Raw genomic sequence first — 57,011 nt, forward strand, 5'->3', positions numbered from 1 at the left:
AGCCTAACCCGCCAGCGGCCCCGATTGTTCAGCTTTGCGGCGCGTGGACGATCAGCTGGATCTCCACCACCCCGCCGGGCGCCAGCAGGCCCGTGGTCCCCACCGCCGTCCAGGCGGGGTGCGGCCCCGTGATGAACTCGCGCTTGACCCGGTCGATGATGGTCACCTGCTCCATGCGCGTGCCGGAAAAGCCCGGCCCTTCCCAGACGTGGAAGCTGTTGATCATGACCACGTCGTTGAAGGTCACGCCCGCCGCCGTCAGGGTCCGCTGCAGATGCTGGAAGGTCCGCCGCACCTGGGCCTCGAAGGCGGCGGCGTCCGTACCCTCGCCGGGCGCGGCGCCCGCGATGGCGCCCGAGACGTACAGCGTGTCGCCCGCCCGCCGCGCCGGGGCGTAGCCGATCTCGTCATAGGCCCGCTGCGACCCGGCCGAGGGGATGATGACCTCGCCGCCCGGCGCCTCGATGCGGCGCGGATACTCCTGGGCGGCGGCGGGCAGGGCGATCAGCGCGCAGGCGAGAGGGAGGGCGAGGGCGAGGGGCAGGCGGGTCATGGGAGTCTCCGATCTTGCGGCCCGCCAGCCATGCCGCGCCCCGGCCCGCCCGCCAACTTAAGCTTTGGACAGACGCGCGCCCCGGCCCTATGGTCCGCCCGTTCACCCGGGGGCCGCAAGCGAGCGGCTGAGATAGGGGTCTCTCCCCTGACCGGCCGAACCTGATCCGGGTCATGCCGGCGAAGGGAGGGAGCGTTCTTCGGGCCACCCGTACGCCCGAAACCCGACTGGCGCCGCGCCTGGCCCTTAAGCCTGCTTGAGGAGCCGCCGATGAACGCGCCCACCCTGAACGCCTCCATCCCCGTGGACCAGATCAAGGCCGAGCCGCGCCCCGGCGGCCGCAAGGTCTATCAGGCCGGCCAGCTGTTCCCCGACATCCGCGTGCCCTTCCGCGAGGTGGCCCTGCACCCCACGGCGAACGAGCCGCCGGTGACCCTGTACGATCCCTCCGGCCCCTACACCGACCCGACGGCGGACATCGACATCGCCAGGGGCCTGCCGCGCCTGCGCGACGCCTGGATCGAGGCCAGGGGCGACGTTCAGCCCGTCCCCGGCCGCGAGGTTCGCCCGGAGGACAACGGCCGCGTCTCGGACGCCGCCCGCGTGCCCCAGTTCCCCAGCCTGCCGCCGGTGCGTCGCGCCAGGGCCGGCGCCCGCCCGACCCAGCTGGCCTACGCCCGCGCCGGCATCGTCACGCCCGAGATGGAGTTCGTGGCCATCCGCGAGAACCTGCGCCGCGAACAGTCCGCGCCCTGCGTGCGCGACGGCGAAAGCTGGGGCGCCTCCATCCCCGACTTCGTCACGCCCGAGTTCGTGCGTCAGGAGGTGGCCCGGGGCCGCGCCGTCATCCCGGCCAACATCAACCACCCCGAGCTCGAGCCCATGGCCATCGGGCGCAACTTCCTGGTCAAGATCAACGCCAACATCGGCAACTCGGCCGTCACCTCCTCGGTGGCGGAAGAGGTCGAGAAGATGGTCTGGGCCACGCGCTGGGGCGCCGACACGGTCATGGACCTGTCCACGGGCCGCAACATCCACAACATCCGCGAGTGGATCATCCGCAACAGCCCCGTGCCCATCGGCACCGTGCCCATCTATCAGGCCTTGGAAAAGGTCGGCGGCGTGGCCGAGGACCTGACCTTCGACATCTTCGCCGACACCCTCATCGAACAGGCGGAACAGGGCGTCGACTACTTCACCATCCACGCGGGCGTGCGCCTGCCCTTCATTCCCATGACGGCCAACCGGGTCACCGGCATCGTCAGCCGGGGCGGCTCCATCATGGCCAAGTGGTGCCTGGCCCACCACAAGGAGAACTTCCTCTACGAGCGGTTCGACGAGATCTGCGAGATCATGGCCGCCTACGACGTGTCCTTCTCCCTGGGCGACGGCCTGCGCCCCGGCTCCATCGCCGACGCCAATGACGAGGCCCAGTTCGCCGAGCTGCGGACGTTGGGGGAGCTCACCAAGATCGCCTGGGCCCGCGACTGCCAGGTCATGATCGAGGGGCCGGGCCACGTGGCCATGCACAAGATCAAGGCCAACATGGACGAACAGCTCAGGCATTGCGGCGAGGCGCCCTTCTATACGCTGGGGCCGCTGACCACCGACATCGCGCCGGGCTATGACCACATCACCAGCGCCATCGGGGCGGCCATGATCGGCTGGTTCGGCACGGCCATGCTCTGCTACGTCACGCCCAAAGAGCACCTGGGCCTGCCCGACAAGCAGGACGTGAAGGACGGCGTCATCGCCTACAAGATCGCCGCCCACGCCGCCGACCTGGCCAAGGGGCACCCGGCCGCGCGCCTGCACGACGACGCCCTGTCGCGCGCCCGCTTCGAGTTCCGCTGGGAGGACCAGTTCAACCTGGGCTTGGACCCTGAGACCGCGCGCCAGTACCACGACGAGACCCTGCCGAAGGAGGCGCACAAGACCGCCCACTTCTGCTCCATGTGCGGACCCAAGTTCTGCTCCATGAAGATCAGCCAGGACATCCGCGACGCCGCGCGCGGCGAGGGCGCCGCCGCCGCCTCAGAGGCCGAGGCGGGCATGCGGGAGATGGCCGAGAAGTTCAGGGAAGCGGGCGGTGAGGTGGCGGTGAGGGTCTAGGGAGGCTGCGGGGGCATGGCGAAGACGGACGCGTTCGATCAGAATATCCTCGACGCCGTCGAGGAGCACGGCTGGTTCTGCATGTCCGTTTTCGATCCCGAGGACGTGGCTCCACGCTTCTCCTACTCAATAGGGTTCACCAAGAGCCTGGGTCAGCCGGAGTTCATCATCTTCGGCCTGCCCGCAGACGTGGCGCATGGTGTTCTATGGAACGTCTTTCGGGCCTTGAAAGACGGCAGATCGCCTGAAGACCTGGAGCCTTGGCCGGACCTGATCGAGAACTACGACTGCGTCGCACGCCGCGTTCACCCCAGCCAGGTCAGGCGCGAGTATCTCAACTCGGCCCTGTGGTCTGGGGCGACCCCGAGGCGCGAGGTGGGCCGCTGCCGGTCATGCAGCTGGTCTGGCCTGACCGCGATGGCCGCTTTCCGTGGGAGGCCGGCTGCGACCCGTGGGCCCGCGACAATCAACCGACGCTGTACGTTCCGCGCGGGCATTGATCGGGCGTCAGCCGCCACGGCCCATTGAGTGAAGATCACCCACTCTGAGGTTGAGGCCGGCATCCGCGAGCTGGCGGAGAAGTTCAGAGAGGCGGGGGGTGAGGTGGTGGTGAACGTAGGGGGGCAAACGCTGATTAAAGCTAGTTGGTCATGTTGTTTTTTAGATGCGATGGCATTTTGCCGACAACGTGTCGCTGCGCTTCGTCGTCCCAGAAATAGTATATTCTGATTTGGTTCGCATTATCGTAACCCGTACCAAACTTTATATGGTCGTATAACACGCGAGTTTCGCCACCATAGACAACCGAATAACCGGGGCGCCGCTTAGCTTCTTCTCGATCGACGAAGCATGCGCTGTCTTCCATACCTAGCTCGCCTAGCAGTCGGCGAGCTTCCTCCTTTTGCCCCTGCCTGCCTTTTCTGGCGGGGGTCATGTGGTCGCGCATAATCAAAAGCGCGCCCTCAATGCGCTTCATCATGTTCGCGTGCCCATTCTTTCTGCAGTCCTTGATGGCAGAGGGATGTATGTACACAGCGTCTCCCAACACCTCTTCGGCCCAATCCTCTAGGTCATCATAGGATACAAGCGGTCTATCCTCAACGGTTTCAGAGATTTCCGAGCGATCTCTGTAGCCTACCTGAAGGGCGTCAGCTTTGGTACGGAGACGGGTTACTTCTGACTTTAGTCTCTCAACCTCCCTTTCGGCTTCAATTCTCTTGTCCTGTTCAGATTGAGCTAGGCTCTGCCAGACATTCCGCTCTTCAAGATACTCTTCGGCCTCTTCCTTGGTGAGCTCAAGTTCGGCCCTTATCTGATCAGTTTCTGAACCAAGGCCGCGACTTATGACTTCGCGCGTAACCAGATCACGAACCTTGGAGTATCTGTGAAACTGGTTGTCCTCGGACTGATCAAGAAAGGCGGCAGTTAGCACCCTATCCGAAATCTGCCGCTGAATACCCTCCAAGCCGCGCTCGCGTGCCAGCCAAAGTGGGTGAACAAATGGATCCTCATTATCTTCGGTCAGGCCGGGATTGTACAATCTGACCGCGCCGTTGAAGACCGACATCCGCTTGCCAACCGCTCTCGTCAGTTCCCAAGAGGCCTCGTCGGTAAGGTCAATGACGTGGGCGGCTCCGCCAATCCGCCTCGAAAGGCGCGTCGCTGCAAGACCGGAACGACCATCTGGTCCTTGCGAAATCACCAAGACCGGTAGCCGTCTATCGGGCCTGTATAATAAGTCGAGGATTTCTGGGATGTCGTGCTTAACACTCGGCTCAATCACGTCCGAGAGAGAGCGGCCATCAGCCTCAGCCGATAGTTTATCCAAAATACTGCGAACCACGCGAGGCCTCGTAGGCTCGAATGGTGGGCATTGATCTCGAAGCACGCAGGTCAACTGTGCGCCGAACCTTACCGGCCGGCCTATCCTCCGCTCTACGAAGAACTCCGACACCCAGGTTCGGGGGCATTCTGGGTCTGGAAAGTCTAGGCGAGAGACCCAAAGCGCCCCATCTGCTCCATCAATGCGAAGCGCTTTGGCGGGGTTGGCGCCAAGCACATCTGTCACATCGAAGGGCTCTCCGCTTCTCGCTCCGGGAGGGAGGACGATACCTGACCTCGGTTGCTGGCCTCGCCTAGGAGGCTCAGTCATCCAATCTACCGACAGCTCAATGCAGCTTTCGAACGCATTGCGGTCCGAAACGTCGAATGAAATCCTCGAGACCGGTCGGATGTTAGTGCGTCGGTCGAACAGCGGTTCCAGCAGCGCCCCTTCAGCCAAGCTCAAACTCCCTCCTGCTAAGAGCTTTGTGTCCAAGCGATTGGACATCCGATTCGTTGACCTGCAATATTCGCGCTAAGAGTGCTGAGTGCGCACCCCGGAAAGTGGAGACGCACACCACAATCAAACGACGGGCGCGGTTAGGCGCCTCACACCCGCCCCTTTCATCTCACGCCGAGCCCTTTGCCGGGCGGTCGGGGCGGGTCAAGGATGGCCCGCCGGGCCACCGCGCCAGCGGCGCGGGCCTGCAAGGCTCGCGTCCTTGACGCGATCCCGGCCCGCCCGGCTGTCCTGCGGCTGAGAGATGACGCCCCCTACACCGGCATCCGCGCCAGCACCTGCAACGCGATGACGAGCAGCACTACCGTCACCCCGCCCACCCACAGCAGCACGGTCTGCCACGGGCCGTCATTGCGATAGGTGACCGTCCGCTTGGCCTTCGGGTCCCAGACGGTTCTGCCGGTGCTCTCCAGCCGCTCCTTGGAGCGCCACAGCATGACCAGGGCCACGATCGGAATGGCCAGGCCATAGCCGCGCACGATCACCTGGAATTCGCGCCCCAGCGCCTCGCCATAGGAAATCCGCCGCCCGTCCGGCCGCGCGATGCGCACCCCGAACATCCATTTCCCCGGCGTCCCGCCGGTCAATGAGATCAGCAGCGCACTGAAAGGCGCCACAAGGACCAGGGTCATCAGACTCTCGAGAAGGCGGCCGGGCGCTGAATACAGAAAGGCGACGAGGCGGTCGCCGGCGAGCGGATCAACCAGATACGTCGCCATGCTGATCGAGAACCAAAGGATCGAGCCGAGGACCACGCCGTCGGCCCAGCGTCCGAAGAAGCGTCGCCAGGGCCGAGGCGCGGTGGCGGTCCAGGCGTGGGTGTGCGTCGCTTCGGGCGCGGTGATGCTGGTCATGAAATCCCCCTCCATTCGCGACGCTATCGCGTGGGTTGCGCCCAATCAACGGTGGGTTCGGCTGCCCACCTTCTCCTCCCCATCTGGCGATGGGGAGGAGACAGACACGCCCACTTACCCACGCCCCGCGCGCCGCCCTTACCCTTGGCCGCCTGTCCCTTCCGCACAGGAGCGCCCAGTCCATGTCCCAACCCGATCCTCCCCCTTCGTCCCAGCCCGGCCGCTACCGCGCGCCGCCCGAGGTGTGGGAGCGGGTGCGCGACGACTATCTGGCCGGCGTGTCGGCCCCCGAGTGCTGCCGCCTGCATGGCGTGGGCCTGTCCGCCCTTCGCGACCGCGCCGCGCGTGAGGGCTGGCGCCGGGCCGACCAGCCCTGGGTCGCGCCGGGCCGCCTCGACCCGGATGACGAGGGCGTGCTGCTCGAGGCCCAGATCGAGGGCGACCTGGACCGGGTCGAGCTGGCCCAGCTGGCCCTCGTCGCCGACCGGCGCATGATGCGCGCCGTGCTGCGTGGCGATGCGGCGGCGGCCCTGCGCTGGAGCCGCGTCACCCGCATGCTGCACGAGGGTCAGGCCGAGCTGGACCACTGGATCGCCCAGGAGGAGTCCCTGCGGCACATGCTGCGCGTATCGGACGGATCGGACGCTTCGGACGGTGTTTTTCCGTCCGTCCCGTCCGATCAGGACTAGGCGCCGCCGCCCGTGTCCTCCCCATCTTGAAGACAGGAGGCCCCACCAACCTCGGCTCCCCCCCTCGCCAGCGCCGCCTGAAGGGCTATCCTTGAGCTCCCTTCCAGGAGCCGCCCCCATGCCCATCGACGCCCGCGCCTACGCCGCCTTCGACGCCGAGAACCCGCTGGGCCCCTGGGCCTTCCAGCGCCGCGACCCCGGTCCCGACGACGTGGCCATCGACATCCAGTGGTGCGGCATCTGCCACTCGGACCTGCACGTGGTGAAGAACGACCTGGGCGGGACCCGCTATCCCCTCGTTCCGGGGCACGAGATCGCCGGACTGGTCGCCGCGGTGGGCGCGAACGTCACCCGCTTCCGGGTGGGCGACCGCGTCGGCGTCGGCTGCATGGTCGACAGCTGCCGTCAGTGCGCCCCCTGCCGCGCGGGCGAGGAGCAGTACTGCGTGCCCGGCTTTGACCAGACCTATGGCTGGCCCGACCGCCACGCCGACCGGTCCGGCCAGGCCATGACCCAGGGCGGCTATTCCACCGCCATCGTGGTGGACCAGGACTTCGTGCTGCGCATCCCCGACGCCCTGCCGCTGGACGCGGCCGCGCCCCTGCTGTGCGCGGGCATCACTACCTGGTCGCCCCTGCGTCACTGGAAGGTGGGGCCGGGCTCCAAGGTGGCGGTGATCGGCCTGGGCGGCCTTGGCCACATGGCGGTCAAGCTGGCCGCGGCCCTGGGCGCCGAGGTGACGGTGCTGTCCACCTCGGACCGCAAGCGGGACGACGCGCTTCGCATGGGCGCGGCGCACTTCCTGATCAACTCGGACCAGGCGGCCATGAAGGCGGCGGCCGAGAGCTTCGACCTGATCATCAACACCGTCTCGGCCCCGCACGAGATCGCCGGCCAGGTCCAGCTGCTGGCCAAGGACGGGACCATGGTCATGCTGGGCCTGAACACCGAGGGTCTGCCCGTCTATCCGCTGGGCCTTCTGTGGCGCCGCCGTTCCGTGGCCGGCAGCCTGATCGGCGGCGTCGCCGAAACCCAGGAGATGCTCGACTTCTGCGCCGAGCACGGCATCGCCTGCGACATCGAGCGGATCGCGCCGGACCAGATCAACGAGGCCTATGCCCGCATGCTCAAGTCCGACGTGCGCTACCGCTTCGTCATCGACATGAGCCGCATGCCCAAGGAGGCGCTTGCCGAGTAAAGAATCCCGTGATCCAGTCCGCCCCCTGAAATTTGGGGGAGACGCCTGACGTGACCGACGCCGCCCTGCCGCCCGCCGGCCAGCGCAAGACCTTCTTTGGCCACCCGCGCGGGCTGGTCGTCCTGTTCCTGGCCGAGATGTGGGAGCGCTTCTCCTACTACGGCATGCGGGCGCTGCTGGTGCTGTTCCTGGTCCAGCACTTCCTGATGGACCAGGCCGAGGCGGCGGGCACCTACGCGGCCTATGCGGCCCTCGTTTACCTGCTGCCGATCGTCGGCGGGGCCATCGCGGACAAGTGGCTGGGCGCGCGCAAGGCCGTCACCATCGGGGCCCTGTTCCTGGTGGCCGGCCACTTCGCCATGGCCTTCGAGGGCTCGGGCGGACGCCAGTTCATCACCGTCGGCGGCCAGGAGTACGAGGTCCAGACCGTCGGCCGGGACGAGCACCGCCAGCAGTTCGCGGTCCTGGGGACCGAGCGCACGGCCATCGAGTTCACCCGCGAGGGGCTGATCCGCGATCCGGCCGCCGCGACCTCGTCCCTGCCGGCCGTGACGCCCCACGACGCCATCGAGCAGAGGGTCCAGCGCGACCCCATGGGCGAGTCGACCGTGCTTCTGGCCATGGCCCTGATCGTGGTCGGGGTGGGCTTCCTGAAGGCCAACATCTCCAACGTGGTGGGGGCCCTCTACGAGAAGGGCGACCAGCGGCGCGACGCGGGCTTCACCTGGTTCTATGTGGGCATCAACCTGGGCTCGCTGCTGGCCAAGATCCTGTGCGGCTGGATTGGCCTGACCTACGGCTGGAAGTACGGCTTCGGCCTGGCCGGCATCGGCATGCTGATCGGCCTGATCGTGTTCCAGCTGGGCCAGCCGTGGCTTGAGGGTCGCGCCGGCCCGCCGCCCGAGATGGAGGGCAAGAAGGGCCTGTTCGGCGTGCCCTACGGGGCCCTGTTCTCGATCCTGGGCATCGTGGCGGTGATCCCCACCTGGCTCTTGCTGCAGCGCCACGAGATGGTCGAAACCGGCCTGACCTGGCTGGCCCCGGCCATCTTCATCGGCATGCTCATCTGGTCGGTGACGGCGCTGAAGGGCGAGACGCGCTCGCGCATGCTGGCGGCCCTCATCCTGTCGGCCTTCTCGGTGCTGTTCTGGATGCTGTTCGAACAGGCCGGCTCGTCCCTGACCCTGATGGCCCAGAACTCAGTGGTGATGCCGTCCTTCATCAATGCGGCCCAGTCGAACCTGGTCAATCCGCTGATGATCGTGCTGCTGGGGCCGGTCTTCGCCATCCTGTGGCAGACCCTGGCGGCCCGAAAGGCTGAACCCTCGACCCCGGTGAAGTTCTCGCTGGCCCTGATGATCATGGGCGGCAGCTTCGTCATGCTGGCCTGGGCCACCGCGACCCAGGCCAACGACATCTTCAAGATCGCCTTCCTGTGGCTGGGCCTGACCTATGTGCTGCACACCATCGCCGAGCTGATGATCAGCCCGATTGGCCTGTCCATGATCACCAAGCTGTCCGCTCCCCGCGTCATCGGGGTGATGATGGGCGTGTGGTTCCTGTCCAGCTCGCTGGCCCACGCCCTGGGCGGCGTCGTCGCCAAGATGACGGCCACCGAAACCGTCGGCGGCGTGGTCGAGAACCCCGAGCTGGCCCTGCGCACCTACGGCGAGGTCTACAACCTGTTCGGATGGGTCGCCGTGGCCGTGGGTCTGGTGCTGCTGCTCGGCTCGCCCCTGCTGAAGCGGATGATGGCGGGGGTGAAGTAGCGATTCCCCTCGCCCCTTCCGAACAACCTTCGCCCTTGTGGGGTTAACCGCGCCGTGCTGCATATGGCGCAAGCGCAGACGACTGCGTCCAAATAAAGCGCTGCAATAGGGAGTACGGCCGTTGAGCACGACCGATGTAGGGGGGATGCCGCCGGCGTCCCGAAAGACCTTCCTGGGACACCCCAGAGGTCTGGTGATCCTCTTCTTCACCGAGATGTGGGAGCGTTTCTCGTACTACGGGATGCGCGCCCTTCTGGTGCTGTACCTGACGCAGCACTTCCTGTTCGGCCCGGCCGAGGCCCAAGGGATCTACGCCGCCTATGCGGCGCTCGTGTACCTGATGCCGGTGATCGGCGGCCTGATCGCCGACAAGTACCTGGGCTCGCGCAAGGCTGTGATCATCGGCGCCGTGCTGCTGGTGGCCGGCCACTTCACCATGGCCTTCGAGGGCATGGGCGGGCGTGAGTATCTGACTGTCGGCGGGACCGAGTACGTCCTGGAGGTCGAGGGCCGCGATACGGACCGCAAGATCTTCGCCGTCCGCGGCGATGAGCGGGTCGAGATCACCATCTCGCCCGAAGGCGTGACCACGGTGGGCGCCGAGCCCTCCGCCGCCAACGCCGCCGACGCCGGCGCCGTCGCCGCCGCCGAAGCCCTGACCGGCCAGCAGGCCGTGGGCGCCGCCGACCCGGGCGTGGACGCGGCCGTGGCCTCCGAAGCGACCGTGGTTCCCTCCGATGGCGGTGAAGCGGCGCCCGCCGCCGCCCCCGCCGCTGCCCCTGCGGCGCAGGGCTTCCCCGACCGTATTCCGGCCGGCGAGTACCAACTGCGCACCGAGCGCGACCTGCGCGCCGAGCCCATCCTGTTCCTGGCCCTGTCGCTGATCATCGTCGGCGTCGGCTTCCTGAAGGCCAACATCTCGACCGTCGTGGGCTCCCTCTATGAGGAGAACGACCCTCGCCGGGACAGCGGCTTCACCATCTTCTATGTCGGCATCAACCTGGGCTCGTTCCTGGCGACGGCCGCCTGTTCCTATCTCGGCATCGAATACGGATGGGCCTACGGCTTCGGCCTGGCCGGGATCGGCATGCTGCTGGGGCTGCTCACCTTCATCCTGGGGCAGAGCTGGCTTGAGGGCCGCGGCGCACCGCCCGTCCCTCTTCAGGGACGTCGCCTGCTCGGCGTTCCGCTGGTTCCCTTCTTCTGGGTTGCGGGCTTGGTCGCCGTCTTCCCGACCTGGCTGCTGATCCAGCGGCATGAGCTGATCGAGTCGGTGCTGCCTTGGGCTGCGGGCGCGATCTTCCTGCTGGTCGTCGGCTACACCCTGCTGCGCCTGCGCGGCGCCGAGCGCAGCCGCATGCTGGTGGCCGAGGTGCTGATCTTCTTCTCGGTGCTGTTCTGGGCCCTGTTCGAGCAGGCCGGCTCGTCGCTGACCCTGTTCGCCGACCAGTCGACCGAGATGCCGTCGTGGTTCAATGCCGCCATGACCCAGATGTTCAACCCGGGCATCATCGTCATCGGCGGCCCGATCATGGCGGCTCTGTGGATATGGCTGGCCAAGCGCAACATGGAGCCCTCCACGCCGGTGAAGTTCTCCTTCGGCCTGATGTTCGTGGGCCTGGGCTTCTTGGTGCTGATGTGGGCCTCGGAGAACATGGCCAACGCGGACTTCCGCGTGCCGCTGCTGTTCCTGTTCCTGACCTACTTCTTCCACACGGTGGGCGAGCTGTGCCTGTCGCCGGTGGGCCTCTCGATGATCACCAAGCTGTCTGTTGAGCGGGTGGTGGGCCTGATGATGGGCGTGTGGTTCCTGTCCAGCTCGGTGGCCCATATCGCCGCCGGTTTGATCGCCAAGGCCACGACCACCGATACGGTCGCGGGCGTCGTCACCGACCGCGCGCTGGCGCTGGAAACCTATGGCTCCATCTTCGGCACGATCGGTTGGACCGGCGTGGGTGTAGGCGTGATCCTGCTGGTGATCTCGCCGATCCTGAAGAAGGGCATGGCCGGCGTGCACTAAACGCCGCCTATCCCTGACGAACGAAGGGGCGGCGTCTCGGTCGAGGCGCCGCCCTTCTCAATTCAGGAGGCCGGAAACCGTCAGAGGACCTTGCGGATCTGCAGGAAGAACCACGGGTAGGAGCTGCTCTCCTGAACCTCATGGAAGGATAGAGGGCTGGCCTCGCGGACGCCCGTATAGACCCATCGCTCGCGGTGCAGGACGTGGGTCGTGGCGTTGCCGATCTCCAGCCGCACCGTCAGGTCGTCACGCGGCTTCCACTGGCCGTAAAGGGTCAGGAAAGGCTCGTTGTCGACGTAGCGCAGCTCGCGGGTGCGGTAGTTGTAGCCCGCATCGTTGTCGCAGCCGTGGTCAAAGCCGTAGCTCCAGCGCCCGCCCTGAAGATCGTGGTTATAGGCGACGCCGCAGCCGAAGCCGTCGCTGCCGGGGAAGTCCACGGTGCGGCCGGTGACGGGATCGACGATCTCGGATTCCGTCCAGGTGCCGCGCACCTGCAGTCGGGCGTTTTCCACTCCGATCCGGTCGAGCGGCAGGGTCAACCGGGCCTGAAACAGGTCCTGGGATCCGTCGCCGATGTTGCCCACCGCGTCGAAGCCGCCCACCAGGGGAATGACGCCGATATAGTCCCGATACTCGGTGTGCGACGCCTGCAGCTCGAAGACGCCTTCCTCCCAGAAACGCCGCTCATAGACCGCCTCGAGCGTGTCGGCCTGGAAGGGAACGAGGTCTGGATTGCCCGCCGTGACCTGGCCGAGCGTAACCTCGGAGGAGGCCACGAAGTCTCCGAAGTCCAGCTGGCCCACGCGGCGCTCGTAACGGAAGCGGAACTGATGCCCCTCGGCGGGTGACCAGGTCACCAGCAGGCGCGGCTTGGGATAGGTGAAGGTCTTGGACCGGTCAGTGTCGCCCGACTGGCTGATCTCCGAGAACTCGACCCGGAGTCCCGCTTCCACCGTCAGGCTTGGGCGCGGGCGCCACGTCGCCTGACCGAAAACCTCGGCGCGCAGCTCCTCCACCAGCACAGAAGCCGACGGCAGCGCGATGGGCGTCCCGTTCTCGGCATAGGTGGTCGAGCCGTCCAGGAAGTTGTACGCGGCCTCGCCGCCGCCCTCAAAAGCCCACCGGTCGTCAGGACGGAAGCGAGCCAGGGCTCGGCCGATCGTTTCCCCAGAGGTCTCGTCGGACGTGAAAAGGGAATCGAAGGCGCCGCGCTCGAGCGTCGCCTGGAACTCGTTCTGGGCCAGCCTTTGCAGGGCCGTGGCCTCGAAGTCCGTGCGAGGACCGAGTGGCCGGGTCCAGCGCAAGCCCAGCTCGCCGTCCAGCCCCCTGAAGTGCTGTTCGTTGCGCTCGTCCTGACCGGTTCCGGACACCAGGGTCAGGGTCTGGCCCGTAGTGTTCTCGAAGTAGTTCAGCAGGCCGTTCACCCGCACCAGGTTCTCGCCCAGCGGCCGCTGGATGGAGCCCGCCAGATTGGCGTACTGGATGTGGTCGTCGAGCTCGAGGTCGATGTCCTGGATCAGGGCGCCCGAGGCGTCATAGCGTCGGCGGAATCCCTCGCCGACCAGATCCACGCGCAGGTCCGAGCTGGCTGAGAAGGACAACTCCTCCTGGGCCTCGCCCTCACGCCGGGAATACTGGGCCCGGATCATGGGGCCCACATAGCCGGTCTGATAGAGGTACGGATTGAACTCGATGACGGTCTGGGTCGTGACCGTGCTTCTCAGCACGATATTGGCCACCACGGCCTGGCCCTGCATGTCGATGCCGGGCGCGCCGCCGCGAATCAGCTCGATGCGTTCGACGGACTCGGCCGAGATGCGACGCAGGTACTGGTCCAGGCTCTCGGACTTGATGGCCGGACGCTGACCGTCCACCAGCACATTGCCCCCCGCTCCGGCGTAGCCGCGCGTCCCGCTGTCGCCGAAATTCAGGCTGAACCCCGGCAGACGGGACAGCATGTCCAGCACCGTGTCGGGTCTGGCGTCAGCAAAGAAGTCCGGCGCAAACACCAGAATGCCGCTCGCGGCTTCCGAGGCCGCTACCGCAGAGGGAGCCGGCGGCGCGTTCTGAGCCAAGGCGGGGGAGGCCAGGGCGACGGCGGCGCTGCATAACCAAAGACGCTTCATCATGTGTTCGGGGTCCAGGACCTGCGCGCCGACACCTTGGCGGATGCGGGTGAGAAAAAAGTGCCGTCTTGATCAGAAATTTCGCCGAAGGCGCGCATAGATGAACGGATCGAAGTTCAGGTGCCTCGCCTCGCGGTACAGCAGGGGGCTGACGTTGCGCGGGCCTGCATAGACCTCGCGGTCGCGCCCAAAGTCGCGGCCCAGCAGGTTGGCGAACTCCACGCGGAAGTTGATGTCGGGTCTCGGCTTCCACTCGATGAAGGGCTGCAGCCAGGTTCCGCGCCGCCAGTGCTCCACCGTGTCGAACCGGTAGACCGACCACTCCTGGGCCAGGAACATATCGACCCCCCACTGGAGCCGGAGGGACTGGATGTCCTGGGTGAAATGCAGTTCGGCTTCGACCTCGGGCGCGCCGGAGATGGGGCGTGTCTGCCCGGTGGTCGGATCGGTGACTTCGGTGTCGTTCCATTCGACGCTGGCGCGCAACAGGCCGTTGGGAATTCCCAGCCTGGTTGTAGGCAGGGTCAGGTTGACCTGGATGTCGTCGTCGCGGCCTTCGCCTATGTTGGCGGGCGCATCAAAGACGCCCGCGGTGGTGAAGATGGGTGCGCGATCCACCGCGTCGGTCACGGCCCGGTGCGTCAGCGTCACGACCAGGGCGCCGTCGCCCCAGAAGCGGCGCTCCCAGGCGGCCTGGTAGATGGTGCGCTTGAAGGGCTCCAGGTTCTGATTGCCGGCCGTGATGACGCCGGTGGAGAACGTGGCCGAGGCGACGAAGTCGTCGAAGTTCAGCTGGCCGACGTCTCGCTCGACGCGCAGGCGCAGCTGGTTCTGCTCGTTGGGCGTCCAGGTCAGCTGTGCGCGCGGCTTGGGGTAGACGAAGCTGCGCTCCAGCGAGATATCGCCGCTCTGGCTGATGGTGGACGTCTCCACGCGCAGCCCCGTCTCCAGCGTCCAGCGGCTGTTGGGACGCCAGGTGCTGGTGAAGGAGGCTTCCGAACGCAGCTCCTCGACCAGGGTGTCCGCGGCGGGCAGGGCGACGGGCGCGCCGTTCTCGGCATAGGTCTGGGCGCTGTCCAGGAAGTTGTACGCCACCTCGCCCCCGGCCTCGAGCGACCAGGTCGGCGTGCGGGTGAACCGCAGGGTGGCTGAGCCGATGGTCTCGCCCGATCGGTTGTCGGCGGTGAAGCGCGCTTCGTCCGTGCCATCCTCGAACAGGGTGACGAAGTTCACATCCCGGCCGCGTTGCAGGCCCACCAGTTCAAGGCGGGTGCGCGGGCCAAGCGGCTGCTGCCAGTTGAAGCCCGCCTCGGCGGTCACGGTATCGAAGTCATCGTGGACGAAGAAGGCCCCGGGGGTCGGGGCGAAAACCGCCTCCTCCAGGGCGAACTCGTACTGGTCGATATTGACGCGGCTGTTGATGGCCAGGTCGCCGCCCGCCAGCGGCTGGCGCCAGCCCAGCGCCAGAGTTGCGCCCAGCCCTCCGCCGGTCTCGTCGGCGTAGGAATCGCGCACCACCGCCCCTGAAGGCGCGATGCGGTCGCTGGACCCTTCGCCCGCCCCGTCGTCCATGCCGCGATAGATCAACAGCGAAAAGTCGCCGCTGCGGTCCACGTCGAAGCGGTGCGAACCCTCGAACCGCATGGCGGGCGTGGTGCGGCCGTCCTGCAGGAAGCCGCTGGCGACCGCGAACAGCAGTTGGGTGCGAGAGTCGGCGCGGCGCACGACATTCACCAGCACCGTCTGGCCCTGCATGTCGATCCCGGGCGCGCCGCCGCGGATCAGCTCGATGCGCTCCACCTGGCTGGCGGGAATGCGGCGAACCTGTTCCTCAAGACTCTCCGACTTCGATGCTGGTCGCCGGCCGTCGATCAGCACATTGCCGGCCGCGCCGCTGTAGCCCCGTACGCCGCTGTCGCCCCCGTCGAAGGAGAAGCCGGGCACGCGGTTGACCATGTCCATCGCTGTGCCGGGGCTGGAGGAGGCGAAGAACTCGGCCGGATAGACGGTCAGGCCCTGCGAGTCAGGCGGCGGCGCGGCGGCGGCGAGGGCCTGCGTTTCCTGGGCCAGCGAGGGCGCCGTTGCGAGCAGTGCGATGGCCGAGGCGGCAAGGGCTAGGCGGGCTCGGCGCAAGGGTTTCTCTCCATGTGGAAGATGGGGCCCAGCTTAGCCGGGCCCCGATCTGTTGGCGTTGGTCGATACTGCTCAGAAGGTCTTGCGGACCCGGAAATACACGCGTGGCTGGGACTGTCTGGTGATGTGCTCGCTGAACAGCACGGGTGAGACGTCGCGGGGGCCGTCATAGCGCGTGCGGCGCAGGTGGAACTGGAAAGGATCGAAGTTCTGGAGCTGCGCCAGGATGCTGACGCTGGGGCTTGGCTTGTACTCCAGTTGCGCCTGGAAGTAGTTGCGAATCTCCAGGTTCTGCACGTCGTTGAAGCGGTAGTAGGCCTCTTCCCAGCCGCCGAAGTAATGGACGTTCCAGTTCAGGTTCATCGACGGGATGTCCTGGCGCAGGGTCAGCTCGATGGTGTCGGGGCGCTGACCTGACTGGCGGCGGACCTCGCCGGTGGTGGGATCGGTCACCTCGCTGTTGATGAAGACCGTGTTGGCGCGCAGCTGGCCCCCCGGCATGCCCATCCGCTCCAGCGGCAGGGTCAGTGTCGCCTGAATCTGATCGCTCGTACCGTTGCCGATGTTGCCGGGAGCGTCGAAGGCGTAGCCCGGCCCGATGATCGGCACGCGGTCGATGGCGTCCTCGATCTCCTGATGCTGATAGGTGAGCACCAGGGCGCCGTTGCCCCAGAAGCGCCGTTCCAGGGCCGCCTCGTAGACCCAGGCGCGCTGGGGCCGCAGGTCGGCGTTGCCCGCCGTGACCACGCCGGACGACTGGAGGCTGGCCGAGCTGACGAAGTCGCCGAAGTCCAGCTGTCCCACTTCGCGCTCGATGCGGCCGCGCAGCTGGAAGGTCTCGCTGGGCGACCAGGACACCGACACCCGAGGCTTGGGATAGAAGAAGGAGCGCTCCGAGGCGCTGTCGCCGCTCTGGCTGATGGTCGAAGTCTCGAAGCGCGAACCGGCCTCGATCGTCCAGCGGTCGATGGGCCTCCACGTCATCTGACCGAAGAGCTCGCCCCGGCGCTCCTCCACGCGCACGTCCGCCGACGGCAGCGGCACCGGCGCGCCGTTGTCGTAAAGCTCGATGTGCCCCTCGAGGAAGTTGAAGGCGGCCTCGCCGCCGCCCTCGAAGCTCAGCGTGTCCGACCGGCGCCAGCGTAGGATTCCACGGCCGATGGTCTCGCCGGAGTTGGTTTCCGAGAGAAACTCCTGGTCCACGCCGGGCTCGGTATAGACCGAGCGATAGGTGCCCTCGGACAGGCGCTGGATGAAGATGCCCTCGCCCTCCCAGCCGGTGGCCAGGGGCAGGGTGTAGTTCAGGCTCAGCTCACCGCTGGGGCCGCCGCTCCGCCCGCGGAAATTGCCGGGCGCGAAGATCTCGTCTTCCTTGAAGTTGCTGGTCTGTCCCGTGAGACCGACGCGAAACGTTCCCGGTCCCAGGGGCATGCGGTGGCTGGCGCGCAGGCCGTAGCCGAAGCCGTCGCCCTCGGTGTACCCGAGCTGGTCCAGGATGACGGCGCCGGACCCGTCGCGCACGACGCGGGTCGTGTCGCCGGTGCTGTCATCCATGTTGACGAAACGCTGCAGCATGAACTCGCTGATGGTCTCTCCCCGGGTTCGTGTCGCCTCGTAGCGTGCCCCCGGCATGATCCGGCCGTCGCCGGTCATGAAGCTCACCCCGACCTGGAAGGCCTGTTGGACGCTGTCCGCGCGGGAGCGGACGATGTTGGCCACGACCGCGTGGCCCTGCATGTCGATCCCGGGCGCGCCGCCCCGGATGATCTCGATGCGGACCACCTGCGACGCAGGAATCCGCGACACGATGTCGTTGAGATTGTCGGACTTGGACGCGGGGCGGCGCCCGTCGATCAGCACGTTGCCGGCCGTTCCGGCGAAGCCGCGCGCGCTGTCGCCACCGGTGAAGGAGAAGCCCGGCAGCCGGTTGATCATGTCCATGGCCGTCGAGGGCTGGGCGTCGGCGAAATAGGCCGGCTCGAAGGTCAGGACGCCCTGTTGGTCGCCGCCGGTTTCCGCCGCCGCCGGGGCGGCGGGCGCCTGGGGCGCCTCCTGCGCGTGAACAAGAGTGGCGCTGGCGAGCAGGCAGGCGGCGGTACGCAGCAACATTTCGACGGTTCCCTCTGTCGTTGCGATGACGTTGGGGGAGGGCGCCGCGCACCTCCAGTTACAAGGCCGAAAGCTGGATTAAATCGCTGTCACAAACGGCGACCGATCTTGTGCGCCATACCTACATCCCCTCTGGTGAAGAGGGGCGGCGACGGGAACAGATCATGAGCCTTCTGATCGCCGCGGCCATGGCCACGGCCCTCTTTACACAGACTTCGCCCGCTGCGGCCGAGCCTGTCACGCAGGTGGAGGAAGTCATCGTCGTCGCTCGGCGGGCCGGCATCCCCATCTGGGAGGTCGAAGGCCCGGACGGCTCGACCGTGATCCTGGTCGGCATGATCGACGGCGCGCCCGAGGACACCGCCTGGCGGCCGGAGGCCCTTGTCGAGGCGACCTCTCGCGCGGACCGCGTGCTGTTCATGCAGCGGGCGACGCTCAACCCGCTGGAGTTCATGCAGGCGTTGGGCCGCATTACCCGCAATGCGCAGCTGCCTGACGGGCGGACGACATCGGACTACCTCGCGCCGGAGTGGCAGGCGAGGCTGGAGCAGCAGATGCAAGGGGAGGGATCAGCCTGGCATCGGCAAAACCTCTGGGCCATCGCCATGGAGCTGCTCGACGACAAGGCGGGTTATGATCGCCAGGTGCGCGATGACGCCTCGCGCCTGGTGCGCCGCGCGGCGCGCCGGAACCGCGCGCCGGTGCAGCCGGTCGCCAGCTATCGTGGCAAGCCTATGGTGGACCGCTTCTTCGAGGCTGGTCCCGAGGGGCATCGCGCCTGCCTCCAGGCCGCCATCGCCGCAGCCGAGGCGGGTCCGCAGGAAAGTCGCCGCCGCGCCGAAGAATGGACCCGCCTGCGCGTGCCGGAGGTGCTGCAATCTCCGATCCAGGCGGCTACGGAAGCCTGCTGGCCGTGGGGCGATCCCTCAACGGCGGAACAGGTCCGCGCCGACTGGCGCCGCGCGGTCGATGAGGCCCTGGCCGCTCCGGAGGGTGTGACCCTGGCGGTGGCGCCCCTGGCGGTGCTGGCTGAGCCGGACGGCATCCTGGACATGTTGGAGCAGCGCGGCCTGGATCCGCGCGGACCTTTCTGGCGAGCCGACCAGCGCTAGACCGCCGTCCCGCCCACCGTCAGGCCGCCGATCTTGAGGCTGGGCTGACCGACGCCGACAGGCACGCCCTGGCCGGCCTTGCCACAGACCCCAACGCCCGGGTCGAAGGCGAAGTCGTCGCCGATCATGCTGACGCGGGTCAGGGCCGAGGGACCATCGCCGATCAGGGTCGCGCCCTTCACCGGAGCCGTCACCTTGCCGTCCTCGATCAGATAGGCCTCGGTGCACTGGAAGACGAACTTGCCGTTAGTGATGTCCACTTGGCCCCCACCGAAGTTGACGGCGAAAAGCCCGCGCTTCGTCGAGGCGATCATGTCCTCCAGCTTGTCCTTGCCCCCTTCCATGAAGGTGTTGGTCATGCGCGGCATGGGCATGTGGGCGAAGGACTGGCGCCGTCCATTGCCGCCCGCGCTCGCGCCCATCATGCGGGCTGACAGGCGATCGTGCATGTAGCCGACGAGGACGCCATCCTCGATCAGCACCGTGCGCTCTGTCGGCGTGCCCTCGTCGTCGACGGTCAGCGAGCCCCGGCGGTCGGGGATGGAGCCGTCATCGACCACCGTGACGCCCGGCGCCGCCACCCGCTGCCCGATCTTGCCTGAGAAGGCGGACGAGCCCTTGCGGTTGAAATCGCCCTCCAGGCCGTGGCCCACCGCCTCATGCAGCAGCACGCCAGGCCAGCCTGGCCCCAGCACCACGTCCATCTCGCCGGCGGGACAGGCGACGGCGTCCAGGTTCACGAGCGCCTGGCGCAGCGCCTCATCGGCCATGGCCTTCCAGCGCTCGGGGGAAATCCAGGCGTCGAAGCCGGCCCGGCCCCCCGCGCCCACATAGGCGGACTCGCGACGCCCGTCCTTCTCCACCGAGACTGAGATGTTGACACGAACCAGCGGGCGCACGTCGCGCACAGCCCGCCCCTCGGCGCGCACGATCTCGATTTCACGGCGCTCCGCCGCGAGGGAGGCTGAAACCTGGACTACGCGCGGATCGGCGGCGCGCAGATAGGCGTCGATTTCCTGCAACAGGGCGATCTTGTCCGAAAAGGCGGGCCCGGCCAGAGGGTCCACGTCGGCATAGAGGCGGGCGTTGGTGCCCTTGGGCCCTTCAGCGGCGACGCCGGCATGGCCGCGCCGGGCGGCGCCGGCCGCATCGGCGGCGCGGTTCAGGGCCGCCAGGCTGATCTCGTTGGCGTGGGCGTAGCCGGCGGTCTCGCCGGCGACCACCCGCAATCCGAACCCCTCGGACCCGTCGTAGGCGGCGGACTTCAGTCGGCCGTCGTCGAAGACGACCGACTCGCTCTGGGTGCGCTCGAGGAAGAGTTCGCCGTCATCGGCGCCGTGGACGGCCTCGGCCAGCACGGCCCGGGCGCGCTCGGGCTCGACGCCGTGCTGATCGAGGAGGGAGGGGGAGGCGGGGGAGGCGGTCATCCCCCCTACTTAGAAACTCTCCGCCGCTTTAGAAACTCTCGTCGCGCCCCGACCCGACCGTAATGTCGCCGGCGCCGACCACCCGCTGATCCAGCTGTTCCGGCCGCTCGGGGAAGTCCACGTCGCCCGATCCGGTGATATCGACCCGAGCGCGACGCACGGCGCCGGACTCCACGTCGCCGGCGCCCAGCAGGACGTATTCGGCCTCCTGAGCGGTCAGGTTACGGAAGTCGGCGTCGCCCGAGCCGGTCAGGTTCAGGCTGACCCGTTCGGTCCGGCCGTCGGCGATGACGTCGGAAGCTCCGGCCGAGACGATATCCAGGCGCGGCTGATCATAACCGCGGATCTCCAGACGCCCGGCCCCGCGCTGTTCAAAGCGGGTCACGTCCGGCGCCCGCACGGTCAGGCGCAGCCGTCCCGATCCCGGCAGGGTGTGCACGCCGCGCGCATCGATGCGGATGGAGTCCGGTTCCGAGCGGCCGCGCAGCCGAATGGCGCCGTTCTCGACCGTAAGCCGGTCAAGGACCGCGGCGGCGCCGGTGGCCTCAATGCCCGCCTCGTCGGACTGCACGAAGATCACTTCTCCCGGAATGAACAGGGACAGGGTGTCCGTGCCGTTCCAGGCGAGCGTGCGCGTCTCGACAGGCGTCTCGTCCCCGTCGGTCGAGCCGACGCTGAAGTCGTCCGCGCTGACATGGACCATGCCGCCCCAGTCGCCGTCGCGAATGACCCAACCGTTGCTGAACAGGTCGCGGCCGCCGAGCGCCGCCGCGCCGCCGAAGCAGACCGCCGAGAGCACCAGGCCGGAGCCGGCGATGATGAGCAGGGGGCGGATCATTGATCGTCTCCTTGAGCAAGGGCCGGCTTCAGCAGGCGGTAATGCAGCCGTCCGAACCAGACCAGGGCGTTGAAGAGCCCGATGGCGACCACCGTCAGGATCGCGCCGACCGAGGCGGCGGCGGCCATCAGGCCAAGGCCGATCAGGACGGCGGTGAAGGGCCCGCCCGGCGGGGCCGTGAAGGGTCCGCCCACCATGACGACGCCGCCCGCGAAGAAGACGGCCACCACCGCCACGAACAGGCCGAACAGCACGCCCAGAATGCTCATCAGCAGCGGCAGCAGCACGATAATGTCGAGGGCGCCCAGGGCCAGCAGCGCGATCAGGGCGCTGGCGGCGCTGGACACCGACTTCTCCTCGGACCAGCGGCGCAGCGAGGCCTCGGTGCGCAGCTCGCGGGCCAGCCGCTCCGGATTGCCGAGCGCCTCGGCCACCTCGGTCTCGGACCGGCCGGCGGCGGCGGCCTCGTCGAAATGCCGCTCATAGTCGGCGACGATGTCGTCGATGGCGCTGGCGGGATGGCCGGCGAGCCCCCGCCTGAGGCGCGTCAGAAACTCAGCCCGGGTCATGCCTTTCCTCCCGATGTCGGCTCGATGACCAGATCCACCGCCCGGCGGAAGGCCAGCCACTCGTCCCTCTGTGATTCGAAGGCCGAGCGTCCGGCGCCGGTCAGGCGATAGTATTTGCGCGAGGGGCCCGAGGGCGATTCCTCCAGGTAGGTCTCCACCAGGCCGTCGGCCTGGAGCCTGCGCATCAAGGGGTAGATGGTCCCTTCGCCCATGCCCACGGCCTGGGCCAGCCGGCCCGCGATCTCGTAGGCGTAGCTGTCGCCGTGGGCGAGGACCGCCAGGACGCACAGGGGCAGGACCCCTTTGCGCAACTGGATGTCTGCAAATTCGGGCACGGGCGCCGCTCCTCTGTTCGCCCCATCATCTACCGCAAGGTATTATGCGATGCAAGATAGCTTGCATGACAAGATCGTTAGGAATGGCGATCTGTCGAAAAAGAAGGCGGAACCGGTCGTTTCCGGCGCTTGGCAAGGCGGCGGCGACCCGATATGTCAGCCGCGAAGTTCGCCCGCGCCGCCGGAGCGCCTGTGCGCGCGAGCGGATGCGAGCCAAGGGGCGCAGGTCCAGATGAGGATTTCACGTATGGGGAAGGGCAAGCTGGCGGTGAGCCGCCTGGCTGGAGCCGCATCGGCCGCCGGCGCGTGGTTGGCGGCGGGCGCCGCGATGGCGCAGGAGCGCGTCTACGGCCAGCCCGTCGACGGCGGCATGGGCCTGCAACCGGCGGCCTCGCCGCTGAAGAGCGAGGCCATCTTCTTCCACGACGTCATCCTGCTGCCCATCATCACGGCGATCTGCCTTCTGGTGCTGGGCCTGCTGGCCTGGGTGATCGTGCGCTACAACAAGAAGGCCAATCCGGTGCCGGCGCGCTGGAGCCACAACACCATGATCGAGATCATCTGGACCGTTCTGCCGGTCCTGTTGCTGATGGTCATTGCGGTGTTCTCGTTCCGCCTGCTGTACCGCTACCACGACATGCCCCAGCCGGACCTGACGGTGAAGGTGACCGGCAACCAGTGGAACTGGGCCTACGAGTATCCCGACCAGGGCATCCCTGAGTACATCTCCAACATGCTGCCCGAGGATCAGGCCCGCGCCCAGGGCGTGCCCTTCCGCCTGGCGGCCGACCAGCCCATGGTCGTGCCGGTGGGAAGCACCGTGCGCATGCTGGTCACCGCTTCGGACGTGATCCACGCCGTGGCCCTGCCGGCCTTCGGTCTGAAGACCGACGCCGTCCCCGGCCGCGTCAACGAAACCTGGTTCCGCGCTGATCGCACCGGCATCTTCTACGGCCAGTGCTCCGAGCTGTGCGGCGTCGATCACGCCTTCATGCCGATGCAGATCAACGTCGTCACCCAGGCCGAGTTCGACGCCTGGGTGCGCGCTCAGGGCGGCAACCCGGACGGCGCCGAGGCCACGGCCGCCGCGATCGCCGCGCCGCCCATCGCGGCCACCGCGCCCGAAAACGAACAAGACCCCACCGTTCCCGTTCCGCCCGCGGTCGAGTCGGCTCCGGCCGCCGCCCCGGCGAACGCCTAAGCCGCCGTTCAAGGAAGTCGCAGATGGTCGACGCCGTTCAAACCCATGATCGAGCCGCCCACGGCAACGCCGAGGCGCATCACGATCACGATCACAAGCCGGGCTTCTTCGTCCGCTGGTTCTTCTCCACGAACCACAAGGACATCGGCACGCTCTACATCCTGTTCGCCATCATGGCGGGCCTCGTGGGCGGCGCCCTGTCGGGCCTGATCCGCGAAGAACTGATGGAGCCGGGCATCCAGATCTTCCACGAGGGCTCCTGGCTGGCCCAGCTGGGTTGGATCGAGGCCTCCAAGCACGGCTACAACGCCGTGGTCACGGCCCACGCCCTGATCATGATCTTCTTCATGGTCATGCCGGCCATGATCGGCGGCTTCGGCAACTGGTTCGTGCCGCTTCAGATCGGCGCGCCGGACATGGCCTTCCCGCGCATGAACAACATCTCGTTCTGGCTTCTGGTGGCCGCCTGGGTGCTGCTGATCGCCTCGATGCTGGTGGACGGCGGGCCGGGCCGCGGCTTCGGCGGAGGCTGGACCATCTATCCGCCGCTTTCGACCCTGGGCCACGCGGGTCCGTCCATGGACCTGGCCATCTTCGCCCTGCACATCGCGGGCGCCAGCTCGATCCTGGGCGCCATCAACTTCATCACCACCATATTCAACATGCGCGCGCCGGGCATGACCCTGCACCGCATGCCGCTGTTCGTCTGGTCGGTGCTGGTCACGGCCTTCCTGCTGCTGCTGTCGCTGCCCGTGCTGGCCGGCGCCATCACCATGCTGCTGGCCGACCGTAACTTCGGCACCAGCTTCTTCGCGCCCTCGGGCGGCGGCGACCCGGTGATGTTCCAGCACCTGTTCTGGTTCTTCGGTCACCCCGAGGTGTACATCCTGATTCTGCCGGGCTTCGGCATCATCAGCCACATCGTCTCGACCTTCTCGAAGAAGCCCGTGTTCGGCTATCTGGCCATGGCCTACGCCATGGTGGCCATCGGCTTCGTCGGCTTCGTCGTGTGGGCGCACCACATGTTCACGGTCGGCATGAACGTCAGCCTGCGGGCCTACTTCACCGCCGCCACCATGGTCATCGCCGTGCCGACGGGCGTGAAGATCTTCAGCTGGATCGCCACCATGTGGGGGGGCTCCATCAGCTTCAAGACGCCCATGCTGTGGGCGATGGGCTTCATTTTCCTGTTCACCGTCGGCGGCGTCACGGGCGTGGTTCTGGCCAACGCCGGCATCGATTACAGCCTGCACGACACCTACTACGTGGTGGCGCACTTCCATTACGTGCTGTCGCTGGGCGCCGTGTTCGCCATCTTCGCGGGCTTCTACTACTGGTTCGAGAAGATGTGGGGCGTGAAGTACAACGAGTTCCTGGGCTCGCTGCACTTCTGGGTCATGTTCGTCGGCGTGAACCTGGTCTTCTTCCCCCAGCACTTCCTGGGCCTGCAGGGCATGCCGCGCCGCTACGTGGACTACCCCGAGGCCTACGAGTACTGGAACATGGTCTCGTCCTGGGGCTACCGCATCACGGCCGTCGGCGTGATCATCTTCCTGCTGGTGCTGCTTGAGGCCGCGATCCGCCGCCGCAAGGCCGAGGCCAACCCCTGGGGCGAAGGCGCGACGACGCTGGAGTGGACCCTGTCCTCGCCGCCGCCGTTCCACCAGTTCAACGAACTGCCCCGGATCGAGCCGGACAAGCACTAGGACGGGCCGGCCCGTCAGACGACCAGAGGCCGGCGTCTCCCGAAGGGACGCCGGCCTCGCCGCATCAGGACCCATGACCCAGCCCGCCGCCGACCGCACCGCGACCGCCCAGCCGGAGGACTTCTTCCAGCTGCTGAAGCCGCGCGTCATGTCGCTGGTGGTGTTCACGGCCCTGACCGGCCTGGTGGCCGCGCCGGGCGCGCCCGACCCGTTCCTGGCGGCCATCGCTGTCCTGTGCATCGCCCTGGGGGCCGGCGCCGCCGGGGCGCTGAACATGGCCATCGAGGGCGAGACCGACGCCCTGATGCGCCGCACGCGCGGCCGCCCGGTCGCGGCCGGACGGGTCAGCCGCAACGACGCCGTGGTCTACGGCGTGATCCTGTCCTTCGTGGCGGTGACCCTGCTGGCTTTTGCGGCGAACCTGTTGGCGGCGGGACTGCTGGCCCTGACCATCGTCTATTACGTCGGCCTCTACACCGTGGTGCTGAAGCGTCGCACGCCGCAGAACATCGTCATCGGCGGGGCGGCCGGCGCCTTCCCGCCGGTCATCGGCTGGGCCGCCGCCACCGGCGACGCGCCATGGCAGGCCTGGCTGCTGTTCCTGATCATCTTCCTGTGGACCCCGCCGCACAGCTGGGCCCTGGCGCTCTACAACGCCGGCGATTACGCCAAGGCGGGCATTCCCATGATGCCCGTTGCCAGGGGGGCGGCGGCCACGCGCCGTCAGGTCATGGCCTACAGCGTGCCGATGGCGCTGGCCGGAGTCGCCCCGGCGCTTGTGGGTCTGGGCGGCGGCGCCTATCTGGCGGTTTCGACCATAGGCGGGGCGATGTTCCTGTTTCTGGCCTTCAGGCTGCTGCGCAGCCGGGCGGGCGAGACGCCGGACAAGGCCGAGGCCGAGGGGCGCGAGGCGGCCATCTATGACGTCCGCGCCGAGGCCAAGGTCGCCCGCAATCTCTTCGCCTATTCGATTCTGTACCTGTTCGCCCTGTTCGCCACCCTGCTGGTCGAGCACAGCCTTAACGGAGCCGGTTGATGACGCCCGATGAGATCGCCGCCCGCAAGAAGCGCAACCTGGCGCTGGCTCTGGCCCTGGTGGCCTTCGTGGTGCTGGTCTTCGGCCTGACCATGGCCCGCCTGGCCCAGAACATCGAACAGGGCCGGGCCGAGGAAGCGCGCACCGGCCAGCCTGTCCCGGCGGTGGGCCGATGAACAGGAACCTGCGTCTTGGCCTGATCTGCGGCGCCGTGGCCATGGGCATGGTCGGGGCCGCCTTCGCCGCGGTGCCGCTGTATCAGCTGTTCTGCCAGGTGACCGGGTTCGACGGCACGGTGCGCCGGGCCGAAGCGGCGCCGACCCAGGTTCTCGACCGCGAAATCGTGGTGCGCTTCGACACCAATGTGCGCGGCCTGCCTTGGGATTTCGACGCCGAGCAGGTGGCCCAACGCGTGCGCGTGGGCGCGACCGGCCTGGCCTATTTCACGGTCACCAACACCTCCGACCGGCCGATGGCGGGCCGCGCGGTCTACAACGTGGTTCCTGAAAGCGCGGGCCCGTACTTCCAGAAGCTGGAGTGCTTCTGCTTCACGACCCAGACCGTCCAGCCCGGCCAGACCGTGCGTTTCCCGGTGGCCTATTTCGTGGCCCCCGAGCTGAACGAGGACGTCAACACCCGGCGCATGCGCGAGATCACCCTGTCCTACACCTTCTTCGCGACGGAAGATCAGGCGGATTCCTGAGATCAGCCCCTTGGCGCGCGGGCGCAGGCGAGGCTATAGGCAGGCTCAGATTCATTCATCCGCCGGGACCGTGACCTCCATGGCCGACCACGCCGCTCCGCAGCACGACTACCACCTGGTCAATCCCAGTCCGTGGCCTCTGGTGGCCTCAATCGCCGCCACGGTGATGATGTTCGGCGCCGTGGCCTGGATGAAGGGGCTGTTCGGCCTGCCGGAAGGCACCAGCTGGCTCTTCTTCGCGGGTCTGGCGGGCGTGCTCTACAGCATGGTCGGCTGGTGGGGCGACGTGATCAAGGAAAGCCGTCAGGGCGACCACACCCCGGTCGTGTCCATCGGCCTGCGCTACGGCATGGTGATGTTCATCGCGTCGGAAGTGATGTTCTTCGCCGCCTTCTTCTGGATGTTCTTCGAGATGGCGCTGTGGAACGAGCACCGGGTGCTGTCGAACATCGAGGAGGTGCGTACGGCCTGGGCCCACTGGCCGCCCATGGGCGTCGAGACGCTGGATCCCTGGCACCTGCCGTTCCTGAACACCGTGACCCTGCTGCTGTCCGGCACCACCGTGACCTGGGCTCACCACGCGCTGCAGCAGGGCGACCGCAAGTCGGCCAAGCTGGGCCTGGCCCTGACCATCGTCCTGGGCGTCTTCTTCACCGCCGTTCAGGTCTACGAGTACAACCACATCATCCACGAGAACCTGTTCTTCTCGGACGAGGCGATGAATTCCGGCCTCTATGGCTCCATCTTCTTCATGGCCACGGGCTTCCACGGCTTCCACGTACTGGTGGGCAGCATCTTCCTGGCCGTGTGCCTGCTGCGCCTGATGGCGGGCCAGTTCACGCCGCAGAAGCACTTCGGCTTCGAGGCCGCCGCCTGGTACTGGCACTTCGTGGACGTGGTCTGGCTGTTCCTGTTCGCCTTCATCTACGTGGCCTTCGCTGGAGCCGGCCACGGCTAAGTCCCGCTTCCCCATCGTCGTCCTTCTGGCCGCAGGCGTCCTGTTCGCGACGCTCTGCGGCCTCGGCGTCTGGCAGGTCCGCCGGATGATGTGGAAGGAAGACCTGATCGCGCGCGCCGAAGCCGCCGCGGCCCGGCCGCCGGTCCCCATCCAGACGCTGGCCCGCCTCCCTGATGCGGAGTTCCGCACCGCCAGGGTCACCTGCCTGGGCCTGTCCCGCGCGCCGTATCTCGAGCTGCATACGGTTGAGGATGCCGGGCCGGGCGTGCGTCTCGTCTCCCTATGCCGCACGCCGCAGGGCGGGGCCTGGCTGATCGATCGGGGCTTCGTCGCGGCGGAGGTCTCGGCGCGTCCGCCGGAGGACGCGTCGGACAGCTCCCCCACGAACATCGACGCCGTGCTGCGCCGTCATCCGGAGCCCAATCCCTTCGCGCCGCAGGGAGAGGGCCGGACCTACTTCACACGCCAGACCGAAAGCATGGCCCAGACCCTCGGCGCGAGCGCGGTCGGGCCCTACCTGCTCTACGCCACCACCTCGTCCAACCCGGAGTGGCGGGCCCTGCAGCCCTCAGCCCCGCCGCCTGCCTTCTCCAACAACCACGCGGGATACGCGATCACCTGGTTCGGCCTGTCCGCCGTACTGGCCGTGATGGTGGTCGTCGTCCTCAGGCGGCGACGATGAGCGCCCGCCTGCATGAGCTGCCGGGCGGGGTGCGCCTGATCTGCGATCCCGTGCCCGGCGCCCGCACCATCGCCCTGTCGGTCGTGGCCGACGGCGGCGCGCGCCACGAAAGCGCCGCCCAGAGCGGCTGGTCGCATCTGCTGGAGCACATGGTCTTCAAGGGCGCGGGCGGGCGCGGGGCCAAGGCCCTGGTCGAGGCCGTGGAGGGCGAGGGCGGCTCGCTCAACGCCGCCACAGGCCACGAGCGGACCAGCTTTCAGGCGCGCGTGCTGCCCGATGGGCTGGACACGGCGGTCTCGGTCATCATGGACATGGTGGGCCGCCCCTGGCTCAAGCCCGACGACCTGGAGCGCGAGCGCGACGTCATCGCCCAGGAGATCGCCGAAGCCTACGACGCGCCCGACGACCACGTCTTCGAGATGGCCCAGGCCGCGGCTTTCCACGACCAGGCGCTCGGCCGACCGATCCTCGGCGAGGAAGTGACCCTGGCCGCGGCCGATCCGGAGGCCCTGTCGGACTGGCGCGCGCGGCTCTATCGGCCCCAAGGCCTGGTCATCTCGGCCGCCGGGGCGGTCGATGAGGACCGGTTGATCGAGCTTGCCGATCGTTGCCTTGAGGAAGCGGCCATCGCGCCCTCGGACCACGCCTATCCCTCCCTTGAGACCGCCCGGTTCCATGGCGGCCCCACCGAACTGGTGCGCGAGATCGAGCAGGCCAACCTCGTGTTCCTGATCGAAGGCGAGGGCGCCATGTCCGACGACCTGACCACGGCGCGGCTGGCCGCCGAGCTGCTGGGCGGGGGCATGTCTTCGCGCCTGTTCCAGACCCTGCGCGAGGATCTGGGGCTGGTTTACGCGGTGGACGCCTGGGCCGACGCCTATGCCGACACCGGCGTGCTGGGCCTCTTCATGGGGACCGATGCGCTGGAGGCGCGCCGCGCCGCGGGCGCCGCCGCCGAGGTCATCCGCCGCCTGGCCGACGACCTGACCGAGGACGAGCTGGCCCGCGCCCGCGCCCAGCTGAAGGCCTCGCTCTACATTGGCGATGAGTCCCTGCCCAATCGCGCCGAGCGCAACGCCGTCCAGCTGCTGGCCCAGGGGCGCATCAAGACGCTCGGTGAAATGGCCGAGGAGGTCGAGGCGGTCAGCGCCCAGGACGTGCGCCTGTGGTTGGGCTCGCGCCTGATCCTGCACCCCGCCGCCGCCTGTCTGGGGCCGGCCGAAGCGGTGGGCGCGCCGGAGGCCTTCATCCGCCGCCTGGCGGCCTAACGCGGGTTTGTTAGGCGAAGCTCAAGGGTTCCGCGTTACGGTTTCCGGATGGCCGTTCTGGACTGGATGCAAACTGACCACGGACCCGTGTTGCAGGACACGGTCGTGCGCCTGCGCCTGCCGCGCCAGGCCGATTATCCCGCCTGGTCCGACCTGAGGCGCAAGTCTGAAGCCTATCTGCGCCCCTGGGAGCCCAAGTGGCCCGAGGATGACCTGACCCGAGCCGCGTTCCGCCGCCGCCTGTCGGTCTATGCGCGCGAGGTGGAGGCCGAGCGGGCCTGGCCCTTCTTCATCTTCGACGACGCCGGGCTGGTGGGCGCGATCACCCTTTCGAACGTCCGCCGGGGCGTCGCCGACGCCGGCACCCTGGGCTACTGGATCGGCCAGCCGCACGCCGGACGGGGGCTAGCGACCCGCGCGGTGCGCCTCATGGCCGGCTACGCCTTCGACACCTTGGGCCTGCACCGGCTGGAGGCCGCCTGTGTGCCCGAGAACACAGCCTCGCGTCGCGTGCTTGAGAAATCGGCCTTCCGGCTGGAGGGCGTGGCCCGCGCTTATTTGAATATTAACGGCGCCTGGAGAGATCATCTGTTGTTCGCCCGTCTCGAAGACGACGTGGCGGCGGGGTCGAACACCAGGGGCTTGCACAGAACGTGACGGAGAGCTCGCGACAGCTGTCTTGGGATCCCACGACGACGCTTGAGGCGCTGGCCGCCGCTGACGTCGCCCTGTGGTTCTGGACGCCGTCTGAAGACCAGCTCCGCTTCACCGGCGCGACGCGCTCGCTCGGCCTGGGCCCGCTGGCCCCCGCCTGTCCCAGCGCCGCCTTCGTGGCCCTGACCATGCCCCAGGACCGCACCCTGGCCGAACAGCTGCTGAAGCCGCGGGAGGAGGGCGCCGAGGTGGCCCTGCGCCTGCGCATGCGCGACGGCGGCACCTGCCTGTGGCGCGGCGTCTGGCTCGAGGACGGCCTGCGCGCCGCTGGGGTCGTGGCGCTTGAGACCCGCTTCGCGGCGGCCGGGACCGACGCCCTGACCGGCCTCCTGGACCGACGCACCTTCCTGGCGCGCGTCACCCAGCAGCTGACCGAGCCGGGCGAATACGAGATCATCGTGGCGGACCTTGACCGCCTGCGCCGCCTGAACGAGGCCCTGGGTCACGAGCGCGCCGATCTGGTGCTGGCGGCCCTGGGCTCGCGCCTGACCGCCGCCTTCGCCCATGACGCCTGGCCGGCCCGTATCGGTGAAGATGAGTTCGCCGTCCTGATCCGTATGGACGGCGCCATCGGCCGGCCGTCCATCAAGATGCGCCAGGCGCTGGAGCAGCCGCTGCGCGTGGCCGGCTTCGATATCTATCCGACCCTGTCCATCGGCGCCGTGCAGGCCGAGGGCGGCCCTGATGCTCCCGACGCGGCCGAGCTGCTGCGCCGCGCCGAGCTGGCGGTCGAGTCGGCCAAGGTCGGGGGCCGCGGCGGCGCCGCCGCCTATGGCCGGGCCCTGGAAAGCGACAGCCTGTCCCGTCTGGCCCTGGAGGCGGACCTCCGCAACGCCTTTGTGCGCGGCGAGATCGTGCCCTTCTTCCAGCCAATCGTGAATCTGTCGACGGGCGCCGTGGCGGGGTTCGAGGCCCTGGCCCGCTGGAAGCACCCCAAGCGCGGCCTGGTGCCGCCGGACGAGTTCCTCACCCTCACCGACGAGATGGGGCTGATGAACGATCTGGGCCTGATGATGATGCAGACATCGGCCCGCCAACTAGCCGAATGGCTGGAGCGTCACCCTACCGCCGGCAAGCTCTTCGTCAGCGTGAACCTGTCGACCGGCGAGATCGAACGCGAGGGCCTGGTGGCCGACGTGGCGCGCATCCGCAAGGAGACGGGCCTTCCAACCGGCGCCCTGAAGCTGGAAGTCACCGAAAGCGACATCATGCGCGACCCGAACCGGGCCGCCCTGGTGCTGCAGGCCCTGCGCGAGGCGGGGGCTTCGCTGGCGCTGGACGATTTCGGCACCGGCTTCTCGTCCCTGTCGTACCTGGCGCGTCTGCCCTTCGACACGCTGAAGATCGACCGTTACTTCGTTTTGACCATGGGCGACGACGAGGGTTCGGCCAAGATCGTGCGCTCGGTGGTGGCCCTGGGGCGGGACCTGTCGCTGGAGGTGGTGGCCGAGGGCGTCGAGAACGCCGGCCTGGCCCGCCAGCTGCTGCAGTCCGGCTGTCACTACGGCCAGGGCTTCGGCTATGCGCCCGCTCTCGCGGCCCAGGAGGCCGAGGTCTATCTGAACGAGAGCCTGGCCGACGGCGTCGCGCCGCTGGTGGCCCGATCCGTCAAGCGTTGAGGCTCAGGCCGTGCCGCCCGTCTGGGCGATGAAGGCCGGATCGACCCCCAGCGTTTTCAGGGCCTTTTCCCACTTCCGATCCAGATCCTGATCGAAGATCAGCGTCTCGTCCGCGTCCGCGACCAGCCAGACATTGTCGCGCAGTTCGCTCTCCAGCTGACCCTTGTCCCAGCCGGCGTAGCCGAGGGCCAGCACCGCCTTGCGCGGGGCGATGGCCGGATCGGACAGCGCCGCCAGGATCTCGCGCGTGGCGGTCAGCTCGACGCCGCCGACGACGGTCAGGCTGGCGTCATTGATGCGAATGTCGTCGCTGTGCAGCACGAAGCCGCGCTCGGTATCGACAGGGCCGCCGTCCAGCACGCGCGTGCGCTCAGCGCCATCCGGGGCGGGCATGTCCATGCGGTCCAGCACGTCGGCCAGGGCCAGCCCCTCCCGCGGCATGTTCAGGCGCAGACCCATGGCGTGGTCCGGCCCATGGGCGCAGATCAGGATGACGGCGTGCTCAAAGCGGGGATCGCCGATGCCGGGCATGGCGATCAGCAGCCGCCCAGCCAGGGAATTGAACTCGCTCATGGCCTAAAGATCGGGTGGGAACCGCGCTGTGGCAAGGCCGTTGCGGGCGGGGCGGCTTGGCGAGCGGCCGCGTGTGACCTATTTCCATCTGCGCGCCGGATACGGCGCAGCCCTCTTCAGGAGACCACCCATGCCCCTCAACGTCGGCGATCGCCTGCCGGAGGCGACCTTCATGCACATGACCAAGGACGGCCCCAGCCAGGTCAGCTCCAAGGAGCTGTTCGAGGGCAAGCGCGTGGCGCTGTTCGCCCTGCCGGGCGCCTTCACGCCCACCTGCTCGGCCAAGCACGTGCCGGGCTTCAAGGAGCGCAAGGACGAGCTCAAGGCCAAGGGCATCGATCAGATCGCCTGCGTTTCGGTGAACGACGCCTTCGTCATGGGCGCCTGGGCCAAGGATCAGAACGTCTCGGACGACGACATGCTGATGCTGGCCGACGGCAACGGCGACTTCACGCGCGCCGTTGGCCTGGACATGGACGCCTCCAAGTTCGGCATGGGCACGCGCTCGCAGCGCTACTCCATGGTCGTCAACGACGGCGTGGTCGAACAGCTGAACGTCGAGCAGGGCGGCGAATTCCGCGTTTCCTCCGCCGACTACCTGGTCGACCACCTCTAGGGCCGATTGGGCGACCCCTTCACCTCCGAGCAACGCGCCGCCGTCATGCGGCGCGTGAAGGGGCGTGACACGACGCCGGAACTCAAGGTGCGGCGGACGCTGTGGCGGCTGGGCTTCCGCTATCGCCTGCAGCGCCGCGACCTGCCGGGAAAGCCGGACCTGGCCATGGCGGGCCGGCGCCTGGCGGTGTTCGTGCACGGCTGCTTCTGGCACGGCCACGACTGCCGGCGCGGGGCGCGGGCGCCCAAGGCGAACGCCCAGTACTGGTCGGACAAGATCGCTCGCAACCGCGCGCGGGACGACGCGACGCGCCGGCGCCTGATCGCCGAGGGCTGGCGGGGATTGGTGATCTGGGAATGCGCTCTAAGGCGAGCCGACCTGGATCAGGCGCTCGACAGGGCCGTGCGTGACGATCAGGCGGCCTGGACCGAGCTGTCGTCCGAGACGTCCTCCGCCGGGGGCGACAGCACGGCCTGAAGCGCGCCCAGCAGAACCGCAGGGGTCAGGGGCTTGGCCACGAAGCTGGTCATGCCGGCGTCCAGACAGGCCTGAACGTCGCCCTCAGCCGTGTCGGCGGTGACGGCGATGACCGGCGCGAACTGGTTGGGCCCGGCCGCCGCGCGCAGGCGACGGGTCGTCTCGCGGCCGTCCAGCTCGGGCATGCGCACATCCATGAAGACCACGTCGAAGGGTGTGACCGCGAGGGCCTTCAACGCCTCCAGGCCGTCCGTGGCCGTAGAGATGTCGCAGCCCAGCGGCGTCAGGATCAGCTGAACGGCGCGCCGGTTGATCTCGTGGTCGTCCACCACGAGGACCCGCAGGGGACGTCCCTCTTCCTCAGGCTCGCCCTCCACGACGGTCGCGGCGACGTCCTCGGCGTCCTCGACCTGTTCGATGACCTCGGCGGCGGGCGAAAGCGTGGGCGCAGGCGCGTCAGCGGCCTGAACGGTCGCCCGGCGCACCACCGGCGGCGCAAAGAGGACTTCGGTCTCGGCATCGACCGGCTTGGCCAGCGGGACGGTCAGGCCGATGGTGAAAGCCGAGCCCGCGCCCTGAACGCTGCGCGCCAGCAGACGTCCGCCCATGAGGTGAATCAGCTCTCGGCTGATCGACAGGCCCAGGCCGGTGCCGCCGTGGGCGGCGGCCACCCCGTCGCGGGTCTGGTCAAAGGGCGTGAACAGACGCGCCAGCTGGCCCTCGTCCATGCCCTTGCCGGTGTCGGCCACCTCGATCATCAGCGAGGCCTGATTATCGCCGTCCGGCCAGGCCTTGAGGCTGACGGTGATATGGCCTTCGTCGGTGAACTTCAGGGCGTTGGACATCAGGTTGTTCAGCACCTGGCGCAGACGCGTGCCGTCGATCTCGACCCAGGCCGGCGCCTGGACGCTGCCGCTCAGGCGAAGCTTCAAGCCCTTCTTGGCCGCTTCGGCCTGCCAGAAACGCAGGGTGTGCGCCAGCAGGCGGCGCAGATTGGTCGGACGCGGCTCGACCCTCAGGCGGCCGGCTTCCAGCTTGGCGTGATCCAGAAGATCGTCCAGCAGACCGCGCATCATGTTGGCGGCGTCCCCGATGAGACGCGCATGGCGGTTGACGGCCGGGTCCGGGGCCCTGTCCAGCTCAGCCACCCCGGCGAGCATGGCGCTGATCGGCGTGCGCAGGTCGTGGCCCACGGTGGCCAGCAGCATGGACTTGGACTGCATCACGCTCGTCAGTTCGGCCGCCCTGGCCTCCGCCTCGATGCGGGCGCTGGATTCCAGCGCGCGATAGCGCTGCATCGTGCGCGACACGGACAGGACGTAGGCCATGAACACGCCCACGGCGACCACCACAGCCGCCACATAGGTCGGCTCGGCCCCGGACCAGGCCAGCAGGGCCGGCGTCAGGGCGAGATAGATGAACTGGGCCGCCAGGGTGGGCGCCAGCACCCGCGGAGAGCCGATGGAGTTGACCACCGAATAGATGCATCCGGCCGAGACGAGGAAGGCCGCGGCGATGCCGCCGGGCAGGCCGCACTCGCGCCACAGAATGATGGACAGGCTGCTGAAGGCGGCGGCGTTCAGAAACAGGGCCAGGGTGGCCAGCGCGTTCCGGACCGGGCCCATGTCAGCGACTTCGCCGCGCGCGACAGGCCGGAAGGCGGCCAGCTCGACGAACTGGATGGCCAGGTAGACGGCGCACCAGACGGTCGCCAGCCCATAGCCGATCAACGGGGAAAAGATCAGCGCGGCGGCGCAGCCCAGAAGCAGCCGCTGAGGCAGGGACTTGCGACGTCTTTCGACGCCCTCGCCCCAACCCTGGTTTTCGTTTTCGGCCACCGACTGCATGAACGCCCCAGAGACACCCTTGCTGGAGCCTCTTGGAGGGCTCCTGCACGCCAGACTGCCACGGGCGCTCCTAACGGGCCGTCAACGCGGCGCTCGCCTTGATCTCGGGGGTATGGCGTCGACGCCGCTACAACGACCGGGCGATCAGCAGCTTCATGATCTCGTTGGTGCCGCCATAGATGCGCTGGACCCGCGCATCCTTGTACAGCTGGGCGATCGGGTACTCGTTCATGTAGCCGTAGCCCCCGAACAGCTGGAGCATGGCGTCGATGGTCTCGCCCTGGATGTCGGTGCACCAGTACTTGGCCATGGAGGCGGTCACGGCGTCGAGCCTGCCTTGCAGATGCAGGCCGATGCAGTGGTCCACGAACACCTTGGCGACGCTCAGCTTGGTCTTCACCTCGGCCAGCTGGAACTGGGTGTTCTGGAAATCGATGACGCGCTTGCCGAACGCCTTGCGCTCCTTGACGTAGTCCAGGGTGGCGGCCAGGCCCCGCTCGGCGGCGGCGATGCCCTGCACGGCGATGTTCAGCCGCTCCTGCGGCAGCTGCTGCATCAGCTGGACAAAGCCCTGCCCTTCGGTCCCGCCCAGCAGATTTTCGGCCGGCACGCGCACGTCGTTGAAGAACAGCTCGGAGGTGTCGTTCCCCTCCATGCCGATCTTGTGGAGGTTGCGGCCGCGCTCGAACCCTTCCGCGCCGTCGGTCTCGACCACGATCAGGCTGGTGCCCTTGGCCCCTTCGGCCGGGTCGGTCTTGGCCACCACGATGATGAAGTTGGCCAGCTGGCCGTTGGTGATGAAGGTCTTGGACCCGTTCACTACGTAGGCGCCGCCGTCCTTGCGGGCGGAGGTCTTGATCCCTTGCAGGTCAGATCCCGCGCCTGGCTCGGTCATGGCGATGGCGCCGATCAGTTCGCCCGATTGCAGGCGGGGCAGCCAGCGCGCCTTCTGCTCCGCCGTGCCGTAATGCCAGACGTAGGGCATGACGATGGCGTTGTGCAGCGAGATGCCGAAGTGGTCCGCACCCTTCCAGCCTAGCTGACGCATCAGCACCACCTCGTGGCGGTAGTCGCCGCCCATGCCGCCGTCCGCCTCGGGCATGGACAGACCCAGCAGGCCCGCCTCGCCGGCCTGGGTCCACAGCTCGCGCGGGACGGAGCTGTTCTCAAGCCAGCCTTGCACGGCCTCGGGCGAGGCGTGCTCGTCGATCCACTTGCCGACGCTGTCGGAGAAGAGGGTGATCTCCTCTTCCTGCATGAACTCCGGGTCGGGGGCGTTGAGGATGTTCATCTTAAGTCTCCTCCCCATTCCCCGAATGGGGAGGGGGACCACGAAGTGGTGGAGGGGAACGAGACCCCTCCGTCTCGTCGGCTTCGCCGCCGATCCACCTCCCCATCGCTCGCGCGACGGGGAGGAGGCGGGCCTTGCTCAGAACGCCTCGGCCGGCATCTGCATCAGCACGTCCGCCCCAGTCCTCAGCTTGGCCAGGTGGGCGTCGGCGTCCGGCAGCATGCGCTCGACGAAATAGCGGCCCGTGGCGATCTTGCCGGCGAAGTAGGGGTCGGTCTCCCCGGCGTCGATACGCGCTTGCGCCGTCTCGGCCATCTGAGCCCACATATAGGCCAGCGCCGTCAGGCCGAAGATGTGCAGATAGTCGGTCGACGCCGCGCCCGCGTTGTCCGGGTTCTGCATGCCGTTCTGCATCAGCCACATGGTGGCCTCCTGCAGCTTGGCCTTGGAGGAGGCCAGGCCGTCGATGAAGGGCTTCAGCGGCCCGTCGCCCTGACGCTCGGCCACATAGGCGTCGATCTCGGAGAACCAGGTCATGATGGCCCGGCCGCCGTTGGCCGCCAGCTTGCGTCCCACCAGATCCAGCGCCTGGATGCCGTTGGCGCCCTCATAGATCATGGTGATGCGCGCATCGCGCAGGTACTGGCTTGCCGGGTAGTGCTCGGTATAGCCCGAGCCGCCGTGCACCTGCATGGCCAGGCTGGCGGCGTGGAACCCGCGGTCCGTCAGGTAGGCTTTCACCACTGGGGTCAGCAGCGCCATGTAGTCCTTGGCCTTGGTGGCCTGGGCCTCCTCGGGCGAACGCTGCATGTCTGCCTGAAGCGCGGTCCACAGGATGAAGGCCTGGCCGCCCTCGACGATGGCCTTGGCCTCCAGCAGCATGCGCCGCACGTCCGGATGCACGATGATGGGATCGGCCGGGCCCTCGGGGTTCTTCGGGCCGGTCAGGCTGCGGCCCTGCAGCCGCTCCTTGGCGAACTCGGCGGCGGCCTGATAGGCGGCGGCGGCGATGGACAGGCCCTGCAGGCCGGTGCCCAGGCGCGCCTCGTTCATCATGACGAACATGGCCGCCATGCCCTTGTTCTCGGTCCCGACCAGCCAGCCCTTGGCGTTCTCATAGGCCATGACGCAGGTGGCGTTGCCGTGGATGCCCATCTTGTGCTCGAGGCCCGCGCACTCGACGCCGTTGCGCTCACCCAGCGAGCCGTCGTCGTTGACGATGAACTTGGGCACGACGAACAGGCTGATGCCCTTGATGCCCTCCGGCGCGCCCTCGATGCGGGCCAGCACCAGGTGGATGATGTTGTCGGTGAAGTCGTGCTCGCCCGAGGAAATCCAGATCTTCTGGCCGGTGATGGAATAGCTGCCGTCGCCGTTCGGAACCGCCTTAGTGCGGATCAGGCCCAGATCCGTGCCGCATTGGGGCTCGGTCAGGTTCATGGTCCCGCCCCACTCGCCCGAGGCCAGCTTGGGCAGGTACTTGGCCTTCTGCTCCTCAGAGCCGTTGGCGTGCAGCGCCTCGTAGCAGCCGTGGGTCAGGCCCGGGTACATGGAGAAGGCCGGGCTGGCCGCCGCCGTCATGTGGCCGACCGCCAGGGCCAGCACCGAGGGCATGCCCTGACCGCCGTAATCGGGGTCCGCCGCCAGGGCCGGCCAGCCGGCCTCGACCATCTGGTGATAGGCCTCCTTCCAGCCGGGGGGCGTGGTGACCTTGCCTGCGTCCAACTTACAACCGTGCTGGTCGCCGACCTTGTTCAGGGGCGCGATGACCTCGTCGGAAAAGCGCGCGCCTTCCTCCAGCACCTGGCGCACCAGGTCGGCCGACACGTCCGCAAAGCCGGGCAGGGTGTTGGCGTAGCGCTCCACCCCCAGCATGTCGTTGAGCAGGAAGTCGAGATCACGCACGGGCGCCTGGTAGGGCATGGTCAGCCTTTCGCGGTCAGGGGTGTGTCGTCATCCAGGCTGGCGCTGAGCACGGTGTGGTACTCGGCGCCGCCCGGCAGCAGGTCGGGGCGGCTCTCGGCCAGGCGCTGCTCCATGTAGGCGCAAGCCTCCTCGGCGGTGGCGATGGCCGCGTCCAGGTCCTCGCGCTGCTGCCTCAGCGCCTCGATCTGGGCGCGATGACGGCGCAGGGCCACGGCCATCTGGTGGGCGTTGCCGTCCTTGCGGTCGTAAAGGTCCAGCATCTCCTGGATCTCGGACAGTGAGAATCCGATGCGCCGCCCGCGCAGGATCAGCTTCAGCCGGGCGCGATCTCGGGCGCTGTAGACGCGGGTCTGGCCCTTGCGCGCCGGGGACAGCATGCCCTTGTCCTCATAGAAGCGCAGGGCGCGGGCCGTGGCGCCGAACTCCCGGCACAGCTGGCGAATAGTGTAGGTCCGGTGATCGTCGCTCGGGGCCATGTCGCTTCATAACTTGACGCGGACGTAAAGGGAAGGTTTTTTGGCGTGGCCCTACAGTCCGTACGCAGCCCCCGCCGCGCGCGTCGCTACGATCTTGTCGTGGAAGGGCGTCCAGTCGTCGTCGCGGTCGACGGCGGCCCAGATGGCCTCGACCTCGTCGATCAGCATCTCCTGCGGCTCGGACCCCGCGAAGTAGGCATGGCTCAGCCGTTCCGGGCGGTCGGGCGCTTGGGCCACCAGCGCCGCCTGGAACGCCTCGCCCTCAGGCGAGCGATAAGCGGCGGCGCGCGGTCCCTCTAGCGCGCGGGCGCTCGACGCCTCGCCGCCGAACCAGTCGAAGAAGACCGGCTCGAACCGCAGCGCCGCCTTGTGCGCCTTCAGCAGAGCCAGCGTCGCCTCGACCAGCGCGGTCCCCGCCGCCTCGCCCGCGTCCGCTACGCCCAGCCGTCGGCGGAAGGCCCCGGCCAGCTCGGCGCCATAGGCCGGGCCGTAGGTGTTCAGTGCATCGATCAGAGGCTCGCTCTCGGCGACCAGGCGCAGGCAGGCGGCCAACTGCTGCAGGTTCCAGAACACGGCCTCGGGCTGGCGGGCGTAAGCGTAGAGCCCGGTGCGGTCGAAATAGGCGGCGGTGAATCCCGGCTCGTAGGCGGGCAGGAAGCGCCAGGGGCCGTAGTCGAAGCTCTCGCCCGTCACGTTCAAATTGTCGGTATTCAGAACCCCGTGCACGAACCCGGCGGCCGTCCAGCGGGCGACCAGCCGCGCCGAGGCTCTGGCGACCGCCTCCAACATCACCGGCCCGTCGATGGCCGGGTCGCCCGTGCGCGGAAGCTCCGGATAGTACAGCTCCAGCACATGCCGGATCAGGTCCCCGATCATGTCCACGCGGTCGAAGTAGGCGGCGCGCTGGAACGTGCCGAAGCGGACATGACTGTGCGACAGCCGCACCAGGACGGCGGATCGGGTGGGGGAGGGCTCGTCCCCTCGCTCCAGCGCCTCGCCGGTCTCGATCAGCGAGAAGGCGCGACTGGTGGGCAAGCCTAGCGCCTCCAGCATCTCGGCCGCCAGCACCTCGCGGACCCCGCCCTTCAGGGTCAGCCGCCCGTCGCCGGACCGGGACCAGGGCGTCTGGCCCGAGCCCTTGGTTCCAAGATCGAGCAGGCGTCCCGAGGCGTCCCGCAACTGTGCGAACAGGAACCCGCGCCCGTCGCCCAGGTCGGGATTGTAGGTGCGGAACTGATGCCCGTGATAGCGCATGGCCACGGGGCCGGGCTGTCCCGGCAACGCCTCGAAGCGGCCGAAATGGGCGACCCACTCCTGATCGGTCAGCGTCTCCAGCCCCACCTGCGCGGCGGCGCGGTCATTGCGGAAGCGCAGGATGGCTTGGGGAAAATCGGCCGCCCGCACGGCGTCGCCGTACTCGTCCCCCAGGTCGAAGAAGCGGGGCTCGGGGCGATAGGCGGACGAGACGGGCATCAACGCCAGATGGGGCTCAGATGCCGGGGAGCAAGCGGCGCCGGGCCTAGCGCAGCTGATACCGCACCGTCGTGACGACCCGCACCTTCTGGTCGGGCGACTGGCTGGCCTCGCCCACGCCGTCACGGTCCAGGATTTCGAAGGAGCCTTGCGTCGCTTCCTTGATCGGGCCCAGGCGCGCATTGGCGTCCTCGGCGAACTGCTGGGCGCCCGATCTGGCCGCCGCCGTCGCCTGGGCGATCATGGCCGGGCGCACGTCGTTCAGCTTGGTGAAGATGTAGGTGGGTCCGGCGAAGTCCTGCATCACCACGCCCTGGCGCACCAGGTCGTTCATGGCCCGGGTCGTGCCCTGCACGCGAGCCACGTCGCCGGTTCTGACCACCACCGTCTGGGCCAGGATGAAGCGCGGCCCCTGCTGGTTCGAGTACTCGCGTGAGCGGGTGTCCGCCACCTCAAGCCGCCCCAGGGTCACGGCGCTCTCCGGATAGCCCTGCCGGGCCAGGAACCGCCGCACAATGACTAGGTCGCTGTCGATCTTGGCCTGCACCTCGGACAGCACCTCGCCCGAGGCCGTGAAGCGGATCGGCAGCACGGCCAGATCGGCCTGGACGTTGCGCTCGGCCAAGCCGCGCACCAGCACGGTGCGGTCGCCTGCGTTGGCGTGGATGATCCCGTTGCCGACGAAGGCGCCCGCGCCCACCAGCCCCAGGGCGACCAGTCCGCCCGCGACCACGCCCGTAACCAACGAATTGTCCGCCATCTCGCGCCTCGCTCTAGGCCTCACCACGGAGGAGGCGCTCAAGCTTGGCCGCTGTCAATCGGCCCGGCCGCATGCCGGTTTTCTTTGAAACGCCCGTCCCCCCCTGCTAACCCCGTCGCTAACGGCAAAGGCAGACAGAACAAGGAGCAGCCCATGGCGCGGCGGTTGACGCTGGACTTCTTCAAGACCGAAGCGGCCTCGGGACTCTTCCTGGCCATCGCGGCGCTGTCGGCCCTCGTCCTCGCCAATTCGCCCTGGGCGGACGCCTATTTCGGCATTCTCAAGACCGACATCCCGGTGCGTATCGGCGCCTGGTCCCTCACGGAAAACGTCTCGGAGTGGATCAAAGAAGGCCTGATGGCCATCTTCTTCTTCGTCGTCGGGCTCGAGATCAAATACGAGATCCTCCGGGGCGAACTGTCCAATCCGAAAAAGCTCGCCTTGCCGGTGTTGGCGGCCGTCGGCGGCATGGTCGGCCCGGCGTTGGTCTACCTGGGCGTCACCGGCGCCCTGGGCGGCGATCCGCGCGGCTGGTCGATCCCCGTGGCCACGGACATCGCCTTCGCGGTCGCGGCCTTCGCTCTGGTGGCCTCGTCGTTGCCCGCGTCCTTGCGGGTGTTCCTGCTGACCCTGGCCATCGTCGATGACCTGGGCGCCGTGGCCATCATCGCGGCGGTCTACAGCGACGGCGTGACCCTGCCGCCGCTGCTCGGCGCGGGCGTCGTGCTGGCGGCGCTGGCGCTGATCGGCCGTTTCCAGCTGTCCTTCGTCTGGTGGGTGCTGGGCTTCCTGCTCGTGTGGGGCTTCGCCATGGAGGCGCACATCTCCACCTCGCTTGCCGGGGTGGCCACGGCCCTGGTCGTGCCCATCAACGCGCCCAAGCCCGGCGTCGAGGGCCCCCTGAAGAACTTCATGGAGACCCTTCACCCTTGGGTCGCCTATTTCATCCTGCCGTTGTTCGCCTTCTCCGCGGCGGGCTTCTCCTTCGCCGGCCTGTCGCCTCTGGCTCTCTTCTCGCCGGTGGCGCTGGGCATCGCCCTGGGCCTCTTCCTGGGCAAGCAGATCGGGGTCATGGGTCTGGCCTGGCTGGCCTGCAGGCTGAAACTGGGCGTCCTGCCCTCCAACGCCCGCTGGAGCGAGATGTACGGCGTCTCCCTGCTGTGCGGCGTGGGCTTCACCATGAGCCTGTTCCTGGGTGCCTTGGCCTTCCCCGGCGCGCCGGTCGAGATAGAGACCGAGGTCAAGCTGGGCGTCATCGCCGGGTCGTTGTTGTCGGGTCTGGTCGGCATGCTCGTTCTGTCGCGAGCTGCAGCGTGGCGTAAACGCTGCCGCGAGGACGACGCGGTTCTTGACGCAGCGTAAGCGTTTACTGTCGTTTTTCCGTCACAGACGAGGCTTCGGCCTGTCGAAATCTCGCCGCCTTCTTGTTGAGCGGGGCGGCTTGGATTACGCAATTCGGTCAGGAATCCGGCGACAGCTCAAAATAGCGCCGGGATAGGGATCGGAAACAGGGTCGCCGGCCAACGGCGCCCAATGACAATCGGGGACGACCATGCGCTTTTCACTGGCTCTTCGTAGCACCGCCTCCGCCGCCGTCATGGCGATGGTCGCCGGGGGCGCCGCCTTCGCCCAAGAGGAACCCACCGCGGTCGAGGAGATCGTGGTCACGGCGCAGAAGCGCGAGCAGAGCCTTCAGGACGTGCCGATCGTGGTGACGGCCCTGTCCGGCGAAATGCTGGAAGACGCCGGCGTCCATGACATCAAGGATCTGCAGATCCTGACCCCCGGCCTGACCGTCACCTCCACTACCACCGAGGCCTCGACGACCGCGCGCATCCGCGGCATCGGCACGGTGGGCGACAACCCCGGCCTGGAAAGCTCGGTCGGCATCGTCATTGACGGCGTCTATCGTCCGCGCAACGGCGTCGGCTTCGGCGACCTGGGCGAACTGCAGCGCATCGAGGTGCTGAAGGGTCCGCAGGGCACCCTGTTCGGCAAGAACACCTCGGCCGGCGTCATCAACATCCTGACCGAGGCCCCGTCCTTCGAGCCCGGCTTCTCCGGCGAGGCCACCTACGGCAACTTCGGCGCCTGGCGCCTGAACGGCGCCGTCACCGGTCCGCTCAGCGAGACCGTGGCGGGCCGCCTCTATGTGGGCGCCGGCCAGCGTGACGGCTTCTATGACGTGCTGCTCGGCGACGGCCCGCGCACCCTGACCGAGGACGCTGACCAGAACTTCTGGACCGCCCGCGGCCAGCTGCTGTTCCTGCCCAGCGACGACGCTTCGATCCGCATCATCGCCGACTACACCAGCCGCGACGAAAACTGCTGCGCCGCTGTGCAGATCCGCAGCGGCCCGACGGCGGCCTTCGTCAACGCCCTGGCGACCAACGGCGAGGGCGTGCGTCCGTTCACCACGGGCGGCTTCGGCCCGCCCCCCGGCTATGACTACCTGCCGTTCTCGCGCACGGCCTACTCCAACCGCGACACCGGTCAGGCGATGGAGGACATGGGTCTGTCGGCTCAGGCGGACCTCGACCTCGACCTGTTCGGCGGCTCGACCCTGACCTCCATCACCGCGTGGCGGACCTGGGAAACCGACAACGGCATGGATATCGACTATTCCGGCGCCGACATTGCCTATCGGCCCCAGGACGGTCAGTTCACGTCCAGCTTCGATCAGCTGAGCCAGGAGTTCCGGCTGGCCGGTCAGAGCGGCGGCCTGAACTGGCTTGTCGGCGCCTTCTTCGCCTCGGAAAGCCTCGAGCGGAACGACAGCTTCTTCTTCGGCGCGGACTATTCGCCGTTCCTGTCCTTCCAGTTCACCGCGGCCCTGAACGCCCTGAACCCCGCCATCGCTATCAGCCCCGCCCGTTACGGGTGTATGACGGCCCTCGGCCTGACCGCGCCGGAACTGCAGGGCTGCCTCGTGGGCCTCGTGGCGCCGCGCGGCCCTGTCCAGGACGCCGGCCAAGGCTTCCGCGACACCTACACCCAGGACAGCGACACCTGGGCCCTGTTCACTAACAACAGCTGGCAGTTGACCGACGCCTTTGAGCTGACCCTGGGCCTTCGCTACACCCATGAAAGCAAGTCGCTGAACGGTCTTCAGGACAATCTCGGAACCAACGGCGCCGCCTGCGCCGGATACCTAGCCAACCTGACCACCGTCGCCACGGTCCTCGGCGGCGGCAACCCGGTGGCCGGCACTCCTGCGGCACAGACGTTCGCCGGCCGCTACTGCCTGCCCTGGACCAATCCGTTCTACGACAACCGCGTCATCAACGAAGACCATTCGGACGGCGACTGGTCGGGCACCATCAAGGGCACCTACCGATTCAACGACGACTTCATGGTCTATGGCTCGTACGCCCGCGGCTACAAGGGCTTCGGCTACAATCTTGATCGCGTGCAGACCGGCATCACGCCGAACTCGACGCTGTTCTTCCCGGCCGAGACGGTCGACAGCTACGAGTTGGGCGCCAAGACCACCTGGCTGGACGGCTCGCTGCTCTTCAACGCCACCCTGTTCTGGCAGACCTTCGACAACTTCCAGCTCAATACCTTCCTGGGCACCTCCTTCGTGGTCGAGTCGATCCCGTCCGTGGAAAGCCAGGGCGTCGATATGGACCTGATCTGGCGCACGCCGGTTGACGGCCTGTCGTTCCAGGGCGGTCTGACCTACTCCCAGACCGAGTACGGCAACTTCACGGCCGCCGACCTGTTCAACCCGGGCAACTTCCCGCAGCTGTCCCTGCTGCCGGGCAGCCAGATGTCCTTTGCGCCGGAGTGGTCGGGCAGCGCCGCGTTCAACTATGAGCGCTCGCTGGCGGGCGATATGATGCTGGGGCTGAACCTCGCGGCCAAGTACACCAGTGAGTACAACACCAAGTCCGACCTGCTGCCCGCCGGCATGCAGGAGGCCCTGACCCTGTTCAACGGGCGCATCTCCTTCGGTCCGGCTGACGAGCGCTGGGCCCTGGAGCTGTGGGGCCAGAACCTGACGGACGAGGACTACTACCAGGTGGTGTTCAACGGCTTCGCCCAGGGCGACGCCTTCCCGAACCGCACTACGCCGCAGCCGTCGGGCACCCCGTATCCGGGCACCTTCTACAACCCGAACACCGACACCCAGACCTACGACGCCTTCCTGGGCCAGCCCCGGACCTACGGCGTCACCTTCCGCGTCCGCTACTAGGCGCGCGCGACCCTATGACTGGAGCGGCCGGGGGCGACCCCGGCCGTTTCTTTTTGCCCTTTGCAGCGCATCGGGGCCGGGCCAATCTGACGCCTCTTCTTTCAGGAGCAGGGGAGGCCGCCCATGGATCGCCGTCAGTTTCTCATGGGCGCGACCGCCCTCGGCATGGCGAGCGCCTCGTCCCTCGCGTGGGCCCAGGCGGCCGACGCCGACGCCCGTCTGTCCGCCCTGCTGGACGGCTGGCTCGAAGCGGATCTGGACCGCAACCCGACCCAGGCCACCAATCTGGGCCTCGACAGCGGCGACAAGGCCTATCGCGCGTCTCAGCTGGGCGACTATTCCCGCCAGGGCTGGACGGCGCTGCGCGCCGAGCTGGCTGGCCGCGCCCGCGCCCTGGCCGGCTACGATGAGACGGGGCTGTCCGACGAGGGGCGGCTGAACCTGGCCATCGCCCGCTTCCGCGCCGACTCGCAGGGGCGCGGCGCCCAGTTCGACTACGGCGCGGCCACGGGCGGCGGCCGCATGGGGCCCTACGTGGTCAACCAGCTGTCCGGCGCCTACTTCAGCGTGCCGGACTTCATGGACAACGACCACCGCGTCGAGGATCGCGCGGGCGCCGAGGCCTTCCTGGCGCGCCTGGCCCAGTTCGGTCCCGCCCTCGACCATGAGAGCGAGCGCATTCGCGCCGACGCCGCCTTGGGCGTAGTCCCGCCTGACTTCATCCTGGACCTGACCACCGGCCAGCTGGAGCGCCTGCGCGACACGCCCGCCGCGGAGATGGCCCTGGTGCGCTCGCTGGAGCGCAAGGCCGCGGCGCTGGGCCTGTCCGGCTATGGCGCGCGCGCGGCCGCCCTGGTCGACGCCGAGATCGAGCCGGCCCTGACTCGCCAGATCGAAACCCTGGCCGCCCTGCGCCCCAGCGCCGTTCACGACGCCGGGGTATGGCGCCTGCCCGAGGGGGAGGCGTTCTACGCCTTCGCCCTCAAGGCCTGGACGACCACCGACCTGTCCGCCGAGGAAATTCACCGCATCGGCCTTGAGCAGGTGGCCGAGATCACCGCCGAGATCGACGCCATCCTGAGCCGCCAGGGCATGACCGGCGGAACCGTGGGCCAGCGCGTTCAGGCTCTCAACAACGATCCCGCCCAGCTGTGGCCCAGTACCGACGAGGGCCGCGAGGGCCTGCTGGCCTCGCTCAACGCCCAGGTCCGCGCCCTGGAGCCGCGCCTGCCCGAGGTGTTCGGCCGCCTGCCGCGCTCAGGCGTCGAGATCCGCCGCGTACCCCCGGCCATCGAGAACGGCGCCCCGGGCGGCTACTATCAGGGCCCGCCGTTGGATGGATCGCGGCCCGGCGCCTACTACATCAACCTGCGCGACACGGCGAACTGGCCGAAGTTCGCCCTGCCCACCCTGACCTATCACGAGGCCAGCCCCGGCCATCATCTACAGGTGGCCCTGCAGCGCGAGGCCGAGGGCCTGCCGGCCTGGCGCCGCGCCAACGGCTTCTCGGCCTTCAACGAAGGCTGGGCCCTCTACGCTGAGGCCGTGGCCGGCGATGATCTGAACGTCTATGCGGACGACCCGCTCGGCCGGGTCGGCTTCCTCATGTCCTACCTGTTCCGCGCCGTGCGGCTGGTGGTGGACACGGGCATCCATCACCATCGCTGGAGCCGCGAGCGGGCGGTCCAGTACATGGCCGACTCGGGCGTGAAGCCGCTGAACGCCTCCAACAGCGAGATCAACCGCTATTGCGTGATGCCGGGCCAGGCCTGCGCCTACAAGATCGGCCATACGGTCATTGCGCGGTTGCGGCGCGAGGCCGAGGCGCGCCCAGGCTTCGATCTGCGCCGCTTCCACGACCGGGTTCTGGAGGCGGGATCGGTGCCGCTGGCCGTGCTGGAGCAGCGTATGCGGGCCTGAGCCCCGTCGCGCCAAAATCGGACGTATCGAAAAAACAGAACATCTTGCCAACCAGAACAAACGGTGCACATAGTGGCGCGTCGCTGAGGGGGCGGGCCGGTGTCGGCAAGGCGGGTTCCTCATCCCGGTGACATTCAGAATCGTGGCACTGGAAGAAGGGAACAGGCGATGAGCAAGGCGGCATTGAAGCTGGTGAGCAAGGACGACGGCGACAAGCAGCGGGCGCTCGAGGCGGCCCTGGCCCAGATCGATCGGGCCTTCGGCAAAGGCTCGGTCATGAAGCTGGGCAAGGGCGGCGTCGTCTCCGAGATCGAGAGCGTCTCGACCGGCTCGCTGGGCCTGGACATGGCTTTGGGCATCGGCGGCCTGCCCAAGGGCCGCATCGTCGAAATCTACGGCCCGGAATCCTCGGGCAAGACGACCCTGGCCCTGCACACCGTGGCCGAGATTCAGAAGGCCGGCGGGGTCGCCGCCTTCGTCGACGCCGAACACGCGCTCGATCCGGTCTATGCCCAGAAGCTGGGCGTGAATCTGGACGACCTGCTGGTCTCCCAGCCCGACACAGGGGAACAGGCGCTCGAGATCACCGACACCCTGGTTCGTTCGGGCGCCGTCGACATCGTGGTGGTGGACTCGGTCGCGGCCCTGACGCCCCGGGCCGAGATCGAGGGCGAGATGGGCGACAGCCTGCCCGGTCTTCAGGCCCGTCTGATGAGCCAGGCCCTGCGCAAGCTGACGGCCTCCATCTCCAAGTCCAACTGCCTGGTCATCTTCATCAACCAGATCCGCATGAAGATCGGCGTCATGTACGGCAGCCCCGAGACGACCACCGGGGGCAACGCGCTGAAGTTCTACGCCTCCGTGCGCCTCGACATCCGCCGCATCGGCGCCATCAAGAATCGCGACGAGGTGGTGGGCAACACCACCCGGGTGAAGGTGGTCAAGAACAAGGTCGCCCCGCCGTTCCGCGAGGTCACCTTCGACATCATGTACGGCGAGGGGATTTCCAAGATCGGCGAGATCATCGATCTGGGCGTCAAGGCCGGCATCATCGAGAAGTCCGGCAGCTGGTTCTCCTACGACAGCCAGCGTATCGGCCAGGGCCGCGAGAACGTGCGCGACTTCCTGGCCCAGAACCCCGACATCGCCGCCGACATCGAAGCCAAGGTGCGCGGCAACGCGGGCAAGATCGCCGAAGACCTTCTGGCCGCTTCGCCCGAGGGCGATCCGGACGAACCGGACGGCGCCCTCTAGAGATCATTCGCCGGAACGGCGGCCCGTGTGACCCGCCGACCAACCCGCGCGGGCCGTCACGCCGCCGGTGAGTGAAAGGGCCGCTCAGCCTCGCGCTGGGCGGCCCTTGTTCATGTTGGGAGCAACGCTCTGTCTCCTCCCTGCCGCGAAGCGGTGGGGAGGGGGACCGCCGAAGGCGGTGGAGGAGTGGGAACGTCGCATACGCCTCCCTATGCTCGCCTGGAGGTTCGCAGCCACCTCCCATCGCTGCGCGACAGGAAGGAGAGGAAAGGCTAAGCCCCCTCCAGCCGCCTGGCCCACCGCTGCAGGCGCGGCCGCGCCCTCAGGAAGCGGCGATAGAGGGCCTCCAGCACCCGCAGCACTTGGGGGCTGCGCGCCATCAGGCCCAGGGGCCGTAGAAGAGGCACCGCCCGCCACATGGCGGCGAAGGCCTCCGCGCCCGACAGCATCCGCTCGCCCTCGCGCGCGTGAAAGCGCGACAGCAGCTCCGCCGGATCGAGCGGACAGCTTTCATCCGCGCCCTCGGCCAGGTTCACGAAGGTGATGTGGCCCCGCCGGTCCAGTCGGCGGAAGAACGCGATCTCGCGCCGGCACAGGGGGCAGGCGCCGTCGTACCAGACCGTCAGCTCGCTCATGGGCGGCTCCTTGGATACGCCCCTTTTACGCCGCCGCTCGTGGCGAGAAAATGCAGACGTTCGCGGGTCTTCTCCGCATGGCCGGCCGCCGTGTGTGCCCCGATGCGCCCGCTGCCCGGAACAGCCCCATGCTGCCTACCGTCGGTCGCCGAGCACCCATCGCCTCTCGATGTGGCGCGGTTTGGCGCGGTTTGGCACGGTTTGGCACGGCGCTTTCGGGCCTGGCGCCCTGCCAGGTCTCCCTTCGCCCAACGATCCTTGGCTATGTCGCGCCGCACTCTCTATATGGGCGCTTTCCTTTCCGCACCTGCCCCCGAACTCACGACGCCATGGCCAGCCTGAACCAGATCCGCTCGACCTTCCTGGACTACTTCGCCAAGGCGGATCATCGCGTCGTGCCCTCGGCCCCCCTGGTGCCGCAGAACGACCCGACCCTGCTGTTCGTGAACGCGGGCATGGTGCCCTTCAAGAACATGTTCACCGGCGTGGAGACTCCGCCGCATCCGCGCGCGACCTCGTCACAAAAGTGCGTGCGCGCCGGAGGCAAGCACAACGACCTGGACAATGTGGGCTACACGGCCCGGCACCACACCTTCTTCGAGATGCTGGGAAACTTCAGCTTCGGCGACTACTTCAAGGCCGAGGCCATCGAGTTCGCCTGGAAGCTGGTGACCGGCGAGTTCGGCATCTCGCCGGACCGGCTGATGGCCACCGTCTATGTGGATGACGACGAGGCCTTCGACCTCTGGAAGAAGATCGCGGGCCTGCCCGAAAGCCGCATCGCGCGGATCGCGGGGTCCGACAACTTCTGGTCCATGGGCGACACGGGCCCCTGCGGCCCCTGCACCGAGATCTTCTTCGACCACGGCGAGGACGTGCCGGGCGGTCCGCCCGGGTCTCCGGATCAGGACGGCGACCGCTGGGTCGAGATCTGGAACCTCGTCTTCATGCAGTTCGAGCAGGCCGCGGACGGCACGCGCACCAACCTGCCCAAGCCGTCCATCGACACCGGCATGGGGCTGGAGCGGGTGGGCGCGGTGCTGCAGGGCGTGCACTCCAACTACGACACCGACCTGTTCCGCGCCCTGATCGCGGCCAGCGAAGAGGCGACCGGCGTCCGGGCCGAGGGCGACGAGGCGCCCAGCCACCGGGTCATCGCCGACCACCTGCGCTCGTCCTCCTTCCTGATCGCGGACGGGGTGACGCCGTCGAACGAGGGCCGGGGCTATGTGCTGCGCCGGATCATGCGCCGGGCCATGCGCCACGCCCACCTGCTGGGCGCCAAGGAGCCCCTGATGCACCGGCTGGCCCCCACCCTGATCGAGCAGATGGGCGGGGCCTATCCGGAGCTGGGCCGGGCCCGGGCTGCGATCATCGACACGCTGGAGCAGGAGGAGATCCGCTTCCGCACGACCCTGGGCCGCGGCATGACTCTGTTCGACGAGGCGGCCGGAAAGCTCGGCCAGGGCGGGATGGTGCCGGGCGCCACCGCCTTCACCCTCTACGACACCTATGGCTTCCCCCTGGACCTGACCGAGGACGAGGCGCGCAGGCGGGGCCTGAGCGTCGATATCGAGGGCTTCGAGGCCGCCATGGCCGAGCAGCGCGAGCGCGGCAAGGCCAACTGGAAGGGCTCAGGCCAGCAGGCCTCGGCGGCCGAATGGCTGCGCCTGCGCGAACAGCATGGGCCGACCCGCTTCGTGGGCTATGAGGCCGATGAGTCCAAGGGGACGATCCTGGCCATCCTCAAGGACGGACAGCCGGTCGACGCCGCCGAGGCGGGCGACGAGGTGGACGTGCTGCTGGACGAGACCGCCCTCTACGGCGAGGGCGGCGGCCAGGCGGGCGACCAGGGCGCCGGCTGGGCCAACGGCATGGTCACGGTCAGCGACACCACCCGGCAGGCGGGCGACCTTTTCGTGCACCGGGTCCATGTGGGCTCAGGCGGCTTCAAGGTCGGCGACCAGATGTCGCTGAGCGTCAATCCGGCTTGGCGCAAGCAGACGCGCGCCAACCACTCGGCCACCCACCTGCTGCACGCGGCCCTGCGGAACGTGCTGGGCGAACACGTGACCCAGAAGGGCCAGATGGTGGACGCCGAGCGCATCCGCTTCGACTTCAGCCACAACTCAGCCCTGTCCGAGGCCGAGATCGCCGACATCGAGGCCGAGGTGAACACGGTCATCCTGCAGAACGCCCCGGCGCGGATTGAGACCATGGCGCCGGAGGCCGCCATCGCGGCCGGAGCCATGGCCCTGTTCGGCGAGAAGTACGGCGACGAGGTGCGGGTGCTGACGCTGGGCGAAGGCTTCGACCCGATGGAGGCCAAGCCCTATTCGGTGGAACTGTGCGGCGGCACCCACGTGGAGCGGACCGGCGACATCGGCCTGTTCAAGATCGTCTCCGAGGGCGGCGTGGCCGCTGGCATCCGTCGCGTCGAGGCCCTGACCGGCAATGCGGCGCGGGCCTGGCTGGACGATCAGGCGGGCGTGGCGCGCAGGCTGGCGCGCGAGTTCAAGGTCCAGCCGGCCGACGTTCCGGCGCGCGTCGAGGCCCTGCAGTCCAGCGTCAAGGCGCTGGAGAAGCAGGTGGCCGAGCTGAAGAAGCAGGCCGCTCTGGGCGGCGGTTCAGGCGGCGCCGCGGCCCCGGAGGAGATCGGCGGAATCAAGCTGATCGCGCGCGTGCTGGACGGGGTCGGCGGCAAGGAGCTGCGCCCGCTGGCCGAGGACTTCAAAAAGCAGGTGGGCTCGGGCGTCGTGGCCCTAGTGGGCCTCAGCGACGGCAAGGCGGCCGTGACCGTGGCGGCGACGCCGGACATGGCCGGCAAGGTCAATGCGGCCGAGCTGGCCAAGGCGGCGGTGCTGGCCATGGGCGGCCAGGGCGCGGGCGGCAAGCCGGACTTCGCCCAGGGCGGCGCGCCGGACGGCTCCAAGGCCGAAGAGGGGCTGGCGGCGATCCGGCAGGCGCTGGGGGGCTAGCGGCAGTCCGCCAGACGTCGCCGATGCTCGGCCAGGGCCTCGGCGACCACCTCGATGCGGTCGGTCTGCACCCCGCCGCGCCAGCAGCGGGGCAGGCGGGCCACGGCCTCGGGCGTATCGATCCCTTCGACGGACTGGACCTGACGCTTGATCCCGCCCACGGCCCAGACCTCGGTCCCCGCCCGCTGCATGCGTTCCAGGAACCGGTCGGGCCAGCCCCAGAGGATCGTGCGGATCCCCTCCGGAGCCATGAGCACCGTGCCCTGGCAGGACTCTGGGACGTGGCCGGTCCAGCCGGTCAGCATGTAGTCCTTCAGGCAGGCCTTCATCTGGCCCTTGCTGGCCGCCGCGAGCCGAGGCTCCACCTCCCGGAGGCGCCGAATGGGCCTGTCGCCGCCGAAGAAGCTCACCCGCTCGGCCCTCAGGTGCGGGCGCGCCAGAAAATAGGCCGCCAGCCGGTCGGTTTCGCTGGGGTCGTTGGACTTGATGTTGATCTGAAATCGCCGGTCAGGAAAGGCCTCCAGCACCTCGGCTAGGGTCGGGATCGCGCCGACGCCCGTTCCCCGCAGCGGATAGGTTCGCCCGCCATCCGCCGTGTAACCGTAGCCCGCGTCCAAGGTCTTCAGATAGGCCATGGTCTGTTCGCGCGTGACCCCTTGGCCGTTGGTGCGGCAGTCCAGTGTCCAGTCGTGGAAGACCGCGAACTCGCCGTCGGTGGTGGGGTGGATGTCGATCTCGACCACGTCCGCGCCCAGCCGGAAGGCCTCACGCATGGAGGGCAGGGTGTTCTCGATGAAGGCGTGGGTCGGGGGGTGGATGCGCGTGGCCGTGCAGGCGTCGCGGGTCAGGCCCTCGCTGGGATAGGTCTGGTGGACGCCGCGGTGAGCCAGGACGGCGAACTCGTTGTCCGGATCGGCCGGCCAGGAGGCGTTGTGCAGGTAGAGGCCGGTGACGACGACCGCCGCCGCGCCCAGGATGATGCCGCGCATGGGGTCAGCGGCTCGCCGGGACCTGGGCTTCCGGCCCCGCGCCTTCGGGCAGGCCGATGTGCGCCAGCTTCCAGGCGTAGATCCCGCGCCGCTCGAAGGTGAAGATGGTCTCGGATCCGCCCTCATCGGCGACGGCGAAGCGCATGCGGTTCACACCCCAGTACTTGGGCTGGGGCCAGGGCTCGCGAAAGCTGGTGCCCGGCACGGCGTCCTCGGCGGTGCGCTGCGAGGCGAAGCGGCCTTCGCCGTCGGTCAGGCCCGCCAGGGCCTCGGGCGTCAGATAGGCGTCCACATCGGGGCCGGGCCTGGCCTGTTCCAGCTGGCGGCGGATCGCGCCCACGGGGTCGGCTAGGATCGAGGGCGGCGGCGTCTGATCCGCGGCCTGACCGGACAGCTGCGGGCGCAGGGAGGCGCGCACGGCGTCGAAATCCACCAGATCGGCCAGGGCCTGAATGTCCCGGGCCTGGCCCGCCGAACGCACGCCGAAGAAGGCCGCGAAGGGGGCGGCCACAAAGGCCAGGGCGGCGAGGATGATCGCCGCGACGAGCAGGTTGGAGAGGGCGCGCATCAAAGCCTCCGGTTCTGACTAACCGAGTTAAGGCCGATCCGGCTCCACGCCAACTGTTCTCGCGCGGGCGGGGAGGGCGGGGCGCGGGGCCCCGCCCAAGGACCGTCAGGCCGCCATGGCTTTGTTCAGGTTCTCGGCCACCTTGTCGATGAAGCCCTCGGTGGTCAGCCAGCCCTGCTGATCGCCGACCAGCAGCGCCAGGTCCTTGGTCATGGAGCCGCTCTCGACGGTTTCGACCACGACGCGCTCCAGCGTCTCGGCGAAGTCGATCAGGGCCTGGTTGCCGTCCAGCTTGCCGCGATGCTTGAAGCCGCGGGTCCAGGCGTAGATCGAGGCGATCGAGTTGGTCGAGGTGGCCTCGCCCTTCTGGTGCTGGCGGTAGTGGCGGGTCACGGTGCCGTGGGCGGCCTCGGACTCCAGGATCTTGCCGTCCGGCGTCATCAGCACCGACGTCATCAGGCCCAGCGAGCCGAACCCTTGCGCCACCACGTCCGACTGCACGTCGCCGTCGTAGTTCTTGCAGGCCCAGACGAAGCCGCCGGACCACTTGATGGCCGCGGCCACCATGTCGTCGATCAGGCGGTGCTCATAGGTCAGGCCCTTGGCCTTGAACTGGTCGGCGAACTCCTCGTCGAAGACCTTCTGGAACAGGTCCTTGAAGCGGCCGTCATAGGCCTTGAGGATGGTGTTCTTGGTCGAGAGATAGACCGGATAGTTTCGGTTCAGGCCGTAGGCGAAGCTGGCCCGCGCGAACTCGATGATCGAGGCGTCCAGGTTGTACATGCCCATGGCCACGCCGGCGCCCGGGGACTTGTAGACCTCGTGCTCGATCACCTGGCCGTCGTCGCCGACGAACTTGATCGACAGGGTGCCCTTGCCCGGCATCAGGAAGTCGGTGGCCTTGTACTGGTCGCCGAAGGCGTGGCGGCCGACGACGATCGGCTGGGTCCAGCCCGGCACCAGGCGCGGCACGTTCGAGCAGATGATCGGCTCGCGGAAGACGACGCCGCCCAGGATGTTGCGGATGGTGCCGTTCGGCGACTTCCACATCTTCTTGAGATTGAACTCCTTCACCCGCGCTTCGTCGGGGGTGATGGTCGCGCACTTCACGCCGACGCCGTGACGCTTGATGGCCTCGGCCGCGTCGATCGTCACCTGATCGTCGGTGGCGTCGCGGTTCTCCATGCCCAGGTCGTAGTAGTCGAGCTCCACGTCCAGGTAGGGGAAAACCAGCTTGTCCTTGATCATCTGCCAGATGATCCGGGTCATCTCGTCGCCGTCGATGTCCACGATGGGGTTGGCGACCTTGATCTTGGCCATGGGCTCTCTCTGTCGAACGGGGGTTCAGGGAAGTCGCGGGCGGTATAGCGAGCCTGTCCCCCGGCGCAAAGGCCGAGGCGACGGATCCGCCCCTGCCGCGTTGAGTGGACATGCACCCCATGACCGCCGATCCGACCGAACCTTCCCCCCAGGCGCCGCTGGACGTTCTGGTGGTGGGGGCGGGGCCGGGCGGCCTGGCTGCCGCAACCTATCTCGCCCGCTTCCGGCGGCGGGTTCTGGTGGCGGACGGGGGCGAGCCGCGCGCCGGCTGGATACCCGTCAGCCACAATATGCCGGGCTTTCCCCAAGGCATCGCGGGCAAGGACATTCTGGCCCGTATGCGCGAGCAGGCTGAAGAGTACGGCGCCGTGATCCAGCCGGTCCGGGTCGAGCGCCTGACTCCTGACGGCGATCACTTCGTCGCCGACTTGGCCGGGCGGCAACTGAGGGCGCGGGCCGTCGTGCTGGCCACGGGCGTCGAGGATCGCTTGCCGCCCCTGCCGGGCCTGGAGGACGCCATCCGCCGCTCGCTGGTGCGTATCTGTCCGATCTGCGACGGCTACGAGGCCACGGGCAAACGGGTGGCCGTGCTGGGCCGGGACGACATGGGCGTGCGTGAGGCGGCCTTCCTGCGCACCTTCACCCGCCACGTGACCCTGGTTCACATGGGCCCGCCCGAGGCCCTGACCGAGCGCAGGGCGCTGGAGGAAATGGGCGCGACCCTGATCGAAGGGCCGGTTGAAGCGGTGCGCCTGAACGGGGATCACGCCACCGCCCTGTGCTGGGGCGGCCAGTATCGCGACTTCGACTTCCTCTATTCCGCGCTGGGGACCAGGCCCAATGCCGGACTGGCCGAGACGCTCGGCGCGGCGCGGGCCGAGGACGGGCGGCTGACCGTGGACGAGCATCAGAGGACCAGCGTGAAGGGGCTCTACGCCTGTGGCGATGTGGTCAGGGGGTTGAACCAGATCGCTGTGGCCACCGCCGAGGCCGCCGTGGCGGCCACGGCCATCCACAACGCCTTGCGCGAGGCCGACGGATGGACCGTGGACTGACGCAGGAGCGTTGCGCGCCTGGGCGGCCCCTGATAGCTCAAGGACAGTCATTTTCCCCTGAAGGGCGAGGCCCATGCCCCGGCGAACCACCCCGCGCCCCTCGATCAAGGGCTTCCAAAAGACCTCGATGAAGGCCCTGTTCTGGGACCTGTTGACCTTCGACAGGCTGATGACCGGGCCGGTCATCCACATCATCTACTGGTGCGGCCTGGCCCTGCTGGTGCTGGGCGGCTTCTCCGTCATCGGCGGGGCGGTCGGCGTGGCCCTGCGCGAACCTGGGATCATGAGCTGGATCCTGGCGGTGCCGGTGCTGGTGGCGGGCCTGCTGGTGCTGCTGGTGATGGGCCTTCTGTGGCGGTCCTTCTGCGAGCTGTACGTGGCCCTGTTCCGCATCGCCGACGATCTGAGGGTCATGCGCGCCTTCGTCGAGCAGGACCACGGCGTGGGCGCGGCCCGGCCCTCTGCGGCTCCGGCTCCGGCCCAGACCAGCGACATCGGCGACAAGGGCGACGCGGACCTGGTTTCGAAGATCTGAGACCTGCCCCTTGGCAGGGCGTCATGCCGCAAAATCGCGTGCCAACCT

General features: G+C 68.2%; 47 protein-coding genes and 1 riboswitch. Of the genes, 26 read left to right on the plus strand and 21 right to left on the minus strand.

Features of this window, described 5'->3' with window-relative positions:
- Nucleotides 1-28: 28 nt before the first annotated feature.
- A complete protein-coding gene (locus Q0812_RS01105; protein WP_302108448.1) occupies nt 29-553 on the minus strand; it encodes a Rid family hydrolase in 525 nt (174 codons plus the stop codon).
- 96 nt (nt 554-649) lie between these two features.
- A riboswitch (TPP riboswitch) is annotated at nt 650-758 on the plus strand.
- A 65-nt stretch (nt 759-823) separates the two neighbouring features.
- On the opposite strand from Q0812_RS01105, the gene thiC reads away from it, so the two are divergent.
- On the plus strand, nt 824-2,665 hold the full coding sequence (gene thiC / locus Q0812_RS01110; protein WP_302108449.1) for a phosphomethylpyrimidine synthase ThiC: 1,842 nt from the start codon (nt 824-826) through the stop codon (nt 2,663-2,665).
- Nucleotides 2,666-2,680: 15 nt separating this feature from the next.
- Nucleotides 2,681-3,193 carry a DUF4262 domain-containing protein gene (locus tag Q0812_RS01115; protein WP_302108450.1) on the plus strand — a complete coding sequence of 171 codons (513 nt, stop codon included), beginning with the start codon at nt 2,681-2,683 and terminating at the stop codon, nt 3,191-3,193.
- Between the two features lie 112 nt (nt 3,194-3,305).
- Here the strand turns inward: Q0812_RS01115 and Q0812_RS01120 are convergent, their stop codons facing one another.
- Together Q0812_RS01120 and Q0812_RS01125 are read right to left on the minus strand one after the other, a co-directional pair.
- Nucleotides 3,306-4,508: a hypothetical protein gene (locus Q0812_RS01120; protein ID WP_302108451.1), complete on the minus strand. Its 1,203-nt coding sequence runs from the start codon at nt 4,506-4,508 to the stop codon at nt 3,306-3,308.
- Nucleotides 4,509-5,260: 752 nt separating this feature from the next.
- Entirely contained in the window at nt 5,261-5,860 is a 600-nt protein-coding gene (locus Q0812_RS01125; RefSeq protein WP_302108452.1) for an RDD family protein, read from the minus strand.
- Between the two features lie 182 nt (nt 5,861-6,042).
- Between Q0812_RS01125 and Q0812_RS01130 the strand changes: the two genes are divergently transcribed.
- The 4 genes from Q0812_RS01130 to Q0812_RS01145 all read left to right on the plus strand — a co-directional run bounded on the left by Q0812_RS01130 (nt 6,043) and on the right by Q0812_RS01145 (nt 11,536).
- Complete coding sequence (locus tag Q0812_RS01130; RefSeq protein WP_302108453.1) at nt 6,043-6,549, plus strand: hypothetical protein; 507 nt, start codon at nt 6,043-6,045, stop codon at nt 6,547-6,549.
- A gap of 118 nt (nt 6,550-6,667) precedes the next feature.
- Entirely contained in the window at nt 6,668-7,747 is a 1,080-nt protein-coding gene (locus Q0812_RS01135) for an NAD(P)-dependent alcohol dehydrogenase (RefSeq protein ID WP_302108454.1), read from the plus strand.
- Between the two features lie 50 nt (nt 7,748-7,797).
- Nucleotides 7,798-9,516 (plus strand): peptide MFS transporter, encoded by a 1,719-nt coding sequence (locus Q0812_RS01140; RefSeq protein WP_302108455.1) that lies wholly within the window; start codon nt 7,798-7,800, stop codon nt 9,514-9,516.
- 145 nt (nt 9,517-9,661) lie between these two features.
- Nucleotides 9,662-11,536, plus strand: a complete 1,875-nt coding sequence (locus tag Q0812_RS01145) for a peptide MFS transporter (protein WP_302108456.1) — start codon at nt 9,662-9,664, stop codon at nt 11,534-11,536.
- An 80-nt stretch (nt 11,537-11,616) separates the two neighbouring features.
- Here Q0812_RS01145 and Q0812_RS01150 read toward each other — a convergent pair whose 3' ends face one another.
- The 3 genes from Q0812_RS01150 to Q0812_RS01160 form a co-directional block, all read right to left on the minus strand.
- Nucleotides 11,617-13,665: a TonB-dependent receptor plug domain-containing protein gene (locus Q0812_RS01150; RefSeq protein WP_302108457.1), complete on the minus strand. Its 2,049-nt coding sequence runs from the start codon at nt 13,663-13,665 to the stop codon at nt 11,617-11,619.
- Nucleotides 13,666-13,734: 69 nt separating this feature from the next.
- The gene (locus Q0812_RS01155; protein WP_302108458.1) at nt 13,735-15,795 is read right to left on the minus strand and encodes a TonB-dependent receptor plug domain-containing protein; all 2,061 of its coding nucleotides are present in this window, start codon (nt 15,793-15,795) and stop codon (nt 13,735-13,737) included.
- Between the two features lie 72 nt (nt 15,796-15,867).
- On the minus strand, nt 15,868-17,904 hold the full coding sequence (locus Q0812_RS01160) for a TonB-dependent receptor plug domain-containing protein (protein ID WP_302108459.1): 2,037 nt from the start codon (nt 17,902-17,904) through the stop codon (nt 15,868-15,870).
- Between the two features lie 164 nt (nt 17,905-18,068).
- Here Q0812_RS01160 and Q0812_RS01165 point away from each other — a divergent pair, with 164 nt between their 5' ends.
- Nucleotides 18,069-19,016, plus strand: a complete 948-nt coding sequence (locus tag Q0812_RS01165) for a TraB/GumN family protein (RefSeq protein WP_302108460.1) — start codon at nt 18,069-18,071, stop codon at nt 19,014-19,016.
- Here the strand turns inward: Q0812_RS01165 and tldD are convergent.
- From tldD to Q0812_RS01185, 4 genes are read right to left on the minus strand one after another with little or no spacing between them, the layout of a single operon-like run.
- Nucleotides 19,013-20,443, minus strand: a complete 1,431-nt coding sequence (tldD, locus tag Q0812_RS01170; protein WP_302108461.1) for a metalloprotease TldD — start codon at nt 20,441-20,443, stop codon at nt 19,013-19,015. The genes Q0812_RS01165 and tldD overlap by 4 nt on opposite strands.
- Nucleotides 20,444-20,471: 28 nt before the next feature.
- Complete coding sequence (locus Q0812_RS01175) at nt 20,472-21,281, minus strand: GIN domain-containing protein (RefSeq protein WP_302108462.1); 810 nt, start codon at nt 21,279-21,281, stop codon at nt 20,472-20,474.
- On the minus strand, nt 21,278-21,850 hold the full coding sequence (locus tag Q0812_RS01180; RefSeq protein WP_302108463.1) for a DUF1700 domain-containing protein: 573 nt from the start codon (nt 21,848-21,850) through the stop codon (nt 21,278-21,280). The genes Q0812_RS01175 and Q0812_RS01180 overlap by 4 nt, the downstream gene beginning before the upstream one ends.
- Nucleotides 21,847-22,185 (minus strand): PadR family transcriptional regulator, encoded by a 339-nt coding sequence (locus Q0812_RS01185; RefSeq protein ID WP_302108464.1) that lies wholly within the window; start codon nt 22,183-22,185, stop codon nt 21,847-21,849. Before Q0812_RS01185 ends, Q0812_RS01180 begins: the two co-directional genes overlap by 4 nt.
- A gap of 247 nt (nt 22,186-22,432) precedes the next feature.
- Here Q0812_RS01185 and coxB point away from each other — a divergent pair, with 247 nt between their 5' ends.
- From coxB to Q0812_RS01235, 10 genes are all read left to right on the plus strand, one after another.
- Nucleotides 22,433-23,386 (plus strand): cytochrome c oxidase subunit II, encoded by a 954-nt coding sequence (gene coxB, locus Q0812_RS01190; protein WP_302108465.1) that lies wholly within the window; start codon nt 22,433-22,435, stop codon nt 23,384-23,386.
- A gap of 23 nt (nt 23,387-23,409) precedes the next feature.
- Complete coding sequence (gene ctaD, locus Q0812_RS01195; RefSeq protein ID WP_302108466.1) at nt 23,410-25,092, plus strand: cytochrome c oxidase subunit I; 1,683 nt, start codon at nt 23,410-23,412, stop codon at nt 25,090-25,092.
- A 73-nt stretch (nt 25,093-25,165) separates the two neighbouring features.
- Entirely contained in the window at nt 25,166-26,128 is a 963-nt protein-coding gene (cyoE, locus tag Q0812_RS01200) for a heme o synthase (protein WP_302108467.1), read from the plus strand.
- On the plus strand, nt 26,128-26,304 hold the full coding sequence (locus Q0812_RS01205) for a hypothetical protein (RefSeq protein ID WP_302108468.1): 177 nt from the start codon (nt 26,128-26,130) through the stop codon (nt 26,302-26,304). Before cyoE ends, Q0812_RS01205 begins: the two co-directional genes overlap by 1 nt.
- Complete coding sequence (locus tag Q0812_RS01210) at nt 26,301-26,831, plus strand: cytochrome c oxidase assembly protein (protein ID WP_302108469.1); 531 nt, start codon at nt 26,301-26,303, stop codon at nt 26,829-26,831. The genes Q0812_RS01205 and Q0812_RS01210 overlap by 4 nt, the downstream gene beginning before the upstream one ends.
- Before the next feature lie 79 nt (nt 26,832-26,910).
- Nucleotides 26,911-27,789, plus strand: coding sequence for a cytochrome c oxidase subunit 3 (locus Q0812_RS01215; protein WP_302108470.1), 879 nt, complete (start codon nt 26,911-26,913; stop codon nt 27,787-27,789).
- Nucleotides 27,790-27,829: 40 nt separating this feature from the next.
- Nucleotides 27,830-28,471, plus strand: a complete 642-nt coding sequence (locus tag Q0812_RS01220) for an SURF1 family protein (RefSeq protein WP_302109187.1) — start codon at nt 27,830-27,832, stop codon at nt 28,469-28,471.
- Nucleotides 28,468-29,739, plus strand: a complete 1,272-nt coding sequence (locus Q0812_RS01225; RefSeq protein ID WP_302108471.1) for a M16 family metallopeptidase — start codon at nt 28,468-28,470, stop codon at nt 29,737-29,739. Before Q0812_RS01220 ends, Q0812_RS01225 begins: the two co-directional genes overlap by 4 nt.
- Before the next feature lie 48 nt (nt 29,740-29,787).
- Nucleotides 29,788-30,396: a GNAT family N-acetyltransferase gene (locus tag Q0812_RS01230; RefSeq protein ID WP_302108472.1), complete on the plus strand. Its 609-nt coding sequence runs from the start codon at nt 29,788-29,790 to the stop codon at nt 30,394-30,396.
- The gene (locus tag Q0812_RS01235) at nt 30,393-32,072 is read left to right on the plus strand and encodes a putative bifunctional diguanylate cyclase/phosphodiesterase (protein WP_302108473.1); all 1,680 of its coding nucleotides are present in this window, start codon (nt 30,393-30,395) and stop codon (nt 32,070-32,072) included. The genes Q0812_RS01230 and Q0812_RS01235 overlap by 4 nt, the downstream gene beginning before the upstream one ends.
- A gap of 3 nt (nt 32,073-32,075) precedes the next feature.
- On the opposite strand, the gene Q0812_RS01240 is transcribed toward Q0812_RS01235, so the two are convergent.
- Nucleotides 32,076-32,645: a YqgE/AlgH family protein gene (locus Q0812_RS01240; RefSeq protein ID WP_302108474.1), complete on the minus strand. Its 570-nt coding sequence runs from the start codon at nt 32,643-32,645 to the stop codon at nt 32,076-32,078.
- A 130-nt stretch (nt 32,646-32,775) separates the two neighbouring features.
- Between Q0812_RS01240 and Q0812_RS01245 the strand changes: the two genes are divergently transcribed.
- Both Q0812_RS01245 and Q0812_RS01250 read left to right on the plus strand, forming a co-directional pair.
- Nucleotides 32,776-33,261 carry a peroxiredoxin gene (locus Q0812_RS01245; RefSeq protein ID WP_302108475.1) on the plus strand — a complete coding sequence of 162 codons (486 nt, stop codon included), beginning with the start codon at nt 32,776-32,778 and terminating at the stop codon, nt 33,259-33,261.
- Nucleotides 33,262-33,267: 6 nt separating this feature from the next.
- Nucleotides 33,268-33,738 (plus strand): very short patch repair endonuclease, encoded by a 471-nt coding sequence (locus Q0812_RS01250; protein ID WP_302108476.1) that lies wholly within the window; start codon nt 33,268-33,270, stop codon nt 33,736-33,738.
- On the opposite strand, the gene Q0812_RS01255 is transcribed toward Q0812_RS01250, so the two are convergent.
- From Q0812_RS01255 to Q0812_RS01280, 6 genes are all read right to left on the minus strand, one after another.
- Nucleotides 33,675-35,585 carry a hybrid sensor histidine kinase/response regulator gene (locus Q0812_RS01255; protein WP_302108477.1) on the minus strand — a complete coding sequence of 637 codons (1,911 nt, stop codon included), beginning with the start codon at nt 35,583-35,585 and terminating at the stop codon, nt 33,675-33,677. The two genes, Q0812_RS01250 and Q0812_RS01255, sit on opposite strands and share 64 nt — an antisense overlap.
- Nucleotides 35,586-35,712: 127 nt before the next feature.
- Entirely contained in the window at nt 35,713-36,876 is a 1,164-nt protein-coding gene (locus Q0812_RS01260; protein ID WP_302108478.1) for an acyl-CoA dehydrogenase family protein, read from the minus strand.
- A gap of 138 nt (nt 36,877-37,014) precedes the next feature.
- Nucleotides 37,015-38,799 (minus strand): acyl-CoA dehydrogenase C-terminal domain-containing protein, encoded by a 1,785-nt coding sequence (locus Q0812_RS01265; RefSeq protein WP_302108479.1) that lies wholly within the window; start codon nt 38,797-38,799, stop codon nt 37,015-37,017.
- A gap of 2 nt (nt 38,800-38,801) precedes the next feature.
- Entirely contained in the window at nt 38,802-39,278 is a 477-nt protein-coding gene (locus Q0812_RS01270) for a MerR family transcriptional regulator (RefSeq protein WP_302108480.1), read from the minus strand.
- Between the two features lie 51 nt (nt 39,279-39,329).
- Nucleotides 39,330-40,751 (minus strand): protein adenylyltransferase SelO, encoded by a 1,422-nt coding sequence (locus tag Q0812_RS01275; protein WP_302108481.1) that lies wholly within the window; start codon nt 40,749-40,751, stop codon nt 39,330-39,332.
- 46 nt (nt 40,752-40,797) lie between these two features.
- Nucleotides 40,798-41,511, minus strand: a complete 714-nt coding sequence (locus Q0812_RS01280) for an SIMPL domain-containing protein (protein ID WP_302108482.1) — start codon at nt 41,509-41,511, stop codon at nt 40,798-40,800.
- Between the two features lie 153 nt (nt 41,512-41,664).
- Here Q0812_RS01280 and nhaA point away from each other — a divergent pair, with 153 nt between their 5' ends.
- From nhaA to recA, 4 genes are all read left to right on the plus strand, one after another.
- Nucleotides 41,665-42,873 (plus strand): Na+/H+ antiporter NhaA, encoded by a 1,209-nt coding sequence (gene nhaA / locus Q0812_RS01285; protein WP_302108483.1) that lies wholly within the window; start codon nt 41,665-41,667, stop codon nt 42,871-42,873.
- 190 nt (nt 42,874-43,063) lie between these two features.
- Nucleotides 43,064-45,709, plus strand: a complete 2,646-nt coding sequence (locus Q0812_RS01290) for a TonB-dependent receptor (protein ID WP_302108484.1) — start codon at nt 43,064-43,066, stop codon at nt 45,707-45,709.
- 123 nt (nt 45,710-45,832) lie between these two features.
- Nucleotides 45,833-47,629 (plus strand): DUF885 domain-containing protein, encoded by a 1,797-nt coding sequence (locus Q0812_RS01295; protein WP_302108485.1) that lies wholly within the window; start codon nt 45,833-45,835, stop codon nt 47,627-47,629.
- Nucleotides 47,630-47,797: 168 nt separating this feature from the next.
- Nucleotides 47,798-48,883, plus strand: a complete 1,086-nt coding sequence (gene recA, locus Q0812_RS01300) for a recombinase RecA (RefSeq protein WP_302108486.1) — start codon at nt 47,798-47,800, stop codon at nt 48,881-48,883.
- A gap of 272 nt (nt 48,884-49,155) precedes the next feature.
- On the opposite strand, the gene Q0812_RS01305 is transcribed toward recA, so the two are convergent.
- Entirely contained in the window at nt 49,156-49,518 is a 363-nt protein-coding gene (locus tag Q0812_RS01305) for a thiol-disulfide oxidoreductase DCC family protein (protein WP_302108487.1), read from the minus strand.
- A gap of 329 nt (nt 49,519-49,847) precedes the next feature.
- Here Q0812_RS01305 and alaS point away from each other — a divergent pair, with 329 nt between their 5' ends.
- Entirely contained in the window at nt 49,848-52,496 is a 2,649-nt protein-coding gene (gene alaS / locus Q0812_RS01310) for an alanine--tRNA ligase (RefSeq protein WP_302108488.1), read from the plus strand.
- Here the strand turns inward: alaS and Q0812_RS01315 are convergent.
- The 3 genes from Q0812_RS01315 to Q0812_RS01325 all read right to left on the minus strand — a co-directional run bounded on the left by Q0812_RS01315 (nt 52,493) and on the right by Q0812_RS01325 (nt 55,373).
- Complete coding sequence (locus Q0812_RS01315) at nt 52,493-53,485, minus strand: glycerophosphodiester phosphodiesterase family protein (protein ID WP_302108489.1); 993 nt, start codon at nt 53,483-53,485, stop codon at nt 52,493-52,495. The two genes, alaS and Q0812_RS01315, sit on opposite strands and share 4 nt — an antisense overlap.
- Before the next feature lie 4 nt (nt 53,486-53,489).
- Entirely contained in the window at nt 53,490-54,053 is a 564-nt protein-coding gene (locus tag Q0812_RS01320) for a DUF2939 domain-containing protein (protein ID WP_302108490.1), read from the minus strand.
- A gap of 105 nt (nt 54,054-54,158) precedes the next feature.
- On the minus strand, nt 54,159-55,373 hold the full coding sequence (locus tag Q0812_RS01325) for an NADP-dependent isocitrate dehydrogenase (RefSeq protein WP_302108491.1): 1,215 nt from the start codon (nt 55,371-55,373) through the stop codon (nt 54,159-54,161).
- Nucleotides 55,374-55,492: 119 nt separating this feature from the next.
- Here Q0812_RS01325 and Q0812_RS01330 point away from each other — a divergent pair, with 119 nt between their 5' ends.
- Entirely contained in the window at nt 55,493-56,428 is a 936-nt protein-coding gene (locus Q0812_RS01330) for an NAD(P)/FAD-dependent oxidoreductase (protein WP_302108492.1), read from the plus strand.
- 73 nt (nt 56,429-56,501) lie between these two features.
- On the plus strand, nt 56,502-56,963 hold the full coding sequence (locus Q0812_RS01335; protein ID WP_341923456.1) for a DUF4282 domain-containing protein: 462 nt from the start codon (nt 56,502-56,504) through the stop codon (nt 56,961-56,963).
- The last annotated feature ends 48 nt before the right edge of the window (nt 56,964-57,011 follow it).

Origin of the sequence: Peiella sedimenti (assembly GCF_030504955.1) — a bacterium.
Taxonomy (GTDB): Bacteria; Pseudomonadota; Alphaproteobacteria; order Caulobacterales; family Caulobacteraceae; genus Brevundimonas; species Brevundimonas sedimenti.

Bases quoted from the DNA above. Each gene is read 5' to 3' on its own strand.
- Q0812_RS01105 (WP_302108448.1), bottom strand. From the start codon at position 553: ATGACCCGCCTGCCCCTCGCCCTCGCCCTCCCTCTCGCCTGCGCGCTG.
- thiC (WP_302108449.1), top strand. From the start codon at position 824: ATGAACGCGCCCACCCTGAACGCCTCCATCCCCGTGGACCAGATCAAG.
- Q0812_RS01115 (WP_302108450.1), top strand. From the start codon at position 2,681: ATGGCGAAGACGGACGCGTTCGATCAGAATATCCTCGACGCCGTCGAG.
- Q0812_RS01125 (WP_302108452.1), bottom strand. From the start codon at position 5,860: ATGACCAGCATCACCGCGCCCGAAGCGACGCACACCCACGCCTGGACC.
- Q0812_RS01130 (WP_302108453.1), top strand. From the start codon at position 6,043: ATGTCCCAACCCGATCCTCCCCCTTCGTCCCAGCCCGGCCGCTACCGC.
- Q0812_RS01135 (WP_302108454.1), top strand. From the start codon at position 6,668: ATGCCCATCGACGCCCGCGCCTACGCCGCCTTCGACGCCGAGAACCCG.
- Q0812_RS01145 (WP_302108456.1), top strand. From the start codon at position 9,662: ATGCCGCCGGCGTCCCGAAAGACCTTCCTGGGACACCCCAGAGGTCTG.
- Q0812_RS01150 (WP_302108457.1), bottom strand. From the start codon at position 13,665: ATGATGAAGCGTCTTTGGTTATGCAGCGCCGCCGTCGCCCTGGCCTCC.
- Q0812_RS01160 (WP_302108459.1), bottom strand. From the start codon at position 17,904: ATGTTGCTGCGTACCGCCGCCTGCCTGCTCGCCAGCGCCACTCTTGTT.
- Q0812_RS01165 (WP_302108460.1), top strand. From the start codon at position 18,069: ATGAGCCTTCTGATCGCCGCGGCCATGGCCACGGCCCTCTTTACACAG.
- tldD (WP_302108461.1), bottom strand. From the start codon at position 20,443: ATGACCGCCTCCCCCGCCTCCCCCTCCCTCCTCGATCAGCACGGCGTC.
- Q0812_RS01175 (WP_302108462.1), bottom strand. From the start codon at position 21,281: ATGATCCGCCCCCTGCTCATCATCGCCGGCTCCGGCCTGGTGCTCTCG.
- Q0812_RS01180 (WP_302108463.1), bottom strand. From the start codon at position 21,850: ATGACCCGGGCTGAGTTTCTGACGCGCCTCAGGCGGGGGCTCGCCGGC.
- coxB (WP_302108465.1), top strand. From the start codon at position 22,433: ATGGGGAAGGGCAAGCTGGCGGTGAGCCGCCTGGCTGGAGCCGCATCG.
- ctaD (WP_302108466.1), top strand. From the start codon at position 23,410: ATGGTCGACGCCGTTCAAACCCATGATCGAGCCGCCCACGGCAACGCC.
- cyoE (WP_302108467.1), top strand. From the start codon at position 25,166: ATGACCCAGCCCGCCGCCGACCGCACCGCGACCGCCCAGCCGGAGGAC.
- Q0812_RS01205 (WP_302108468.1), top strand. From the start codon at position 26,128: ATGACGCCCGATGAGATCGCCGCCCGCAAGAAGCGCAACCTGGCGCTG.
- Q0812_RS01210 (WP_302108469.1), top strand. From the start codon at position 26,301: ATGAACAGGAACCTGCGTCTTGGCCTGATCTGCGGCGCCGTGGCCATG.
- Q0812_RS01215 (WP_302108470.1), top strand. From the start codon at position 26,911: ATGGCCGACCACGCCGCTCCGCAGCACGACTACCACCTGGTCAATCCC.
- Q0812_RS01225 (WP_302108471.1), top strand. From the start codon at position 28,468: ATGAGCGCCCGCCTGCATGAGCTGCCGGGCGGGGTGCGCCTGATCTGC.
- Q0812_RS01230 (WP_302108472.1), top strand. From the start codon at position 29,788: ATGGCCGTTCTGGACTGGATGCAAACTGACCACGGACCCGTGTTGCAG.
- Q0812_RS01240 (WP_302108474.1), bottom strand. From the start codon at position 32,645: ATGAGCGAGTTCAATTCCCTGGCTGGGCGGCTGCTGATCGCCATGCCC.
- Q0812_RS01245 (WP_302108475.1), top strand. From the start codon at position 32,776: ATGCCCCTCAACGTCGGCGATCGCCTGCCGGAGGCGACCTTCATGCAC.
- Q0812_RS01255 (WP_302108477.1), bottom strand. From the start codon at position 35,585: ATGCAGTCGGTGGCCGAAAACGAAAACCAGGGTTGGGGCGAGGGCGTC.
- Q0812_RS01260 (WP_302108478.1), bottom strand. From the start codon at position 36,876: ATGAACATCCTCAACGCCCCCGACCCGGAGTTCATGCAGGAAGAGGAG.
- Q0812_RS01265 (WP_302108479.1), bottom strand. From the start codon at position 38,799: ATGCCCTACCAGGCGCCCGTGCGTGATCTCGACTTCCTGCTCAACGAC.
- Q0812_RS01270 (WP_302108480.1), bottom strand. From the start codon at position 39,278: ATGGCCCCGAGCGACGATCACCGGACCTACACTATTCGCCAGCTGTGC.
- Q0812_RS01275 (WP_302108481.1), bottom strand. From the start codon at position 40,751: ATGCCCGTCTCGTCCGCCTATCGCCCCGAGCCCCGCTTCTTCGACCTG.
- Q0812_RS01280 (WP_302108482.1), bottom strand. From the start codon at position 41,511: ATGGCGGACAATTCGTTGGTTACGGGCGTGGTCGCGGGCGGACTGGTC.
- nhaA (WP_302108483.1), top strand. From the start codon at position 41,665: ATGGCGCGGCGGTTGACGCTGGACTTCTTCAAGACCGAAGCGGCCTCG.
- Q0812_RS01290 (WP_302108484.1), top strand. From the start codon at position 43,064: ATGCGCTTTTCACTGGCTCTTCGTAGCACCGCCTCCGCCGCCGTCATG.
- Q0812_RS01295 (WP_302108485.1), top strand. From the start codon at position 45,833: ATGGATCGCCGTCAGTTTCTCATGGGCGCGACCGCCCTCGGCATGGCG.
- recA (WP_302108486.1), top strand. From the start codon at position 47,798: ATGAGCAAGGCGGCATTGAAGCTGGTGAGCAAGGACGACGGCGACAAG.
- Q0812_RS01305 (WP_302108487.1), bottom strand. From the start codon at position 49,518: ATGAGCGAGCTGACGGTCTGGTACGACGGCGCCTGCCCCCTGTGCCGG.
- alaS (WP_302108488.1), top strand. From the start codon at position 49,848: ATGGCCAGCCTGAACCAGATCCGCTCGACCTTCCTGGACTACTTCGCC.
- Q0812_RS01315 (WP_302108489.1), bottom strand. From the start codon at position 53,485: ATGCGCGGCATCATCCTGGGCGCGGCGGCGGTCGTCGTCACCGGCCTC.
- Q0812_RS01320 (WP_302108490.1), bottom strand. From the start codon at position 54,053: ATGCGCGCCCTCTCCAACCTGCTCGTCGCGGCGATCATCCTCGCCGCC.
- Q0812_RS01325 (WP_302108491.1), bottom strand. From the start codon at position 55,373: ATGGCCAAGATCAAGGTCGCCAACCCCATCGTGGACATCGACGGCGAC.
- Q0812_RS01330 (WP_302108492.1), top strand. From the start codon at position 55,493: ATGACCGCCGATCCGACCGAACCTTCCCCCCAGGCGCCGCTGGACGTT.
- Q0812_RS01335 (WP_341923456.1), top strand. From the start codon at position 56,502: ATGCCCCGGCGAACCACCCCGCGCCCCTCGATCAAGGGCTTCCAAAAG.